This is a genomic window from Arthrobacter zhaoguopingii (assembly GCF_009828605.1).
Classification (GTDB): domain Bacteria; phylum Actinomycetota; class Actinomycetes; order Actinomycetales; family Micrococcaceae; genus Arthrobacter_D; species Arthrobacter_D zhaoguopingii.
Genome location: NZ_WIAE01000005.1, coordinates 278032 through 335702, shown reverse-complemented (window position 1 = coordinate 335702; position 57671 = coordinate 278032). Strand labels below are relative to the sequence as shown.

Below are 57671 nucleotides of genomic sequence, written 5' to 3'. Positions count from 1 at the left end.
CGCCGGGGTCGAGGTGGCCGGGATGGCGAATCCCAGTGAAACGGCGCCGGCCTGCGGCGGGATGTACGCTTCGCCGATCCGGATGATTTCGCCCTGACCGTTGACCACGGGCCCGCCGGAGTTGCCGGGACAGATTGCGGCGTCCGGCTGGATCAGTTCCACGAGCGACTGGCTGCTCGAGGCCGAGCCGGGGATCTGCCGGTGAAGTCCCGAGATGATCCCTGCAGTCACCCCGTTGCCCAGTCAAGGATGGGCGGGCGCGCGAAAGGCCCTGATCCGTTGCGAAGCGGAGCACCGCTGCCGGTGCTGCCTGGTCGGGGGCGAACGCTCCCGGGCCGGCGGCGGGGTCCGGCTGCCGTGCTGCCGCAACCGGCGGGGCCGGTGGCTGCCCTGGGCGGGACCGGTGCCCCTCCCGCGGCGGCGGGCCGGGGCGGCTGTGCCGCGGACGCGGTCGGGAGGGTCGATACGCTCGACGATCTCCTGGAATTCGGCATCGAGAAAATCATCATCGAGGTACATCAATTCGAGGAACTCGGACACCGTGAATGCTTCACGGGACTCGACGGAATGCATCAACATTGAAACCCCTGCAGAACCAGCTTTCAATTACACAATGGCCGCATATGTTTTTGCCGCCCCGGGTGCTCCGGGACACCTCTTTTAATAGCACCGGAAGGTGCCGGACTGCAAGAGTCCGGCACTTGGAGGGTGGCCCGGCACCGGACTGCAGGGGGCCGGTGCCGGGCGACGCGGCTGGTGCCGCTCCTAGTGCGGCGCCGAGCACCCCTCCAGCAGCTGAATGCCGTGCTCGGTCTGGCGGTGGACCAGCACCGAGCCCTGAGAGTCGCAGATCGCGTTGACGAGCAGGGCATAGCCCTCACCGCTCTGGAAATTGCCGCTCTCGCCGGCGACGCCGATGCCCTGGATGGTTCCGGGGGGAACGAGGACCCAGGACTGGGGCCCGCCGGGGAAGACACTGGGCAGCCACACCCAGTTGCCCTTGATGACCGGCCCTGTCGTACAGTTCGACCCGCACGCGGCCGGGGGCCGGGATACGTTCACGCAGTCGAGCGCGTTTGCGGCTGTGGGGATGAAAACAAAAGCGGCAGCCAGTCCGGCCGCGGCAAGGGACTTTTTGAGCATGGCAACTCCGTCGATAGCAGTGCTGAATACGACGAGACCAGATTTGACCGCCGCAATTTCTTCCGGCGAGCCCCCTGCGAACAAATAATACCGACGGCGCGATCTACGTCAATACAAATGTCGAGACTATTGTCGGAAATTTTTTCCGCTGCCTGCTACAGGGCGGCGCGGAGTTCCCGTGCTTTCCGGGCGCGCACCCCAGGGTCGACGATGGGGCGTTTCGGGGTGAAATAGAAACCGTCATCGTGCCACCGCGGCAGGACGTGCTGGTGGTAGTGCCAGACGTGCTGGCTGCCCGCGGGCTCGTTGTGCTGGCGGGTAGAGACGCCGTCGGGCTGCCACGCCCGCTTGATCGCCACGGCGAGGTCGCGGGTGAGGAGCATGATGCGCGAGGCCACGTCGTCGGGAAGTTCATACAGCAGTTCGAAGTGGGCGCGCGGGGTAATCAGCACGTGGCCGGGATTCGGCGCGAATCCGTGCGAGGCGATGAAGGCGAGGGCGAGGTCGTCCGCATAGATGACGTCCCCGGGCCGGCAGAGGTTGCGCGGGTTATCGAAGTTTCCGCGGGCCAGATCGCAGAAGGGGCACTGGTAGCCCTCAGGGGCGTGATTGACGAACCCGGACATCTCAGTCCTCGTCGGTGTCTTCGAACACCCACTCGAACAGGTCCAGGACATACTCGCTGAACGTTCCCTCTTCGCTCTGCCACTCACCGCGGGCATTGTTGCGGCGCCAGATGATTGGGTCGGGCACCGACAGCTGGTCGGCGCGCATTCCCCAGGTGTACTGCTCGTCCTCGTCCTCAAGGAACAGCAGGAAGCCGTCTTCGATCTCGAGCTCGTCCGGGTCCCAGAAAAAGTGGAATGCCTCCATGATGTCCTCGGTCGCCCCGACCGCGAGGTAGAACTCACGCAGCGCCAGGGGCAGCTGGAAATCCTTCCCCTCCATCAGCTCGTCGATCTCGGCCGGCGAGAGGCCGTCCTCCTCTTCCCACTGGTCGTCAAAGTAGGCAGGAACCAGGGCGCGGAACTTGTCCAGGAACAGCTCGGTCACGAAAAACTCCAGATGGGATTGGGGGAAGGCTCCATCCTATCCTCCAATGCGGGGCCCGGTGACCGGCCCGCTGCCGCCTAGGTCCGCGCCGCGAGCGGTGCCCGCCACCCGTACCGCCAGGACAGCAGGCGCAGCACAAAGACGACGGACGCGGCCGCGGTGCCGGTGAACAGGTTGAACCACCCGGCCCCGACGAGAAGCGCCACGACGGCGGCGCCGAGCATGGCGGGGAGCGCGTAGATGTCGCGCGGGTCGAACAGCTGCGGCACCTCATTGGCCACCACATCCCGCAGCAGGCCGCCACCCACCCCGGTCGTCACCCCGAGCAGGACGGCGGCAACCGGGTTGAGGCCGAAATCCAGTGCCTTGACGGTCCCGGTGACGCAGAACAGGGCAAGCCCGCCGGCGTCGAAGATGACCACGACCCGCTTGATCCGTTCCACCCCCGCCACGGTGAAGTAGACCAGCACCGTCGCCAGCAGGGGAGGAATGAGGTAGGCCGGGTTGCTGAATGCCGCCGGCGGGGTGTCGATGATGACGTCGCGCGCGACGCCGCCGCCGAGGCCCGCGAGGGAGGCAAGCAGCAGGGAGCCCACGAGGTCGAAGCCCTTGCGTGCAGCCAGCAGGGAGCCTGAGACGGCGAAGAAGAAGACGCCCAGCAGGTCAAGGATCAGGGCGATCTGGGACGCGGCGGTCATGAAGTCCTTTTCAGGGGTGGGTCAGGCCGGGGTTTCGATCTCCCGCGAGAGCACCCAGGTCTTCGTTTCGCCCCGCAGTTCCACGGTGATCGTGGTCATCAGCGCCTCGATCAGGGCCAGGCCCCGGCCGCTCTCCTCGTCGTCGTCCGGCAGGGAGGCCGACGGCATCTTCGGCGAGGGCACGGCACCGATCTCCGAGATGCGGGCCTGCAGCACCGAGGCCATGACGGTCAGGGTGACGGCCAGCCGGAGCTCGCCGCCGGGCACCGCGACGCCGTGCTGCACCACGTTCGAGGCGGACTCGATCACCGCGGTGGTGAAGGCCATCTGGTCGAGTTCGGGAACGAAGGAGGCGATCTCCCAGATCCGGTCGAGCTCGGTGTGGAGCTCGTCGATCGCCTCGGGGGTCGCGGGCGCCTGGTAGGCGCGCTGCGCGAGCACCTCAGTCATTGGAGAAAGCGCCTTCGGCCGTGGCATGCGGGGTCAGGACCCGGTTCATGCTGGTCAGCTCCAGGACCATCTTCACCTGGGGCTGCACGCAGGCGATGCGGAGGTCTCCGCCGGCCTGGCGGGCCATCTTCAGGCAGCCGATCAGGGCGCCCAGGCCCGAGGAGTCGATGAAGTCGGTGGCCAGCATATTGAGCACGATGCGCTTGTTTCCCGCCGAGACTACCTCGCCGACCACCTCGCGCAGCTTCGGCGCCGCAACCATATTGAGCCGCCCGGTGCCGGACACCTCGGTGTAGGAGTCCTTTTGTTCAGTGCTGAACCGCATCTACGCTCCTCTTTTCGGGGGTGAACCCCTTGTACTTTACTGCCTTGATCAGCACACTGAGGACCAGCAGGTCGAAGGCCACCCAGGCCACGTTGACGAGGGTCCCGATCGGCTCGTTGAGCCCGGCCACAAGCCGGACCACCCCGACGACAAGTGCTGCGGCGAGCAGCGCCATCACGATCAGCTGCGGCCGGATCAGGTCCCAGCGGGGTCCGGATTCCTGGCGGGTCTTGGGGGTGACGGCGAAGCCCAGCGGGCGCCCGAACCACACGTTGCGGGCCGCCGTCGTGCAGGCCCGGATCCAGGTCGGGAACAGCGCCAGGCTGTACTGCTGGCCGCGCCAGGTGGGGATGCCCCGGCCGGTGACCGCGAACAGCAGCTGGTTGACCACCATGAACGGCACGAAGCGGAGGAAGAACTCGGAACTGATCCCGGTCACCGGAAGCACGCCGAGGGTGAGGTAGATGACCGGGGCGGCGAAGTAGACGACGGCCGCGAAGCCGCTGAGGTAGGACCACATCGTCGCGAAGTACATCAGGCGCTGCGCCAGTCCCAGGCCGCGGCGGACCAGCGGATTCTCCCGCAGCAGGACCTGGATGGTGCCCTGCGCCCAGCGCAGCCGCTGCGTCAGCATTGTCGAAAGGTCCTCGGGGGCCAGGCCGGTGGCGAGTATTTCGTGGTGGTAGACGCTCTGCCAGCCCATCGCATGCATCCCCATGGAGGTGGCCATGTCCTCGGTGACGGAGATGGTCGCCATCGGCATGATCGGCTGGGCCTCCGCGGAGCGCTCGATCGAGAGGGCGTCGAGGACCCCCTGGACCGACTCCAGGGCCGCCAGCGGGGACAGGTCGCGGTGGGACATGCGTTCGATCGCGCCGTCCAGTTCGCCCCCGTCAGGAAGGGCGCCTTCCGTACCCTGTTCGAGGGCCGCAATGTCGGCCAGGTCGGCCTCGAGCGATGAGAAGTCGGCGCCGACCAGGGACTGCACGGCCTCGTCGACGGTCCGGCGCACCCGGTAGGTGACCTCGCTGAGGGACACGCCCGCGCGCAGTTCCGCCCGCGCACGCTCCGTTGCCGACTCGACGTCGTCGAGCAGCCCCGCGACCAGGGGGTCGGCCGCCTCGGGCGATCTGCGGGCCCGGCGCAGGGCGGTCCGGGAGGCCTTCAGGGCCCTGGTGACGCCCTGCTCGACCTCCTTGACGTAGCCGGCCAGGCCGAGCTGCATGAGTGCCTCGCGCCGCAGGACGGCATTGGATCCGCAGAAGAAGGCCGCGTTCCAGCCGTCCTTGCCCTGCTGGATCGGTCCGTAGAACAGCGGGGCCTGGCTGCCCAGCGGGTCATCGTCGGGCACATTCGCGAAGTACTGCGGGGTCTGCACCAGGGCCATCCGCCGGTTGTTGAAGTAGCCGAGGGTCTTCTCGAGGATCGCGGGATCGGGGACCTGGTCGGCGTCGAGGATCAGCAGGAACTCGCCCTGGGTCTCCATGAGTGCGTTGTTGAGGTTGCCTGCCTTGGCGTGCCGGGGCCGGTCCGCCCAGTCCGGGCCCCGCGTGAGGTAGCCGAGGCCATGCTGCCGCGCGAGCTCCCGCACCTCCTCGCGTCCTCCGTCGTCGAGGATCCAGGTGCTGTGCGGGTGCCGGATGGCCTTCGCCGCGAGTGCCGTCTCCAGCACCATCTCCGGAGGCTCGTTGTAGGTGGTGATGAAGACGTCGACAGTGGCATCGGCGGGGGCGGGCGGGGCCGTGCGCTGCTTCTTCTTCCACACGGTCAGCCCGAACAGCCCGACGTCGATCAGGCTGTAGGTCTCCGCGGCCACCAGGGGAACCGCGATCCACCAGGCGTCCCAGTTGAGGGATTCCAGCCAGCGCCATGCGAGATAGTTGATGCCCAGCAGGACGGTCAGGACCACCAGGAGGCGGGTGGGCAGGTGCCTCACCCGGCCCGCTCCGCCGCGCGGAGGTTCTCGGCTTCACCGGTAGCGCCGGTGGCCTTCCGGCGGAGGATGACGACGGTGACGTCGTCGTCGACCTCGGGCACGTCGGCGAGCCCGAGCAGCGTCTCGCAGGCCTGTGCGGCGCTCCCGCTCGAATGGACCACCCGGGCCATCGCTGCGGTGAACTCATCGATCGTGGGGTAGGCGTCGAGCAGGCCGTCGCTGATGACGGCGAGGGTGTCTCCGGGGGCCAGGACCAGCCGGCCCGGTGTCCAGGTCTGCCCGGCCCACGCCCCGACGGGCGGACCGCCGGGGGAGAGGCGGATGCAGTCGCCTCCCGCGGTGATGTGAAGTGCGAGGCCGTGGCCGGCGTCGACGTAGTCGACAATGCCGGTGGAGGTGTTGAACCGGGCGTGGAAGAGGGTCACGAAGGATCCGGCCTTGTCGAGGTCCGGCTCGGTGGCCCGGGCGGCGGCGTTGAACGCCGCATCGATGTTCGACTGGTTGGAGACCGACCGCATGACCGCTCGGACGGTGGCGGCGATCAGGGCCGCTCCCATGCCCTTGCCCATGGCGTCGGCGACGGTGAGGTGGAGCCCGTCGGCGGTCCGGTACCAGTCGTAGAAGTCCCCGCCGACGCTGCGGGAGGGACGGAACTGGCCGGCCAGGTCGTAGTCGTCGAGGGAGAGCGCATCACGGGGCAGCAGGCTCTGCTGGACTTCGGCCGCGCGGCGCCGCTCGGTGGCGTTGGCCTCCTCGACGGCGCTCTGCCGGTTCTGGCGGCGGAAGATCGAGTTGAGGCGCGCAACGAGTTCGCGGGGGCTGAACGGCTTGGAGATGTAGTCGTCGGCTCCGGTTTCGAGGCCCGTCAGCCGTTCGATCTCGTCGGTGCGGGCGGTGATCATGAGGATGTAGGCATCGGAGAAGGTGCGCACCTCCCTGCAGATTTCGATGCCGTCGCCGTCGGGCAGGTTGAGGTCCAGGGTGATCAGGTCGACCCCCAGGCGAGCGGCCAGAAGTCCATCCCTGGCGGTCCCCGCCTCGGTCACGTCGAAGCCCTGCATGGTGAGGATCTGCACCAGGAGGCTCCGGATATCGGCGTCGTCTTCTACAACCAGGGCACGGCGTCGATCCGGAGCGTCAGTCATGTCCCTCATTAAACGCTACGGCCAGAGCTGGCCGTGCAGCGGTGCAGTACGTCGTGTCGTCGCGCGAAGGAGGGGCAAGACGGCGGTCGGCGCCGGTGCCCCTCATTCATTCCAGCAGCAGCTGGCTAGGCGGCGGGCTCGGGTGCGGGCTCGGGTGCGGGTGCGGGCTCGGGGGCGGGTGCGGGCTCGGGGGCGGGTGCGGGTGCGGGCTCGGGGGCGGGTGCGGGCTCGGGGGCGGGTGCGGGCTCCGGTGCCGGCTCGGGGGCGGGTGCGGGCTCCGGTGCCGGCTCGGGGGCGGGTGCGGGCTCGGGGGCGGGTGCGGGCTCCGGTGCCGGCTCGGGAGCGGGCTCCGGCTCGGGTGCCGGCGGCACGACCACTACCGGAGGCTTCGGCTTGTCGATGTTCTTCTGGTAGCCCTTGGAGTGCAGGTGGGCCGCCTCGGAGTTCGACGTTCCAGGCGCCTTGGCCTTGGCGGCGGCGGCGACGGGGTTGGCCTTGGCGGCCCCAGGTGCCTTGGCGGCGGCGAGGGTCTTGGCAGCGGCAACCGGAGCCTTGGCCTTGGCTGTTGCAGCAACCGGGTTGGCCTTGGCGACGGAGGAGTTGGAGGTTCCGGCAGGCTTGGCCTTGGCGGCGGCGGCGACGGGGTTGGCTTTCGCCGTGGCGGACGGAGCCGCACTTGCAGCTCCCGCTCCGAGGGTCAGTGCGAGCATGCCGGTGAGACCGGCAGCGGCAATCTTCTGTACAACGTTCACGAATACCTCACTTCGGGTGAGCCGGCCCAGCGCCGGCTCTTCCATCGACGGTATTCGCCTCTTCCCCTGTCAGTCCGCGGATTGCGGTAAAGCTGTGGACTTACTCGGCCAATCCTTACGAACCTGCGCTTTTCCTGCGCTTGGCTACCGCAGTGCCCGCACATTGAGGGCGAGGTAGAGGTGCACCCGATCGGCGGTGACCGCCGGGTCATAACCGGTCAGGTCCGCGATCTGCTGAAGGCGGTACCGCACGGTATTGCGGTGCAACTGGAGGGCGTCGGCGACGGCGGCCACCGACCCGTTGAGCGCCAGGTACCTTTCGAGGGTGGTGATCAGCCCACCGCTGTGTTTTGCGTCGAAGTCAACCAGCGGAGACAGGGCCTCGGCGGCGAGATCGGCAAGGGGAACGTCCTCGCTGGAGAGCAGCAGCGAGGTGAGGCTGAGCCGGTTCGGCGGGTTGACCGGCCCGCCCCTGGTCAGGGACTCCCGGGCCTCGAAGTAGCTCCACCGCAGCCCGTTGGGCTGGGCGTAGGCGCCGCCGATGCCCACCCGCGCCGTGAACCCGGCCGCGTGGAGGTAGGCGCCCAGCCGGGCCCCCAGTCCGGCGCCGTCCGGTTCGGGGGCCAAAACGAGCAGCCGGTCATCGAGCAGGGCCGTGAGGACGCCGGCGCAGTCCTCGGGCAGCGGCAGGGTCCGCAGGGCTTTACGCTGCCCCGACGCGACCTCGACGGCCACCACCACGTGCCGGCCGGCGCAGTCCAGGCCGGTGCTGCCCAGGCGGGCGACGGCGTCGGGCCCGGCGAGTGCGCCGCGCACGATGTCCTGCAGGAGCTGTCCGGCGGTGACCCGTTCGCCCGCCCGGCGGCGGGCCTGGTTGCTCAGTTCCACGCTGATCAGGCTCTGGGCATAGTCGACGATCGCAGCCGAGGCGTACGGTTCGGCGATGACCAGGGTGCACCGGTCCTTAAGCCCGGTCGCCACCGGAACCCGGTGCCAGCTCCGGTCCGTTCCGGCGGGCTCCGTGCCGGCCGGTGCCCGCCCGCCCGCGATGCGTGTGCCGTACTGGAAGAGGGCCACATCCGTGCCGAGCATGCCCGCCAGTTCCTCGAGCAGGCGGGACAGCCCGCCGCCACCCAGCAGGGCCGCAGCGAGCACCTGGTGGCCCCTGAGGAGGTCCTCGAGCCGCGAATAATGGTCTGCGGAGTGGGAATCGGCAACGATCTTGCCAATGGCGATGAAGGGCGTTTCGTAGGGGACCTCGAAGACCGGCAGCTCCACCCGATGTGCCTCCTCGAGCAGGGCCGGCGGGATGCGCTGATGGGACAGGCCCACCCCAAAGCCGACGGCGAGGCCTCCGGCCTCGGAGACCCGGCGCACGAATCGGCGCTGCGCGGCGGGAGTCGTCTGCCGCACCCCCGTGGTCAGGACCACTTCGCCGCCGCTGAGAAACGGCAGCGGATCCTCGAGTTCGGTCACCGCGACCCAGCCGATCGGTGTGTCCGACGCAGTGGCGCCGCCGGCGGGGATAAGGCGGAGGCTGGAGACGGCCAGCAGATCTGCAAGGGAGATTGCCATGAAACTGTCCTAGGATTGGGTTGTGCGCCTGCATGGAGGAACCTGGGGGATCCTGTGCAAGAGTACCTAGTGAACCGTGAGCTCCGACGGATAGGGTCAGCATAAATTTGGCGCCCGATCCGCAACGCCGGCAATTTCGGCCGCACCGGCGGCGGCCCAACCCCGCAATGAAAGGGATGAACGCTGTGGTCCAGACCCTGCAGAACTACATCAACGGCGAATTCGTCGACGCCGCCGGCACCGAGCTGCTCGACATCGTCAACCCGACCAACGGTGAACTGGTGGCCAAGGCGCCGGTCTCCGTCGCCTCCGACATCGACGCCGCCATGGCCGCCGCCAAGCAGGCCTTCACCTCGTGGAAGCACGTCCCGCCAAGCCAGCGGCAGCTGATGCTGCTTCGCCTCGCCGACGCCCTCGAGGCGAACAGCGAGGAACTCGTCGAGGCCCAGCACCGCAACACCGGCCAGGTGCGCGAAATGATCGCCGCCGAGGAGGTCTCCGCCGGAGCCGACCAGCTGCGCTTCTTCGCCGGAGCGGCCCGCCTGCTCGAAGGCAAGTCAGCCGGCGAATACCTGGAGGGGCACACCTCCTACGTCCGCCGCGAGCCGATCGGCGTCGTCGCCCAGGTCGCGCCCTGGAACTACCCCCTGCTCATGGCCGTCTGGAAGATCGGGCCGGCCCTGGCCGCCGGCAACACCGTCGTCCTCAAGCCCAGCGACACCACCCCGGAGTCCACCCTCGTCCTCGCCCGGCTGACCCAGGACATCCTGCCGGCCGGCGTGCTGAACGTCGTCCTCGGCAACGGGGAAACCGGCGCGGCCATGGTCGAGCACAAGATCCCGGGCCTGGTCTCGATCACAGGCTCCGTCCGGGCGGGCATCGCAGTGGCCACCGGTGCGGCCAAGGGCCTCAAGCGCGCACACCTTGAACTGGGCGGCAAGGCGCCGGCCATCGTCTTCGCCGACGCCGACCTGAAGAAGTCCGCGGCGGCCATTGCCGAATTCGCCTTCTTCAACGCCGGGCAGGACTGCACCGCCATCACGCGCGTCCTGGTCCAGGAAGCGGCCCACGACGAACTCGTGGCCGCAATGGTCGAGCACACCAAGACGCTCAAGACCGGCAGCCAGGACGACAGCGAGAACTACTTCGGACCGCTGAACAACATCAACCACTTCAACGCCGTCAACGCCGTCATGGACGCCCTGCCGGCACACTGCTCCGTCGCCACCGGTGGCAAGCGCGCCGGCGACAAGGGGTACTTCTTCGAGCCCACCATCATTACCGGCGCGAAGCAGGAGGATGACATCGTCCAGAAGGAAACCTTCGGTCCGATCATCACGGTGCAGAAGTTCCTCACCGAGGCCGAAGCCATTGAGATGGCCAACGACGTCGAGTACGCCCTGGCCTCCAGCGTGTGGACCACCGACCACGGAACCGCGATGCGGACCTCCCGCGACCTCGACTTCGGGGCCGTGTGGATCAACACGCACATCATGCTTACCGCCGAGATGCCGCACGGAGGCTTCAAGAGCTCCGGCTACGGCAAGGACCTCTCGATGTACGGCGTCGAAGACTACACCCGCATCAAGCACGTGATGACCGTGCTGGATGCCTAGGAGGGACACCATGACAACACTTCCAGCAGTTCAGCCGACCTTCCGTCTGGAGCAGAAGCGGCAGCTGACGGGCCCCTTCCCCGGCCCGCAGTCCGCTGCCCTCGACGCCCGCCGCGGCGCCGTCGTCGCCAAGGGGGTGGCCTCCGGCGTGCCGGTCTACGCCGCGGACGCCGACGGCGGCATCCTCCGCGACGTCGACGGCAACTCGTTCATCGACCTTGGCTCGGGAATCGCCGTCACCAGCGTCGGCGCCTCCGATCCGGCCGTCGTGCAGGCCGTGCAGGAGCAGGTGGGGCACTTCACCCACACCTGCTTCATGGTCACCCCGTACGAGGGGTACATTGCGGTCGCCGAGCAGCTCGCCGAGCTGACCCCCGGCGACTTCGAGAAGCGCACCGTGCTGTTCAACTCCGGTGCCGAAGCCGTGGAGAACGCGGTCAAGGTGGCGCGCCTTGCCACCGGCCGCAACGCCGTCGTCGCGTTCGACCACGCCTACCACGGGCGCACCAACCTCACGATGGCGCTCACCGCGAAGTCGATGCCGTACAAGACCAATTTCGGTCCGTTCGCCCCCGAGGTGTACCGGATGCCGATGAGCTACCCGTACCGCGAGGAAAACCCCTCGATCAGCGGTGCCGAGGCGGCGAAGCGCGCCATCACCATGATTGAAAAGCAGCTGGGCGGCGACGCCGTGGCTGCGATCATCATTGAACCGATCCAGGGCGAGGGCGGCTTCATCGTTCCCGCCGAGGGGTTCCTGCCGGCGCTCGCGGCCTGGGCCAAGGACAACGGCGTCGTCTTCATCGCCGACGAGGTCCAGTCCGGGTTCTGCCGCACCGGCGAGTGGTTCGCCGTGAACCACGAGGGCGTCGTGCCCGACATCATCACCATGGCCAAGGGCATCGCGGGCGGGATGCCGCTGTCGGCGATCACCGGCCGGGCCGACCTGCTCGACGCCGTCCACCCCGGCGGCCTCGGCGGCACCTACGGCGGCAACCCCGTCGCGTGCGCGGCGGCCCTCGCTGCGATCGGCACCATGAAGGAACAGAACCTGGCCGGGCGCGCCCGCGCCATCGAGGGCATCGTCGTGCCGCGCTTCACCGCGCTGCAGGAGGAGCTCGGCGAGGCCGGCATCATCGGCGAGGTCCGCGGCCGCGGCGCGATGCTCGCCATCGAGTTCGTCAAGCCGGGGACCACCACGCCCAACCCGGAGGCCACCAAGGCCATCGCGGCGGCGTGCCTCAAGGAAGGGGTCATCATCCTGACCTGCGGCACCTACGGCAACGTAATCCGGCTGTTGCCGCCGCTGGTCATCGGCGATGAACTGCTGCGCGACGGCCTGGACGTCCTCGAAGGGGCCATCCGCGCCGCCGTCTAAACCGGCGCACGGCGCCGTCCACAGCCAAATCCGCGGGGCCGGCGCCTCCGCGACTCCGCAGATCACCACGTTCTTCCTCCGGGATAGCGTGGTGATCTGCGTTTTCGGCGGAGGCGGTGCGATAACCCCTCGTCGAATGTGCAGTTAACCCCGCCACGAGGGCGGAATTACGTGGTGAGCTGCGGTATCGGCGGGCGGGGGACGGGCAGAAAATTGAATCGCCGTCACTCCTGTCACCACCGGCCTAAAACTGCCCCCGCAAATCCTCCCCGGAAAGCCGCGGGCCACACTAGGGTGAGGGCATGTTGGAATCCGAGGCGTGGGGGGCCATTCTTGAGGACGCCCACCGATATCCGTCACCGCACAATTCGCAGCCGATAAAAATCCGGCTGCGCAGCTCAACGCAGGCGGCTTTTTATTATGATCTGGATCTAGGGCTGCCCGCGGAAGCTTATGGAATTCCCTTCGGCTACGTCTGCGCAGGCGTTTTCCTTGAGTCGCTCCGGGTCTGCGCGCAGGCCCGCGGATATGAGGTCCGGGAGGACCTTCAGCACCGTGAGATGGACTTCGGGGCGCAGGACCGGCTGCACCTTCTCGGTGAGGTCACCCTGGTGCCCCGGACTCCCCATGCCGACGACCTTGCCGACTACGAGGCGTTCCTGGCCCGGCAGACCTCCCGCCGGCCCTACGACAACACCCTGGTGTCGCCCGCTGCCGTCGCGGACGCCGAGGACACCGCCCGGCGGCACGGGCAGGTGTTCCGCAGCTCCAGCGATCCCGCGCTCGTCCGGGCCCTCGTCCACGTCAATCAGGCCACGCTGTTCGACGACCTGCGCAACGATGCCGTGCACCGGGAGATCCTCACCTGGCTCCGTTTCTCGCGCGACGAGGCGAAGGAGCGCGGGGACGGCCTGAGCGCGGAAACGATGCTGATGCCCGGACCGGTGCTGCGGTTCGCCATGCGGAACCGGGGGCTGTGGGATGCGCCGGTGGTCGGCGCTCTCATCCGCAGGATCTATCTGAACACCATGCGCGGGGTGCGCCAGCTGGGCTGGCTGGAGGGACCCTTCGACGGGCCGGCCGACTATGTGGAGGCCGGCCGTACGTTCATGCGGGTGTGGCTGGGTTTCACCCGCCGCAATATCTACCTGCACCCCTTCGGCACAGTGATCACCAATCCCCGCTCGCACGCCGAGTTCGTGAAGGCCGCCGGCGTCAACGAGTCCGACGGACGGATGGCCTGGATGCTCTTCCGCTTCGGCCACAGCGCCCGCCCGCCGGTGGCGCACCGCCGCGCCGCATCCGCAATGATTCTTCCCTCGGGCCAGGAGCTGCACCCATGAAAAAGCTGTTGATCTTCGCCTTCCTCGCCGTCCACGAGCGGTTCGTCCGGCTGTTCATGCCCCGGGTCTCCACGCACAAGCTGCTCCTGCTCCCCGGCATCGAGTCCTTCCGCTGGACGCTCGGGCGGTGGCGCGCGTGGCGGACCTTCGAGCTGGCGGCACGACGGGTTCCCGCCTACCGGCAGTTCCTGGAGAAGCAGGACTTTCCGGGCCGCCTGCCGGGCAACGGCAGGGTCTCCGACGAGTTCGCGCGGATCCCGGAAATGGACAAGGACAGCTACATCCGGCCCTGGACCACCGAGGACCGCTGCCTGGGCGGGAAACTGCCCCGCCGCGGCGTGGTGGTCGACGAATCCTCGGGAAGCTCCGGTGTTCCCACCAGCTGGGTCCGGGGTCCGGACGAGCGCGAGGCCACCCGCCAGCTGCTCCAGCTGGGCTTCGCCCGGACCGCCGCCGCGCTGGACAAGCAGCCGTTCGTCCTCAACGCATTTTCCCTGGGGGCCTGGGCCACCGGCATGAATGTCTCCTCGTCCCTGACCGAGGTCACCATGATCAAGTCGATCGGCCCTGACAAGGACAAGATCATTGCCACCATGCGGGAGTTCGGCACAGGATTCACCTACATCATCCTGAGCTACCCGCCCTTCCTGAAGGCCCTGTTCGAGGACCCCCGGCTGCCCTGGCAGGAGTACGATATCGTCGCGGCGTTCGGCGGCGAGGGCATCAGTGAGAACATGCGCGCCCACATCAACCGCTACACGCACGGTACGTTCGGCTCCTACGGCGCCTCCGACCTGGAGATCAACCTGGCCATCGAAACCGACTTTTCGGTGGCCCTGCGCCAGGCCGTCGACCGGAACCCGGAGCTTGCGGCGCGCATCACCAGGCAGGAAGAGTACGGCGTGCTGCCGATGATCTTCCAGTTCAATCCCTACGGCTACCTGATCGAGACCAACGACGCCGGCGAACTGCTGGTGACGATCGTGCGCCGGGAGAACATCAACCCCCGGATCCGCTACAACATCCACGACCGCGGCCATGTGATGCGGGTGCGCGAGCTGAAGCCGATCCTGCGCGAGTACGGCCTCGAGGGTGTCCTGCGTGAGCAGCTGCTGGACCTGCCGCTGCTGTTCCACTACGGCCGCTCCGATCTGTCGGTGGACTTCAACGGCGCCGTCGTGGCTCCCGATGCGCTGCGGGACGTCATCTACAACGAGCCGGCGCTGCTCGACGCCGTCGAGAACCACCGCCTGATCAGCTACGAGGACGCGGCGGGCAACCGCCAGCTGCACGTCGCACTGCAGCTGACCCGGCACGCCAGCGAGTCCGGGGCCCTGGACGTCGAGCGGTACCGCCCGCATGTGCTCGCCGAGCTGCGCCGGATGAACGGGGATTTCAACAACGCCATCCGAACTGCCCCCGTTTCCACCCTGCCGACCATCGCCTTCTATCCCTACCGGACCGGTCCCTTCACGGACGACGGACGGAAGCTCAAGAACGAGTACGTCTGGCAGCTGGACGCGGACGACGTCGGGGAGTGGGACCTCGACTTCTCCTACGCCGCGCAGCCCTGACCGCAGCGCGGCCACGCACGCCGGCCCTCCCGCCGGATGCGCACCTAGCCACGCTCCGCCGGTTACGTGGAAAGCTGCCGTTTCAGGCCGGTGATGAGCGCCTCGAGGCCCGTGCTGAACGCAACATCGGCTGCGTTGCTCCCCTCCTGCGCAGAATCGTCCGCACCGCCGCCGGAGGAGCCGCCCTCGACGCCGGCGGAGGCAGCGGCATCGGACGAGGCGCCGCCTTGGCCTGTGGCGCGGGCCGCGCTGCGGACGGCCGAGGTGAATACCGGGAACTCCGGCCCCAGGGCGCCGGAGTCGAAGATGTTGCTGGGCGCCGAAACATCCAGCGCCGAACCGTAGATGAAGGACTCAAGCGCGACGATGGCCGGCACCACGCGTTCCTCGGGCCAGCCGGCGGCCAGGAAGCCGCGGGCAACCTCCTCGTACATCCGCAGCGTCTCCGCCGCGTCGGTGACGGGCATGACGGCGATGACCGGCACCAGGGGCGCGTGCCGGGCGAACACCTCCCGGTAGGACCACGCCCAGCGGCGGACCGCCTCGTCCCACGGCTCGGTGGCGAAGGCGCTGAAATCCACCATGGTCATCACATGGTCCTGCACCCAGCGCAGCACTTCCTGCTTGGAACTCGCATGGTTGTACACGGCCGAGGGGGCGACCCGGAGGCGGTGGGCCAGGGCCGACATGGTGAGTCCCTCATAGCCCTCGGCGGCGATCTGCGCGACGGCGGCGGAGGTGATGCGCTCCCGGGAGAGCACCCCCCGCGGGGGCCGTCCGGCGCGCCGCGGCGTTCCCTGTGCAGCTGCGGTCATCGAGCGGCTCCCATCCATTGTTCGAAATTATCCTACGGCCCTTCCCAAAGGCGGGCCGGTTCGCTAAAGTCCTCACAGTAAATGAATACCATTCATTTTGTGGCGGACGTCACCGCCGCCGTAAGGGGACCATGAAAACGATTGAACGCGACGTCGTCGTGATCGGCGCAGGGCCGTCGGGCCTGACCGCCGCGCGTGAACTGCGCAGGGCCGGCCACACGGTGGCGGTCCTCGAAGCGAGGGACCGGGTCGGAGGGCGCACCCACACCGACGTCATCGACGGCGCCACCCTCGAGGTCGGCGGGCAGTGGGTCTCACCCGACCAGACCGCCCTGAAGGACCTGCTCGAGGAACTCGGCCTCGAGACCTACTCCCGCTACCGCGACGGGGAGTCGGTCTACATCGGAGCCGACGGCACGGCCAGGCGCTACACGGGGGAGTGGTTCCCGGTGGGGGAGCACACCCGGACCGAGATGGAGCGCCTGACGGCACTGCTCGATCAGCTGGTGGAGGAAGCCGGGCCCGAGGCGCCCTGGGAGCACCCGCTCGCCCGTGAGCTCGACACCGAGTCCTTCGCCTCCTGGCTGCGCCGGCATTCCGACGACGAGGAGGCCTGCAACAACATCGGGCTCTTCATTGCCGGCGGGATGCTCACCAAGCCCGCCCACTCCTTCTCTGCGCTGCAGGCCGTGCTCATGGCCGCGACCGCCGGATCCTTCTCCAACCTCGTTGACGAGAACTTCATCCTCGACAAGCGGGTGGTCGGCGGTATGCAGGAGGTCTCCAAGCGCATGGCGGCCGAGCTCGGCGACGACGTGTTCCTCAATGCCCCGGTCCGCACCCTGCGCTGGAGCGGCGGGACGGACGGCGGCCCCACCAGCGTGACCGCCGTCTCCGAGAGCCTCACGGTGCACGCCCGGCGCTGCATCGTGGCCGTGCCGCCGAACCTCTACTCCCGGATCTCCTACGACCCGCCGCTGCCCCGGCTGCAGCACCAGATGCACCAGCACCAGTCGCTGGGCCTGGTCATCAAGGTCCATGCCGTCTACGCCACGCCGTTCTGGCGCGCCGCAGGGCTCTCCGGCACCGGTTTCGGCGCCGGCTCCGTCGTGCAGGAGGTGTACGACAACACCAATCACGGCGACGCCAGGGGAACCCTCGTCGGATTCGTCTCCGACGAGAAGGCCGACGCGATGTTCGAACTGCCGCCGGAGGAGCGGCGGCAGCGGATCCTCGGATCCATAGCCGCCTTCCTGGGCCCCGAGGCCCTGACCCCCGAGGTCTACTACGAATCCGACTGGGCCTCCGAGGAATGGACCCGCGGCGCCTACGCCTCAAGCTACGACCTCGGTGGCCTGAGCCGGTACGGCCGCCACCAGCACACGCCCGTGGGGCCGATCCACTGGTCCTGCTCGGACATCGCCGCCGAGGGCTACCAGCATGTCGACGGGGCGGTCCGCATGGGCCGGCGCACCGCACAGACCATCAGCAGCATCCTTGCTCCACCGCCCGGCACCGCTTCCGGTCCGGGTTCCCTCTTCACGAAGGTGACCCAATGAGCACAGACGTACGCACGACCGGCCAGGGGACAGGCCTCAGCAGGAAGGGCCTCAGTGCGGGCGCGGTCGGCCTGCTGGGCGCCGTCGTCATCGGCGTCTCAAGCATCGCCCCTGCGTACACGCTGACCGCGGCCCTTGGCCCCACAGTCGCCGAGGTGGGGGTGAACCTCCCGGCCATCTTCCTCGTCGGCTTCGTCCCCATGCTCCTGGTGGCCCTCGGCTACCGCGAACTGAACAAGGCGATGCCCGACTCGGGCACCTCGTTCACCTGGGCCACCCGTGCCTTCGGCCCGTGGATCGGCTGGATGGCAGGGTGGGGCGCGATCGCCGCGACGATCATCGTCCTGTCGAACCTGGCCGCCGTCGCCGTCGACTTTTTCTACCTGATGCTCGCCCAGCTCACCGGCAATGAGGCGCTCGCCGACCTGACCCTGAACCTGCCGGTCAACATCGTCACCACCCTGGTCTTCATCGCGGCGGCCTGCTGGGTCTCCTACCGGGGCATGGAAACGATCAAGACGGTCCAGTACGTGCTCGTCACCTTCCAGCTCATCGTCCTGGCCTGGTTCGCCATCGCGGCGTTCGCGCACGTGGCGAACGGCTCGGCCTTCGATGCCACCCCGATCAGCGCCGAATGGTTCAACCCGTTCGCGGTCGGGTCATTCTCAGCCTTCGCCGCCGGCGTCTCGCTGTCGATCTTCATCTACTGGGGCTGGGACGTCTGCCTCACGATGAACGAGGAAGCGACGAATCCCAAGAAGACCCCGGGCCGTGCAGCGGGCGTCACCATCGTCGTCATCATGGCCATCTACCTGATCGTCGCGCTGGCCACGCTGTCCTTCGCCGGCGTCGGCGACGGCGAACTCGGCGCGGGCAACCCCGACAACCAGGGCAGCATCTTCGCCGCGCTCGCCGGGCCGGTCATGGGCCCGTTCGCCATCCTGATGTCGATGGCCGTCCTGAGCAGCTCGGCGTCCTCGCTGCAGTCGACTTTCGTCTCGCCGGCCCGCACGCTGCTCGCCATGGGCCACTACGACGCGCTGCCGCCCAAGTACGGCACGGTCAGCCCCCGCTACAAGTCCCCGCGCTACGCCACGGTCGCCGCGGCCGTCGCCGCCGCCGGGTTCTACGTGGTGACACGGGTGCTGTCCGAGAACGCCCTGTGGGACACGATCACCGCCCTTGGCATGATGATCTGCTTCTACTACGGCGTCACCGCCCTGGCCTGCGTCTGGTACTTCCGCGCCGAGGCCTTCCGCGGAGCGGGCAACTTCCTCAGCAAGTTCCTCGCTCCGCTGCTGGGCGGGGTCATCCTGCTGGTGATGTTCGTCAAGACCGCAATTGACTCGATGGACCCGGCCTACGGCTCGGGCTCGGAGGTCGGCGGCATCGGCATGGTGTTCATTCTCGGAATCGGCGTGCTCCTGCTGGGCGCCGTGCTCATGGGCATCCAGTACCGGCGCAATCCCGGCTTCTTCGAGGGCGCGGGGCTGCGCAAGGGCACCTCTCAGGACGCGTTCGATGACGTCCTGACCGACTGAGCGCCGACCGACTGAGCGCCGAACGACTGAGCGCCCAACGACCGAGCGCCGAACGACTGAGTACCGCGACCGGGCCGCCGGCGGATCCTCCCTGGGGGGTCCGCCGGCGGCCTCCGCCGTTAGAGCCGCCGGTCGCCGCCGGCACTGCTGATTCGGTACGCCTCCTGCGGGCTCGACGCAGTCCGTCAGGAGGCTTACTATCGACGTACGGAACGCCCCGGAGGGCTTCGACGTACCGCGCGCCGCCACTGACCGCTGGACGGCGCGGCCGCCGATCCCGACCGGTGGGCCACTGCCGGAGAGCCCCTTTCGGGGGCCGCGGCCGCTGGGCCACCACCCTCCAGAGGTGCCGGCCAGTGCGAGGCGAGTCATCATGCGGATCGGGTTGATTACAGGACCGTGGCTTCCGGTTCCGCCGGAAGGGTACGGCGGTGTGGAGCTGATGGTCGACTCCCTCGCCCGGGGGCTCACCGAAGCCGGCCACGAGGTGCTGCTGGCCGCACCGGCGGACAGCAGGTGTCCGGTCCCGCTGCTTCCGGACACAGAGGTGTCGGATCCGTCGACTCTGGGGATCACCGGCTCGGAACTATCCCACGTCGCTCGTGCCTATGCTGGGCTCGCCGAGGTCGACCTCATTCATGACCACACCCCGACCGGACCTTTATACCGGCACCGGCCTCCGCGCGTCGCGGTGGTGGCAACCATCCACAACCGGCTGACTCCGGCCAGCCGGGAGTTGTACCGGGCCGCAGCCCAGGACACCGCCCTCGTTGCGATCTCCCGCAGCCAGCTCAGCGGGTCGCCGGACATCCGGGTGGCCGCGGTCATCCACCATGGCATCGACGTTGCCAAGGTGCCGGTCGGCCGGGGCGGGGGCGGCTATGTCTGTTTCCTCGGACGGATGTGCGCCGAGAAGGGCGTTGTCCAAGCGATTCGAACCGCCCGGGCCGCAGGACTTCCCCTGAGGATCGCGGCAAAGATGCGCGAAGCCGTCGAACTTCAATACTTCCGCGATGCCGTTGAACCGGTCCTGGGGCCGAATGAGGAGTTCCTGGGTGAAGTTGGCGACGGCGACAAATATGCCCTCCTTGGGGATGCAATCGCACTGCTCAACCCGATCCAGTGGCCGGAACCCTTCGGGCTGGTGACAATCGAGGCCCTGGCCACCGGCACGCCGGTCGTCGCCACGCCGCTGGGAGCTGTACCGGAAATCGTTGAGCCCGGCGTGACGGGCTATCTCGCCGATACCCCGGGTGCGCTCGCGCCGCTCCTGGCGCGCGCCGCGGGACTTGACCGGGCCGTCATCCGGGCCCGCGCCGAGGAGCGCTTCAGCGCCGGGCGGATGGTCGATGAGCATCTGGCCCTGTATCTGCAGACAGCGGCGGCGGGGTGAAGCGCGGCCTATTGCCGCGCAATCCGGGGTGCGGGACCATGGACACGGGCGACGGCCCAACGGCTTGTCGGTAGCGGGATATCGATCGGGAGCGGTCCATGACCGGATGGAATGCGGATAATGCTGCGGGCTCACCGGGCCTCGGCGCCGTCACTCTTGTCGAAGGTTCCTCATTCTGCATCTCGGCCCAGAGCGGGGACATCCTTCCGGGCCTTCCCCAGGGGGCGTTCTATCAGGACACCCGCATCCTGTCGCGATGGCAGCTGACCGTGGACGGCTCCCCGCTGGAACCCCTGACCGCGCGCACCCGGGAACCCTACCGCGCGGTCTTTGTCGGCAGGCCGAGCGGAATCGACGGCGCCGACAGCCCCATCGTGGTGGAACACGAGCGTGAGGTCGGCCCCGGGCTGCGCGATGACATCCGGCTCCGCAACTTCTCCCAGCGGCAGGTCAACTGCCGGATCCAGATCCTGATCGACGCCGACCTCAGCGACCTGTTCGAGGTGAAGGGTGGAAGGATTCCCGCTTCAAAGGAAGGCGTACGGCAGGTCCGCGGCGACGAACTGCGGATCGAAGCGGTGCGGAACGAATCCCAAAGGGGGGTCGCGGTCAGCGCACCCGGAGCGGTCGTCACCGAGGGGTCGCTCCTCTTCCTGGCGGAACTCGAACCGCGGGGGTCGTGGTCGGCCCGGATCATCAGCACGCCCCTCGTCGAGGGGGTAGGCCCGGACGAGCCGTTTTCCCCGACCGCGGGGTCCGTGCACCATGTAGCGGCCCGGCGGCATGCCGACTGGGAGCGCGAGGTGCCGCGCCTCGCCGTCAGCGAACGGAACCTCGAACGCGTCCTCACCCGCAGCCAGGAGGACCTCGGTGCGCTGAGGATCTTCGATCCCGACGACCCCGGGCGTGCCGCAGTGGCGGCGGGCGCACCGTGGTTCATGGCGCTGTTCGGCAGGGACTCCCTCATCTCCTCCTACATGGCCCTGACGGTGGATCCCACCCTGGCCACCGGCACCCTCCAGACGCTGGCGTCGATGCAGGGGGAGAAGGTTGACCGGGCAACGGAGGAGGAACCCGGGAGGATCCTGCACGAGGTCCGGCTGGGAACCGGCGGCGGGCTGGCACTGGGGCATAATCGTGCGTACTACGGCACCGCCGACGCCACCCCCCTGTTCGTGGCCCTCCTCGGAGAGTTGGGCCGGTGGGGACTGGCCAGCGACCTGCTCTCGGTTCTGCTGCCCCATGCCGACCGCGCACTTGAATGGGTCGAGCGGTACGGCGACCGCGACGGCGACGGCTTCGTCGAGTACGGGCGGAGGAACAACCACGGACTCGTGAACCAGGGCTGGAAGGACTCCTGGGACGGCATCAACTTCGCCGACGGTTCCCTGGCCGAGGCGCCGCTGGCGCTCTGTGAGGTGCAGGCCTATGTCTACAGCGCCTACCTCGGCCGGGCACTTCTGGCGCGGCAGCTCGGCGATGACACGGGCGCCGCGAAATGGGCGCACGAGGCGGCGTACCTCAAGGAGGAGTTCAACGACCGGTTCTGGCTGCCGGATCGGGGCTACTTCGCGGTGGCGCTGGACAAGGACAAGAAACCCGTGGACGCCTGCGCCTCCAACATGGGCCACTGCCTGTGGCTTGGCATCGTCGATGCCGACAAGGCGCCCCTCGTGGTCGAGCGGCTCATGTCCGAGGAGATGTTCACGGGATGGGGGATCCGCACCCTCGCCTCCGATATGGGCGCCTACAACCCGGTCAGCTACCACAACGGGTCCGTCTGGCCGCACGACACCACCCTGGTCGCCGCGGGCATCATGAGGTACGGCTTCGTCGAGGAAGCGGTGAGGGTCGCCCGGGGCCTGTTCGACGCCGCCGAGTACTTCGACGGCCGGCTGCCCGAGCTTTTCTGCGGTTTCGCCCGCGACGAGTTCGCCGAGCCGGTTCCCTTCCCCACGTCGTGTTCCCCGCAGGCCTGGGCGTCGGCAGCCCCGGTCCACCTTCTGCGCACCCTCCTGCGTTTCGACCCGCTCCTGCCGCAGGGCGAGGTGTGCCTGGCCCCGGTGCTGCCGGAGGAATTCGGAAGCGTCAGCGCAGGGAACGTGCGCCTCGGCGCCTCCCGCATCACCGTCCGCGGGGAGGCAGGCAGCGGGACAATCGAAGGACTTCCGGCGGGTGTAAAACACCGCCCAGCGCCCCGCGGTCCGCTGGAGGACCTCATCTAGGGCGCCGTCCTGCCGCCTGACGGCACCGTTCCACCGCGGTCAAGGCCGCGCCGGGCAGGGGATAGAGTGAAAGCCATCCTGCGCCGGCGCGGCCTTTCCGCTGCTCCGGGGCACCCGCCGAACGAAGGAAACCCCGTGCGCTACGTTGTCGGATACACGGAAAACGACCGCGGCCAGGACGCCCTCGCGCTGGCGACCTCGCTGGCCTCCACCCAGGGGGCGCTGGTCGACCTGGTCACCGTGCTCAACCGGCCGCGCTCCGGCGGTGCCGCCCCCGGCACGGACCGTGCCGAGGCCGCGCTCGCCCAGGCCGCCGCCGGCAGCCCCGGCCACGTGGCCGTACAGACCCATGTGAGGACGGCCGATTCGTTCGCCGAGGGCCTGCTCGAGGCCGCCCGCGAGTTCGAGGCGGAGCTGATTGTGATCGGCGCCTCGAGCAACGGACTGCTGCGGCGCTTCACGGTGGGCAGCGTCGCCAACGCGGTCCTTCACTCCTCGCCGGTGCCGGTGGCGCTCGCGCCGCGCGGCTACCGCCACCGGGACACCATCTCGCGCATGTCCTGCGCCGTGGGCACCCGGGCCGGTGCCGGGGCGGTGCTCGACGTCGCCGTGGAATCCGCCGCCCGCCACGGGGTGCCGCTCCGCCTGATCTCGCTGGTGGCCCTGGATGTGAGCGGTCCGTCGGACTCGGGGGAGGCCGTGAACCAGGCCCACCAGCACGCCAACACGGTGCTCATCAAGGCCGTCGAGCAGCTTCCCCAGGGTCACGAGGCCACCATCGCCGTCGCCCACGGCAGGACCATCGAGCAGGCGATCGACGACGTCGAATGGGACGCCGGCGAACTGGTGATCGTCGGCTCGAGCCGCCTCGCCCAGCACAGCCAGCTGTTCCTGGGCTCAACGGCCAACAAGATGCTGCGCGCCCTGCCGGTGCCGATGGTCGTGGTGCCGCGCGACTGGAACCTCGCGGCGGCCTGACCCGCCGGCCGGAAGCCCCCGGAAGGGGGCCGGCCCGGGAGGCGGCTGCCTAGGAGGAGGCCGGTGCGGTCTGCCCGGCCGGTGCGGGGCCGCCGGCGGGAAGGGATCCGCCGGACCCCTTGCGCGGGCGGGCGGAGCGCACGGCGCGCAGCATATCGATGGTCAGCAGCACCAGGCCCGACCAGACGAGTCCGAAACCGACCCAGCGCTCCGGCGGCATCTCCTCCCCGAAGACGAACAGGGCCACCAGGAACTGCAGGATCGGGGCGAGGTACTGGAGCAGGCCGATGGTGCTCAGGGGCAGGCGGCGTGCGGCCGCGCCGAAGAAGATCAGGGGGACCGCGGTGATGACCCCGGAGGCGGCCATAATCCAGAAGTGCCCGGGGCCCTCGGTGGTGAGCGTAGCGGCGCCGGTCGCGCCCAGCCAGATCATCACCGCGGCGGCGACCGGGGTGAGCAGCGCCGTTTCGATGCTCAGGCTCGACACCGGGTCGACGCGGGGCCCGACGCGCTTCTTGACGAAGCCGTACAGGCCGAAGGTGAACGCGAGGATCAGGGCGATCCACGGGACGGAGCCGTAGCCGACGGCGAGGACGATGACGGCGACGAAGCCCAGCCCGATGGCCACCCACTGAAGGCGGCGCAGCTTCTCCCGGAGCACGATGACCCCGAGCAGCACCGAGACAATCGGGTTGATGAAGTAGCCGAGGGCCGCCTCGATCGCGTGCCCGGTGGTGACACCGTAGGTGTAGGTCAGCCAGTTCACGGCGATGAGGGCGCCGGCCACGGCGAGGGTTCCAACGATGCCCGGAGCGCGCACCGCCGCCAGCACGGTGTGCCAGGCACGGGTCGCGGTCAGCAGCAGGACGCAGAAGATCAGCGACCACAGGACGCGGTTCGCGACGATTTCCACCGCGCCGGCCGGGTGGAGGATGAGGAAGTAGAGCGGGAGCAGGCCCCAGAGGCCGTACGCGCCGATGCCGTAGAAGATGCCGAGTGAATTCTCACTGCGGGCCGGTCGTTGAGTTTTTACCGCTGTCGCATCACTCACACGGTGAGGAACCGTTTCGGAACGGGATTTATTCCCCTCGAGCCGGAGTGAGATCCACACCACTGGTTTAGCCCCCTGCGCCGCGCTGATTTAGAATAGATAAATGTGCGCAAATTGGGCGCGCCGACCGGTTACCTTGAGTGTTTCCACCACGGAAGAAGGCAAATCAGTGTCTACCTCAGCTGCGGGCCGTCCGCTGCGGGTCGCGATCATCGGAGCCGGCCCCGCCGGTGTGTATGCCGCGGACATCCTGACGAAATCCCACCAGGTCCAGGGAGGGGATTTCGAGGTCAGCATCGACCTCTTCGACCAGTACCCGGCCCCCTACGGCCTCATCCGGTACGGCGTGGCCCCCGACCACCCGCGGATCAAGGGCATCGTCAACGCGCTGCACAAGGTGCTCGACCGCGGTGACATCCGGTTCCTGGGCAACGTGAACTACGGCCGTGACCTCACGCTTTCGGACTTCCGCCGCTTCTACGACGCCGTCATCTTCGCCACAGGCGCCGTCAAAGACGCCGACCTCAACATCCCCGGCATCGACCTCGAGGGTTCCTTCGGCGGCGCGGACTTCGTCTCCTGGTACGACGGACACCCCGACGTCGGCCGCGACTGGCCCCTTGAGGCTCGGGAGATCGCCGTCATCGGCAACGGCAACGTTGCACTGGACGTCGCCCGCATGCTCTCCAAGCACGCCGACGACCTGCTGACCACCGAAATTCCCGACAACGTCTACGAGGGTCTTCGGCGTTCGCCCGTCACCGACGTCCACGTCTTTGGGCGGCGCGGCCCGGCGCAGGTCAAGTTCACCCCGCTCGAGCTGCGCGAGCTGTCCCACTCGCGCGACGTCGACATCGTCCTCTACCCGGAGGATTTCGACTTCGACGAGGCCTCCGAGAAGCAGATCGCGACGAACAACCAGACCAAAACCATGGTCAAGACCCTTACGAACTGGCTGGTCGAGGACGAACCCACCGGCGCCTCCCGCCGGCTGCACCTGCACTTCCTGCACACCCCGGTGGAGATCTACGATTCGCCGGAAACCCCGGGCAGGGTGGCTGGTATCCGGTTCGAGCGCACCGAACTGACCGGCGAGGGCACCGTCCGCGGCACCGGAAGCTTCATCGATTACCCGGTGCAGGCCGTCTACCGGGCCGTGGGCTACTTCGGCTCGGAACTGCCCGAGGTCGGCTTCGACTCCAGGCGCGGGGTGATCCCCAACGAGGGCGGGCGCGTCATCGATCAGGAAGGCAACCCGGTCCCGGGCATCTACGCCACCGGGTGGATCAAGCGCGGCCCCGTCGGGCTCATCGGCCACACCAAGGGCGACGCCCTGGAGACCATCGGCTTCCTGCTCGAGGACCGGCTCAACCTGCCGGCGGCCGAGGACCCCTCGGAGGACGCCATTATCGACCTGCTCGAATCCCGCGGCGTCCAGTACACCACGTGGGAGGGCTGGCTGCGCCTGGACGCGCACGAGCTGAAGCTCGGAGCCAACTTCGTCAACACCACGGAGAACGGCGAACTCGTCCGCGAACGGGTCAAGCTCGTCCCGCGCGAGGACATGATCGCCATATCGCGCGGGGAGTGACCTCGGTTACACTGTGAGTCCCGCCCCCTGCGCGGCGGGACTCATGATGTGGAGTGCCGATGTCGCCGTTCCGACCGACCTCCTCGGGGGACCTTACATCCCGAGTCGTGCAGCAGCGTGCCTTCGATGCGCACAGCGCGCTTGGCCGCGATGAGCCGCCCGAAGGCAGCCTGAGGCGCGTCGTCCACGACTCGTGGCTGCGGTCGATGGGCCATCTCTCAAACCCGGAGCGCGCCGGTGCCCGCCTGTCCTATACGCAGGACGAGCTGGTGGCCTACCGCGAGAGCCACCCGCTGGCAGCCGTGATGCCCGTGATCGACCGGCTCCTCATCCAGCCCAGCCGGGACAGCGGGCTGCTGGTCGCCGTCGGCGATGAGCACGGCAGGCTCCTGTGGGTGCACGGCGACCGCTCCTCGCTGCGCCGGGCCGAGGGCATGATGTTCATGGAGGGCGCCGACTGGTCGGAGGCCACCGTCGGCACCAGCGCCCCCGGAACCGCGCTGGCCCTGGACAGCAGCGTCCAGATCGCCGGCGCCGAACACTTCAGCCCGCAGGCCCATCCCTGGAGCTGCACCGCAGTGCCGCTGCACGACCCCGATTCCGGCACCGTCCTCGGCGTCGTCGACATCACCGGAGCCTCCGAGGCCGTCGCCGGGCACACACTCTCCCTCGTCCAGGCGAGCGTGGCCGCAGCCGAAGCGCAGCTGACCATCCAGCGACTGCGCAGCAGGCTCTCCCCGTCCCGCCGGCCCGCCGACCGGGGTGCACCGCAGTCGCTCTACCGCAGCAGTTTGCAGATCCTCGGCACCGACTACGGACTGCTCCACGCCGGGGGCAGGGCAAGCGAACTGACGCTGCGCCACGCCGAACTCCTTGCCCTGCTCGCGATGCACCCCGAGGGCCTCAGCGCCGAACAGCTCGCCGTGATGGCCTACCCGGAGCACGCCTCGGTGACCACGGTCCGCGCCGAGATGCTGCGCCTGCGCAAGGCCCTCGGCCAGCACGGGGGCGCCCTGATGCCGGCGTCGCGGCCGTACCGGCTGCCGCAGGAACTCATCCTCGATGCGGTGCAGGTGCTGAACCACCTGCACCGGGGCTCCCACCGACTGGCCCTGGCGATCTACAAGGGCCAGGTGCTTCCGCGCTCCCAGGCCCCGGCGATCACCCGCCTGCGCGGGGAGATCAGCTTCCTGCTGCGAGACGCGGTCCTCAACGACGGCGGGGCCGAGGCCCTGCTGCAGTACCTGCAGCTGCCCGAGGCCGAGTACGACGCCGATGCCTGGATGACCGCTTTGAAGGTGCTTCCGGCACGCTCCCCCCGCCGGTCGGCGGTGGTGGCCCACATCGAACGCCTCGAGCGGGAACTGGGCAGCGACTGGCACCGCTGACGGCCGTTCGTTGAACCCTGCGGGGTCTTCGGCGGCCCCTGCGGCGGGCGGTGCAACGTCGGTGCAACGTGCCGCGTCCTAGGCTCGGGGCGTGGACGAAGGCGTCCACCGGAGTTTCCAACGCCCAAGGAGTTACACAATGACTGTTTACGCCCAGCCTGGCCAGGACGGATCCAAGGTCAGTTTCAAGCCCCGGTACGAAAACTGGATCGGCGGTGAATGGGCTGCCCCCATCAAGGGCCAGTACTTCGAGAATGTATCGCCGGTCAACGGCAAGGTTTTCTGCGAGGTTGCCCGCAGCACGGCCGAGGACATCGACCTCGCCCTCGACGCGGCCCATAAGGCGGCACCGGCGTGGGGGAAGACCCCGGTCGCTGACCGGGCGCTGGTCCTGAACCGGATCGCCGACCGCATCGAGGAGAACCTCGAGATGCTCGCCGTCGCCGAGACCTGGGACAACGGCAAGCCGGTCCGGGAGACCCTCGCCGCCGATCTGCCGCTCGCGGCCGATCACTTCCGCTACTTCGCCAGCGCCGTCCGCGCCCAGGAGGGCGGGATCTCCCAGCTCGACGACGACACCACGGCCTACCACTTCCACGAGCCCCTCGGCGTCGTGGGCCAGATCATCCCCTGGAACTTCCCGATCCTCATGGCGGTCTGGAAGCTGGCCCCCGCCCTCGCCGCCGGCAACGCCGTCGTGATCAAGCCGGCCGAGCAAACGCCGGCGTCGATCCTCGTGCTCATGGAGCTGATCAGCGACATTCTCCCTCCGGGCGTGGTCAACGTCGTCAACGGCTTCGGCGTCGAGGCCGGCAAGCCCCTGGCCTCCTCCAAGCGCATCCGCAAGATCGCCTTCACCGGCGAGACCACCACGGGCCGGCTGATCAGCCAGTACGCGAGCCAGAACCTCATCCCGGTCACCCTCGAACTGGGCGGGAAGAGCCCGAACATCTTCTTCTCCGACATCGCGGAGAAGAACGACGCGTTCTACGACAAGGCGCTCGAAGGGTTCGCCCTTTTCGCCTTCAACCAGGGCGAGGTCTGCACCTGCCCCTCGCGGGCGCTGGTCCAGGGCTCGATCTACGACTCCTTCATGTCCGACGCCGTGGCCCGGGTGGAGAAGATGGTGCAGGGCAACCCGCTCGACACCGACACCCAGGTGGGCGCGCAGGCCTCGAACGACCAGCTGGAGAAGATTCTCTCCTACTTCGACATCGGGGCCCAGGAGGGCGCCAAGGTCCTGATCGGCGGCGAGCGCATGATGCTCGACGGCGACCTCGCCGAGGGCTTCTACGTCAAGCCCACCATCTTCGAGGGCACCAACTCGATGCGTGTGTTCCAGGAGGAGATCTTCGGCCCGGTGGTCTCGGTGACCCGGTTCAACGACTACGCCGAAGCCATGGAGATCGCCAATGACACCCTCTACGGGCTCGGCGCCGGCGTCTGGTCGCGCAACGGCAACGTGGCCTACCGCGCGGGCCGCGAGATTCAGGCGGGCCGGGTGTGGGTCAACAACTACCACGCCTACCCGGCGGGGGCGGCCTTCGGCGGCTACAAGTCCTCCGGGATCGGCCGCGAGAACCACGCCATGATGCTCGACCACTACCAGCAGACCAAGAACCTCCTGGTCAGCTACTCCGAGAACAAGCTCGGCTTCTTCTAGGAACGCGCCGTGACACTCGAAGCGTCGGTGGTGATCCCGGGGGAGGATTTCTCCCGGGTCGCCCTCACCCAGGAGGCCACCGAGCTGCTGCGCAAGCTCTGGGACCTCCACGGGCCGCTGATGTTCCACCAGTCCGGGGGCTGCTGCGACGGGTCTTCGCCGATGTGCTATCCGGAGGGGGAGTTCCTGACGGCCGAGGCGGACATCCTGCTCGGCGTCCTCGACATCTCCGACGGGGACGACGGCGGTGAGCCCGCCGGTGGCGCCTCCGGGAACGGCGGGAAGCCGATCGGATTCTGGATGTCCCGGGAGCAGTTCGAGTACTGGAAGCACACCCACCTCACCGTGGACGTGGTGCCGGGGCGGGGGAGCGGCTTTTCGGTGGAGGCGCCCGAGGGCAAGCGGTTCCTCATCCGGTCCAGGCTGATGCCCTAGGGCACCGCCCAGGGCGCAGTGCACCCGACGGGAGTCTCCGGCACGGCCGGGGGCTCCCGTCGGTCGCCTGTCCGGCTGGTCCGGCGGATGCCGCCTGCGGCTGATTCTGCCTGGGCTGACGCTGCCTGGCGGGTTGTCTTTCCGGAATCCGCCACCGGACCGGCTTCCGGCCTTACACTTCCCTCAACACTGCGCGAGGAGAGACGTGACACGTATTGGCATCGTGGCCGAAATGGGCCAGGAGACCCGGGTGGCGGCAACGCCTGCCACGGTGAGGCAGTTGCTGGAACTGGGCTACGACGTCGTCGTTGAGAAGGGCGCGGGGGAGTCGGCCTCGTTCCGGGATGACGCGTACGCCGAAGCCGGTGCCCTCATCGTGGGCGCCAACGATGCATGGGGCAGCGAGGTGGTGCTGAAGGTGAACCCGCCCACCGCGGACGAGATCGATCGGCTGGCCGGGGGCGCAACCCTGATTGGCATGCTGAGTCCGGGCCTGCGGCCGGAGCTGGTGGAGGCCCTGGCGGGGCGGCCGATCACCGCGCTCGCCCTGGATGCGGTGCCGCGGATCTCCCGGGCGCAGTCCATGGATGTCCTCAGTTCGATGGCGAATATCGCCGGCTACCGTGCGGTCATCGAGGCCGCACACGAGTTCGGCCGGTTCTTCACCGGGCAGGTGACGGCAGCGGGGAAGGTGCCGCCGGCCAAGGTGCTCGTCGCCGGAGCCGGTGTGGCGGGCCTCTCCGCGATCGGAGCCGCAAGCAGCCTCGGCGCGATCGTGCGCGCAACGGACCCGCGGCCCGAGGTGGCAGACCAGGTGAAGTCCATCGGCGGAACCTACCTCCCGGTCGAGGTCGGCGAGGAAATGACGTCTTCCGACGGGTATGCCAGGGCCACCAGCGATGCCTACAACGCCCGGGCGGCCGAAATCTACACCGACCAGGCCCGCGATGTGGACATCATCATCACCACCGCGCTTATCCCCGGACGTCCCGCGCCGAGGCTGCTCACGGCGGCGGATGTGGCGGGCATGCGTCCAGGCAGCGTGATCGTCGACATGGCGGCCGGGCAGGGCGGGAACGTCGAGGGCTCGGTCGCCGGGGAACGGGTGGTCACGGACAACGGCGTGGTGATCCTGGGCTACACGGATCTCCCGGCCCGCCTGCCGGCGCAGGCCTCCCAGCTGTACGGGACGAACCTTTTGAACCTGCTGCGGCTCCTGACCAAGGACAAGGACGGGCAGCTGGAAATCGACTTCGACGACGTGGTGCAGCGCTCGGTCACCGTGGTGCGGAACGGGGAGAAGACCTGGCCGCCGCCACCGGTCCAGGTCTCTGCGGCGCCGGCGCAGACCGCCCGGGCGGAGGGAACCGCTGCCACACCCGCCGCGGCGAAGCCGGGGCTCAGCGCTGCCGGCAAGGCCGGCCTTCTCGCTGCGGGCATCGCGGTGCTGTTCCTGGTCAACGCAGTGGCGCCGGCGCCGCTGCCGCAGCACTTCACGGTGCTGATGCTCTCGGTCGTGGTGGGCTTCTATGTGATCGGGAAGGTCCATCACGCGCTTCACACACCGCTGATGTCGGTCACCAACGCCATTTCGGGAATCATCGTGATCGGGGCGCTGCTCCAGGTCACCTCGAGCGACCCCCTGGTGCAGGTCCTCGCCGCCGCCGCGGTCCTGCTGGCGAGCATCAACATCTTCGGCGGTTTCGCCGTCACCCGGCGCATGCTCGGAATGTTCGCCCGCGGCGATCGGTCACGACCATGACCCCGGGAGCAGCACTATCGAGGAGTGTAGACGTGTCGAATGCTGTTTCCGGGCCGTTCACCGCAGAGTCCGTTGCCGGTGCGGCCTATCTCGTCGCGGCCCTGCTGTTCATCCTCAGCCTTGCCGGACTGAGCAGGCATGAGAAGGCCCGGGCCGGAGTGCTCTACGGCATCGCCGGCATGGCGCTTGCGCTGGCGGCCACCATCTGGCTGACCCTGGGCGGTGTCCTGGGCACGGCGCGGGGCTCGACCGGCCTGGTCCTGCTCGCCGCCGCCGTCCTGGTCGGCGGCGGCATCGGGCTCTGGCGCGCCCGCGTGGTGGAAATGACCGGCATGCCTGAACTCATCGCCCTGCTCCACAGCTTCGTCGGCCTCGCTGCGGTCCTGGTCGGCTGGAACGGGCACCTCCAGGCGCCCGCCCTGGCCGGGGATCTGATGGCGGTTCACCATGCCGAGGTGTTCATCGGCGTGTTCATCGGGGCGGTGACGTTCACCGGGTCGATCGTCGCGTTCCTCAAACTTTCGGCCCGGATGAAGTCCGCCCCGCTGATGCTGCCGGGGAAGAACGCCATCAACCTCGGCGCCCTCGCCGCGTTCGTCGCCCTGACCGTCTGGTACGTCAACGACTCCCGGCTGGAGCTGCTCATCGCTGTCACGTTGCTTGCCTTCGGGCTGGGCTGGCACCTCGTGGCGTCCATCGGGGGCGGAGACATGCCCGTCGTCGTTTCGATGCTCAACAGCTACTCCGGGTGGGCCGCGGCCGCGGCGGGTTTCCTGCTCAACAACGACCTGCTCATCATCACCGGCGCCCTGGTCGGATCCTCCGGCGCCTACCTTTCCTACATCATGTGCCGGGCGATGAACCGTTCGTTCATCTCCGTGATCGCCGGCGGCTTCGGCATCGCACCACCTGCAACAATGGACGCCGAGCAGGGTGAGTACCGCGAAATCACGGCCGCGCAGACCGCCGAGCTGCTCCTCGACGCCTCACGTGTGGTGATCACCCCCGGGTACGGCATGGCAGTGGCCCAGGCCCAGTACCCCGTGGCCGAACTCGCCCACCAGCTGCGCGCCCGCGGGGTGGACGTCCGATTCGGCATCCACCCGGTCGCCGGGCGCCTGCCCGGACACATGAACGTCCTGCTCGCCGAGGCCCGGGTCCCCTACGACATTGTGCTGGAGATGGACGAGATCAACAACGACTTCGACGGGACCTCGGTGGTCCTCGTGATCGGGGCCAACGACACCGTGAACCCGGCCGCGGCCGAGGACCCCGGCAGCCCCATCGCGGGCATGCCCGTGCTGCGGGTCTGGGAAGCGGACCATGTCGTCGTCTTCAAGCGCTCAATGGCAGCAGGCTACGCCGGCGTGCAGAACCCCCTGTTCTTCCGCGACAACTCCTCCATGCTCTTCGGCGACGCCAAACAACGCGTCGAGGACATTCTCCGCAGCCTTCCGGAGGACTCCCTGCCGTCCCCGCTGGCCGGCTCAACCGCACCCGGCCAGCACTGATCCTGGGTCCACGGGCCGGGCCCGCCGGCCGGGCCGCTGCCGCGCCGAGATCAGGGCTGCGGGAGGCCGCCGGGGACCAGTGAGCCGTGCGCCGCCCCGACCATGCCCTCGACTGCGCGGGCCAGGTGCACGCCGCGGTCGGTGACCCCGTCCCAGCGCACCAGCGCCTGGGCGTTCAGGCCGTCGATCATGCCCAGGATCTGCCAGGCGACGGACTCCGCGTCCGGGGTCTCGAACTGCCCGGCCGCGATTCCCGCCTCGACGACGTCCTGCAGCACCGCCTGCCAGGCGTCCATCTGGACGCGCACGCTGGCCGCGAGGGCCTCGTTGCGGCGGCCGAGAGTCCAGGCCTCAACCCAGACCGCCGTCACGTCCAGGCGCGCCCCGTCCAGCAGCGTGTCCAGGAGCAGGGCGAGACGCTGCGGCGGCTCAGGGAGCCGGGCCAGCAGGGCGGCGACCTCCGCCGTTTCGGCCGCGACGATGGTGGCGAAGGTGTCCGCCACCAGCGCGTCGACGTTGGGCTGGTAGTGCGCGACGAGGCCGGAGGCCACGCCCACCCGCGCGGCCACACTGCGCAGCGTGATCGCGGCAAGGCCCCGCTCCAGGGCCAGTTCGCGGGCGGCTTCGGCGATTTCGGCGGCGCGCTCGGACGGTGCTTTCCGGGCCGCGCGCTTCGGGGGAGTGCTTGACATCACGCTTTAGTCTAAAGTAGTTTGCAACTCTATTGATCGCTTGATCAATAACAGGATGTGCAGTGCCGCCGCAGAACCGCCGAGGGCCCTCCGGCCCCGGTGCCGGACGGCCGCACGGGATGAAGGAGCTGCGAATGGCCTGGAGGATGCCGGCCGAGACCGCACCCCACGAACGCACCTGGATGGCCTTCCCCCGGGCGGGGCTGACGCTCGGCGCGGACGCCGCGTCGGCGGCCGAAGCCTACGCGGCGTGGACCGCCGTCGCGCACGCGGTCGCGGAGTTCGAACCGGTCACCATGGCGGTCGACCCCAGCGAAATGGTGCGCGCCCGGAACCTGCTCGGCAGCGGCATTGAGCTCCACGAGGTTCCCCTCGATGAGTTCTGGATGCGCGACGTCGGGCCGACCTTCGTGCTCGACGACGAGCGCCCCGGCGTCCTCGGCGCGGTGGACTGGACCTTCAACGGCTGGGGCGCCCCCGCCTGGTCCGAGTGGGAGAAGAGCGCGGAAATGGCCCGCGTGGTCGCAGCGCAGAGCGGCGCCGAGCTCATCAGCTCGATGCTGGTCAACGAGGGCGGGGCAATCCATGTCGACGGCGCCGGAACGGTCCTCGTCACCGAGACGGTCCAGCTGGATCCGGGCCGGAACCCCTACGCGGACAAGGCCCGCGTCGAGGCGGAGCTGGCGCGCACCATCGGAGCCACGAAGACCATCTGGGTGCCCCGCGGCCTCACCCGCGACTACGAGGACCTTGGCACCCGCGGCCACATCGACATGGTCGCCACCCTGCCCTCGCCCGGCCGGGTCCTGCTGCACCTCCAGTCCGACCCCGGGCACCCCGACTTCGAGGTCAGCCGCACCCTGTCGGCCTTCCTCGAGACCCAGACCGACGCCGCCGGCAAGCCCTTCGAGATCCTTCTGCTGCCGGCGCCTGCCACCCTGCGCGACGGAGAAGGGTTCGTCGACTGGAGCTACGTCAACCACCTCGTGGTCAACGCCGGGGTGATCGCCTGCGGCTACGGGGAGGAACGCGCCGACGCGCTGGCCGCGGAGATCCTCGCGGAGGCCTATCCCGGACGGCGGGTGGTGACCGTGGATGCCCGGCCGATCCTGGCCCGCGGCGGGGGCATCCACTGCATCACCCAGCAGCAGCCGGCACTGCGCGGAGGGAACGCCTGATGGCCCGGTTCGACGTCGTCGAGGCCTCTCTTGCGCAGCTGCGGGCCGCGCTGGAGACCGGGGAGACGAGCAGCGAGGACCTGACCCGGGCCTACCTCGCGCGGATCGAGGCGTTCGACCGCGGCGGCCCCCGGCTGAACGCGGTCGTGGTGTCCAACCCGCAGGCCCTTGACGACGCCCGGGCCTCCGATGAACGGCGGGCCCGCAGCGCCGTGCTCGGACCGCTGGACGGCATCCCCTACACCGCCAAGGACAGCTACCTGGCCAGGGGGCTCACGGCAGCCGCCGGCTCCCCGGCCTTCGAACACCTGACCGCCCAGCGCGACGCCTTCACCATCGAACGCCTCCGGGGCGCCGGCGCGGTCCTGATCGGGCTGACCAACATGCCCCCGATGGCCAACGGCGGCATGCAGCGCGGACTGTACGGGCGCGCCGAAAGCCCCTACAACGCCGACTACCTCCCCGCCGCCTTCGCCTCAGGGTCCTCCAACGGCTCGGGCACGGCGACCGCGGCGAGCTTCGCGGCCTTCGGCCTCGGCGAGGAAACCTGGTCCAGTGGACGGGCGCCGGCCTCAAACAACGCCCTGTGCGCCTACACGCCCTCCCGGGGAGTGATCTCGGTGCGCGGCAACTGGCCGCTGGTCCCCACCATGGACGTGGTCGTTCCGCATACCCGTTCCATGGCCGACCTGCTCGAACTGCTCGACGTGATCGTCGCCGACGACGCCGAGACCCGCGGTGACTTCTGGCGGGCCCAGCCGTGGGTGGAGATCCCGCCCGTGTCGGCCCTGCGCCCGCCGTCCTACCCGGCGCTCGCCCCGGCAGGGGCCGACGGCGCCCGGGCGGCGTTGAAGGGCCGGCGCTTCGGGGTGCCCCGCATGTACATCAACGCCGATCCGGAGGCCGGCACCGGGGAGAACCCGGGCATCGGCGGGCCCACCGGACGGCGCATCGAGACGCGCCCGTCCGTGATCGCCCTTTGGGAGGCTGCCCGCCGCGACCTCGAGGCCGCCGGCGCCGAGGTGGTGGAAGTCGACTTCCCCGTGGTCTCCAACTACGAGGGTGACCGCCCCGGCGCCCCCACCCTCGCCACCCGCGGACTGGTCAGCCCCGGCTACCTTGAGCGCGAAATCACCGACCTCTCGTCGTGGGCGTGGGATGACTTCCTGAAGGCCAACGGCGATCCGGCTCTCAACAGCCTGGCGGCGGTCGACGGCGCGGCGATCTTCCCGGCCCCCGAGGGCGCGCTGCCGGACCGCTACGACGGGTTCGACGACGACATCGCCACCTATCCGGCGCGCGTGCGCGACCACCCGGTGGAGTCATTCCTTGCGATCCCGCACCTGGCCGAGGGTTTGCGCGGGCTCGAGGAAACCCGCCGCCTAGACCTTGAGGAGTGGATGGAGCGCCTCGGCCTCGACGCCGTGGTCTTCCCCGCCGCCGCCGACGTCGGACCGGCCGACATGGACGTCAATCCGGCCTCGGCCGACCTGGGGTGGCGCAACGGCGTCTGGGTCGCCAACGGCAACCTGGTGCCGCGGCACCTGGGCATCCCCACCGTGACCGTTCCAATGGGCACGATGGCCGACACCGGCATGCCCGTGGGCCTCACCTTCGCCGGCCGGGCCTACGACGACGCCGCCCTCCTGCGGCTCGCCGCCGCCTTCGAGACAACCGGCCGCCGCCGCACCCCGCCGCCGAGGACCCCGCCGCTGGGCTGAGTCCGGCGGCGGGACCCGGCCGCTACCTCCGGCTGGGGCCGCGGGTCAGCGGTTCACCGTCGACATGTCCGCATACCGGTCCCCGACCGGGGCGGCGACGCGGCCGAGCGCCGCGAGGTGATCGTCCGACAGCTCCAGGTCCTCGGCGGCGATGTTCTCCTCGAGGTGCTCGATCCTGCGGGTGCCCGGAATGGGGGCAATGTTCCCGCCCTGGGCGAACAGCCAGGCCAGGGCCACCTGCCCGGGGGTCGCGCCGACCTGCTGCGCCACGGCGTCGACCTGTTCGACAATCCGGATGTTCGCTTCGAGGTTATCCCCGGCGAAACGCGGGCTGTAGCGCCGGACGTCCGCCTCGTCGAGCTGGTCGAGGCTGCGGATGGTCCCGGTAAGGAATCCGCGGCCCAGTGGCGAGTACGGAACGAACCCGATTCCGAGTTCGCGCACCAGCGGGAGGATCTCCTGCTCGGGGTCGCGGGTCCACAGGGAGTATTCGGTCTGCAGCGCCGTCACGGGGTGCACGGCGTGGGCGCGGCGGAGAGTGGCCGGGGCCGCCTCGGAAAGGCCGATATGCCGGATCTTCCCCTTGGCTACGAGGTCGGCCAGGGCGCCCATGGTCTCCTCGACGGGCACGGCGGGGTCCATCCGGTGCTGGTAGTAGAGGTCGATGTAGTCGGAGCGGAGGCGCCGCAGCGACCCCTCGACGGCCAGGCGCACGTTCGCCGGGCTGCCGTCGAGGCCCCGCTCGCCCGAGGCGGTGTGGCGGATGACGCCGAACTTGGTGGCGATCACCACCTGATCCCGCCGGTCGGCGAAAGCGCGGCCCAGCAGTTCCTCGTTCGTGTAGGGACCATAGATCTCGGCCGTGTCGAAGAAGGTGATGCCTCGATCGAGCGCCCGGTGGAGAGTGCGCACGGCGGCATCGTCGTCGCTGCCGCTGCCGGTGTAGAAGGCCGACATTCCCATGCAACCGAGGCCCAGCCGCGAGACCTCAAGGTCCTGTCCCAGGGTGAGGTGCTTCATCTCAACGCCTTTCGGTGAGGTTTTCGGGCAAGCCTAGACCGGTGCGGCGGGCCCGGTCTCCTGTCCGCCTGTCTTCCGCCGGAATATTTCTTGCACAGTGTGCAAATTTTGGCGTAGCCTCGAAGCGTGCAAACGGTAGAGGACGCGGCGGAGCCCCTGGAGCCTGTGGGGCGTCGGGAACAGAACAAGATCGACACCCGCCGGGCGATCGCCGAGGCCGCGCTCACCCTGGCCCGCAGCAAGGGGGCCGGATCGTTCACCGTGGACCAGATCGCGGCCCGGGCCGGGGTCTCCCGGCGCACCTTCTTCAACTACTTCCACAGTGCCGAGGAAGCCCTGAACGTCAGCACCGAATCCTTCCTCGAACTCGCGATCTCCAGCTTCTCCCGGCGCCCGGCGGGGGAGCCGCTGCTCGACGCCATGATCGCCGCGCTCGCCGCCACCGCCAAGGTCCAGGACCTCGCGGTGCATGGAGAGCTCTTCCGGATGGCCGCAGGCAGCCCGGAGCTGCTGCGGGCCCAGCTGCACGCCTGGGAACGGGCGGAAACCCGGATCATCGAGGCCGTCACCCACCACCTCCAGGGCGGCGCGTCGCCCCTCTATGTCAGCGCCCTCGTCGGTTCGGTGCTCTCCTGCGCCAAGGCGGCGATGCACGACTGGGCCGCCGACGACCCCGACCGGTATGGGGATGCCGGGGCCGCCCTCGAGGAACGCATGTTGCTGGCTCTCTCAATGCTCCGGGACGGCTTCGCACACCCCGCCTGATCAGCACCCGCCGACCCGACCTCCGTCACCCCATCTACCCGACCTCCGTCACCCAAGGACACTTCCCATGGCATTTCTGCTCTACCGGCTCGGCAAGTTCGCCTACCGCAGGCGGTGGTGGGTCGTCTCCGCCTGGCTGACCGTCATGGTGGCCGTGGGGGCCTCCGCCGTCTTCTTCTCCGGCACCCTTACCAACAACTTCTCCATCCCCGGCACCGAGTCCCAGCGCGTCGCGGACCAACTGCGGCGCGAACTGCCCGAGGCCGTCGGAGGCACCGGGACCGTCGTCTTCCGGACCGAGAACGGCGCGGCCTTCACCCCGGACCAGGAGTCCGCGGTCCGGGAGGCCCTCGGCGGCGTCGCCGGCCTCGACGGCGTGAGGTCGGTCGTCGACCCCTTCGCCGTGACGGAGCAGCTCGAAGGCGGAAGGGCCGAACTCGAGACCGGCAAGGCCGAACTCGCCTCCGGTGAGGAGCAGCTCGAGGCCGGCCGGGCCGGGCTTGAGCAGGGCCAGCAGCAGCTCGACGCCCAGCGCGGCCAGCTCGCCCAGAACGCGCCCTCCCTGCCTGCTCCTGCGCTGGAGGCCGCCCGGGCCCAGCTGGCCGCGGGGCAGGAGCGCATCGACGCGAGCCGGGCCGAGCTTGAGGGCAGCGCCGCCGAGCTCGAACAGGGACGGACCGAACTCGAACTGGCCGAACGCCGCCTTGAGGCCTCCTCCGGTGTGCGGCTGGTGGCGGACGACCGCTCTGCCGCCGTCGCCAGCGTCCAGTTCGAGAAATCCATCAACGCCGTGTCCCCGGAGCTGCGCGAAGCCGTGCAGGAGGAAGCCGCAACCGCCGCCGGCGGCGGCGTCACCGTGGACTACAGCAAGGACATCGTCGAAGACGTCTCCGAGATCTTCGGCTACGCCGAGATCATCGGCCTGCTCGTCGCCGCCCTGGTCCTGATCCTCATGCTCGGTACGCTCGTCGCCGCCGGCCTGCCGCTCCTGATGGCCGTGATCGGCGTCGGCGTCGGCGTGGGCATCACCTTCGCCCTGTCCGGAATCATCGAGATGAACAGCATCTCCCCGGTCCTGGCGCTGATGCTGGGCCTGGCCGTGGGCATCGACTACTCCCTGTTCATTGTGAACCGGCACCGCACGCAGCTCCTGCACGGGATGGGCCTTGAGGAGTCGGTCGGCCGGGCCACGGGCACCGCCGGCAACGCCGTGCTCTTCGCCGGGCTCACCGTCGTGGTGGCGCTGGCAGCGCTCGCCGTGCCCGGCCTGCCGTTCCTCACCGTCATGGGCCTGTCCGCCGCGGGAACTGTCGCCGTCTCGGTGCTCGTGGCCCTGACCCTCACCCCCGCGCTGCTCGCCGTTCTCGGCACCCGGCTCATCTCCGCGCGGGCGTGGGCCCGCCATGCCCGCCGGTCCGGCGGAACCTCCTCGGAGGAGGAGCAGCGGGACCAGGACCGGCGGGCCGAGCGCGGCCGCGGCTGGGGCGGCCTCGTCACCCGCAGGCCCGCACTCACCCTCGTGGCCGGCATCCTGCTGCTCGGCGCCATCGCCGTGCCCGCGGCCCAGCTGCGGGTCGGCCTGCCCGACGGCGGATCCGAACCCGCCGACTCCACCGCCTTCCAGGCCTACAGCACCGTCGACGAGAAGTTCGGCGAGGGCGCCAACGGGCCGCTGATCGTCGTCGGGGCGATGCCCGCGACCGACAGCGCGGCCGACCTGGCCGAACTGCAGCTCGACGTCAACGACCTGCTGGCGGACATCCCGGACGTCGCCGCGTCGATCCCCGCCTCGGTGAGCGCAGACGGGCGCACCGCCGTCTTCCAGGTGCTCCCGGAGGAGGGGCCGGCCAGCGAATCCACCGAGGACCTCGTCCGCACCCTGCGCGCCTCCTCCGACGGCATCGAGGACACGACCGGCGTCTCCGTGTCCGTGACAGGCCAGACGGCCGCGAACATCGATGTCTCGGCCCGGCTGATGGAGGCCATGCCGCTGTACCTGGGCATCGTCGTCGGGCTGTCGCTGATCCTGCTCCTGCTGGTGTTCCGCTCGGTGCTCGTGCCGCTCATCGCCACCGCGGGGTTCCTGCTCTCCCTGCTTGCGAGCTTCGGGGCGACCGTGGCGATCTACCAGTGGGGCTGGTTCGGTGACCTCTTCGGCGTAACCAACCCCGGGCCGATCCTGAGCTTCCTACCCATCATCCTGATCGGGGTGCTGTTCGGCCTCGCCATGGACTACCAGATGTTCCTCGTCTCGGGGATGCGCGAGGCGTACGTCCACGGCGGTAGCGCCCGGGCCGCGGTGCGGGTCGGCTTCAGCCACGGCGCACGGGTGGTGACGGCCGCGGCGATCATCATGGTGTCGGTGTTCGCCGGCTTCGTGTTCTCCCACCTCACCATGGTCCGGCCGATCGGTTTCGGGCTGGCCTTCGGCGTGCTCCTCGACGCCTTCGTGGTGCGCATGACCCTCGTGCCCGCCGCGATGTACCTGCTGGGCCGGAAGGCCTGGTGGCTGCCGCGCTGGCTCGACCGCATCCTGCCCGACGTCGACGTCGAAGGCGCGAAGCTCACCCCGCGGCCCGAGCCGCAGCGGGAGGCCGTGCCGGCAGCGGGCTGACCGCCGGGCGCACTCCTCCGCGGCCGAAGGGCCCGAGAGCGACCGCCGCACCGGATATATCCGGCGCGGCGGTCGTTTTAGTATGTAGCGGCCGCTTTCGGCGTCGTGGACGGTCTCCGAATGCTCTCCAGGCGACCACATGGTGGCCCCCGTTAACCATCTCACCATGTGGACGAATTCCATCCCAGCCGCTGGACCTCAATACGCTTGTCTGGGCAGTTTTCCCTTGACTGCCGCCCCCTTCTGTGAAAGATGCAGGCCATTGAACCTTTTGCGCACAAAATCGATTGAGCAGTCGATAGCAGACTCAGACGAAAAGGGGCGCAGGCTCAAGCGTTCCCTGAACACGTGGGATCTCATGATCATGGGCGTTGCCGTAGCCGTGGGCGCGGGGATCTTCTCCGTCGGGGCCCAGGCGGCGGCGTTCAACGCCGGACCGGCCGTTACCATCTCCTTCGTGCTCGCCGCGATCACCTGCGCGCTGGCCATCATGTGCTACGCCGAGTTCGCCACTGCGATCCCCGTGGCCGGCAGCGCGTATGTCTTCACCTACGCCACCATGGGCGAACTCGTCGCCTGGGTGATCGGCTGGAACCTCATCCTCGAGCTCCTCATGGCCGCGGCCGTCATCGCGAAGTTCTGGGGAATCTACCTCAGCGACCTGTTCGCGGTGCTCAACCTCGACGTGCCCTCGGAGATCAGCTTCTTCGGGCTTCCCCTCTACTGGGGGCCGCTGCTGATCGTCGCCATCTTCACCGCCGTGCTGGTGCTGGGCACCAAGCTCTCGGCCCGCGTGAACAGCGTCTTTACCGTCATTAAGATCGCGATCGTCCTGTTCGTCATCGTCGTCGGGTTCTTCTACGTCAGCCCGGAGAACTACACGCCGTTCGTGCCGGAATCCCAGCCGCCGGCCGACGCCGAGGCCAAGTGGGCCGACCAGCCCTTCCTGTCCTTCCTCTCCGGAGCCACCCCGTCGGCGTTCGGCTTCACCGGAATCATCTCCGGCGCCGCGCTGGTCTTCTTCGCCTTCATCGGGTTCGACGTCGTCGCGACCTCGGCCGAAGAGGTCAAGAACCCGAGCCGGACCCTGCCGCGCGGCATCTTCGCCGGCCTCGCCGTCGTCACGGTGCTCTACATCCTCGTGACCCTCGTGGTCACCGGCATGGTCTCCCACACCGAGCTCGGCGAGTCGGGCGCCCCGTCCCTGGCCACGGCCTTCCAGCTCGTCGGCGCCGACTGGGCCGCCGGGGTCATCTCGATCGGCAGCCTCATCGGCCTGACCACCGTCATCATGGTGCTGCTCATGGGCCTGGCCCGGGTGGTCTTCGCCCTCAGCCGCGACGGCCTCATGCCCCGCTTCCTGAGCCGCACCTCCGAGAAGCGCGGCACTCCGGCGCGCACGCAGATCCTCTGCGGCGTCGTCGTCGCCCTGCTCGCGGGGTTCACCCAGGTCGAGATCCTCGCAGAGATGATCAACATCGGCACCCTCTCCGCCTTCATCATGGTGAGCGTCGGCATCCTCGTGCTGCGGCGCAAGCGACCTGACCTGTTGCCGGCGTTCCGGGTGCCCTTCGGCAAGATCATTCCGATCGCGTCGGCACTGCTGTGCATCTACCTGATGCTCAACCTCGCCACGATCACCTGGGTGTTCTTCGCCGTGTGGCTGGTCGCCGGATTCGCCATCTACTTCGCATACGGCTACCGCCACTCCCAGCTCAACGCGAAGACCCCGGCGGGCCGGGCCGGGCCGGACGCCGACGAGATGGTCGGCGCCGGGACGCGCTGACCGCCTCCGTTCACGACGGACGCACCCCGAAACGACGAACGCACCCGGAAAACCGGGTGCGTTCGTCGTTTTCTGGCGCGTACGGCGCGGACGGGCTCCTAGTACAGGGCCGCTTCCGACTCCGACGCCGGGGTTTCGCCGGAACCGAGGTTGGCCCGCAGTTTGGCACCGAGGTCGGCGTCGACGTTGGTCCAGTACTGGATGGCCCGCTCGCGGATCTCGGAGCTGACCACGCCGCCGACGGCGCCGGTGATCGTCTCGAGGAACCGGGCCCGGGCCGCATCGTCGAAGACTTCGCGGTAGAGCGTGCCGGCCTGGCCGAAGTCGTCGTCCTCGGCGTGCAGGGTGTGGGCGGCGCGCACGAGCTCGCCGTCATTCTCCCAGCCGCCGTGCGGACCGTAGATCGCCGGGTCGGCCGCGGGGCCGCCCACCGAGTTCGGCGCGTACACCGGGGTGGAGGCGGAGTTGAAGTGGTACCGGCCCGCGCCGTCCTTGGAGTAGTTGCGCACCTCGCTCTTGGGCATGTTCACCGGCAGCTGGGCGTGGTTGGTGCCCACACGGTAGCGGTGCGCATCGGCGTAGGAGAAGATGCGCGCCTGCAGCATGCGGTCGGGGCTGGCGGCGATGCCCGGCACGAAGTTCGACGGTGCGAAGGTCGCCTGCTCGATCTGCGCGAAGTAGTTCTCCGGGTTGCGGTTCAGGGTGAGCTTCCCGACCGGGATCAGCGGGAAGTCGCCCTGTGGCCAGACCTTCGTGAGGTCGAACGGGTTGAACCGGTAGTCCTTCGCGTCGTCGTAGGGCATGACCTGGACCTTGAGGTCCCAGCTCGGGTGATTGCCCTTGGCGATGTTCTCGGCGAGGTCACGCAGGTGGTGGTCGGCGTCCGAGCCGGCCAGCGACTCGGCCTCGTCCACGGTAAGGGTCTCGTGGCCCTGGTTGGACTTGAAGTGGTACTTGACCCAGAACTTCTCGCCGGCCTCATTGATCCACATGTAGGTGTGCGACCCGTAGCCGTTCATGGTGCGCCAGGAAGCGGGCAGGCCGCGGTCGCCCATCAGCCAGGTCACCTGGTGCGCGGATTCCGGGCTCAGGGTCCAGAAGTCCCACTGCATGTCCGCGTCGCGCAGATTCGTGCCGGGGAGGCGCTTCTGCGAATGGATGAAGTCCGGGAACTTGATGCCGTCGCGGATGAAGAAGACGGGCGTGTTGTTGCCCACGAGGTCGTAGTTGCCCTCGGAGGTGTAGAACTTCAGGGCGAAGCCGCGGGGGTCGCGCCAGGTGTCGGGGGAGCCCTGCTCGCCGGCGACCGAAGAGAAGCGCAGCAGCGTCTCGGTGACGGCGCCCGTCTGGAACAGCGCTGCCTTGGTGTACATGCTGACGTCCTCGGTGGTTTCGAAGACACCGAAGGCGCCGCCGCCCTTGGCGTGGACGACGCGCTCGGGGACGCGCTCCCTGTTGAACTGGGCGAGCTTCTCGATCAGGTAGTGGTCGGTCAGCGGGATCGCTCCGTCGCGGCCGACCGCCGAGGAGTTGCTGTCATCGACGACGGGCGCCCCGGACTGCGTAGTGCTGAAGTTGGCGTTCACTGTGCTCCTGTTTCTGTGGTGCTGCTGGGGTAAATCGTTGGGCTGGCGGCGGGGGCGCGGCAGTCGCCGCACAGCCCCTGGTAGAGGACGTCGGCGATCTGGATGGTCATCCCGGCCGAACCGGGGGACCACTGAGGGGTCAGGCAGGGGGCGTGGCCGACGGCGCACTCCACGTCCTCGATCCGTCCGCAGCCCGTGCACACCGCGTGGTGGTGGTTGTCGCCGACGCGGGTCTCGTACCGGGCGGGGGAGTGCGGGGTCTCGATGCGGCGCAGCAGGCCCAGGGCCGTGAGGTCGGCGAGGATGACGTACACCGACTGCACGGCGATGTGCGGCAGTTCCTGGCGCACGTCCGCGGCGGCGTCGTCGGCGGTCGCATGGGGGGAACGCTCGACGGCGGTAAGGACGGCGAGGCGCTGCCGGGTCACCCGGCGTCCGTGGCCGCGCAGCTCCTGCGACCACTGCGCCTCGCGCGCGGTGGGATGCGGAGCGGTGTCGGTCATGGAGGGAGTCAACCACTAATTCTGAGGGATTCATAATAAGGTCCGTCTAACTTGCGTCCCGTCGACCGGTCTGGCTGGGTACGGTGGGACGATGGATCTGTTGCGGCGGGCGTGGGCCTGGACACTCGATTATGCGTACGTCGGCTTCTGGCAGCTTCACGGCCTCCTCGTGCGCGAAGACCCGGCGCGGTACCTCGTTGCGGGGCCGGAGTCCGCCCAGGGCCCGGCGAAGCTGCCGGTGCTGCTGATCCCGGGCGTCTACGAGCCGTGGCAGTTCATGCGCCCGGTCGCCGCCCATCTGCACCGGGCCGGGCATCCGGTGCACGTCGTGGAAAAGCTCGGCTACAACCGCGGCTCCGTGCCGGCGATGGCGGCGCTGGCCGCCGAATACCTCGAGGAGCGCGACCTGCGCGACGTCGTCATCGTCGCCCACAGCAAGGGCGGACTGATCGGCAAGTACCTGATGACCCTGCCCGGAACCCGCGTCAGCCGGCTCGTCGCCATCAACACCCCCTTCTCGGGCTCGGTCTACGCTAACTTCTTCGTCCTGCCGAGCATCCGGGCCTTCGCTCCCCGGAACCGCACCCTGGTCTCGCTCGGGAGCAACCTCAAGGTCAATTCCCGCATCACCTCGATCTACGGGCGTTTCGACCCGCACATCCCCGGCGGCAGTTTCCTTAAGGGGGCGCGCAATATCCAGCTCGAGACCATGGGCCACTTCCGGCCGATCGCGGACCGCCGGGTGCTCAAGGGGGTCGACGAGGCGATCGCCGCCGCCGAGTAGCACCGCCGGGCGTAACCTCCGGACAGGCCCGGCGGCGGTAGTTGCCGGTGCGAACCACATCGCGGCTACACTTTTGTAGTGCCCAAACTCCTCGCCGACCTCACGCCACTGAAGGAGAGCAGGGCCTTCCGCCGGCTCTACATCGGCACGACCCTCTCCGCCACCGGCACCCAGCTCACCCTGGTGGCCGTCAGCCTCCAGGTCTATGCCCTGACCGCCTCAAGCCTGAGCGTGGGCCTGCTTGGACTCTTCGCGCTGGTGCCGCTGGTGGTGGCCGGGTTGTACGGCGGCGCGATCGCCGACGCCCACGACCGACGAACGGTGGCGCTGTTCTCCGGACTCGCCCTGTGGCTGACGACCATCGCCATCGCCGCGCAGGCCTGGGCCGGCCTCAACAACGTCTGGCTGCTGTACCTCCTGGTCGCGGTGCAGAGCGGCGCGGCCGGGGTCAACCAGCCCACCCGCAGTTCGATCATTCCGCGGCTCGTGCGGCCCGAACTCCTGCCCGCGGCCAATGCGCTGAGCATGCTCACCTTCGGCCTGGCCTTCACGGTGGGACCGCTGCTCGCAGGCGTCCTGGTGGCACAGGTCGGCTACGCCTGGACCTACACGATCGACGCCGTCACCTTCACCGCGGCGCTCTGGGCCATGTTCAGCCTCCCGCCCATGCCGCCCGAGGGACCAACCCGGCGGGCGGGGCTGTCCTCGGTGCTCGAGGGGTTCAGATTCCTGGGCACCCGCCCGAACATCCGCATGACCTTCCTCGTCGACCTCGCCGCCATGATCCTGTCCCAGCCGCGGGCGCTGCTGCCGGCCATCGGCGCGGTCCTGATCGGCGGCGGCGAATTTACCGTGGGCATCCTGCTCGCGGCCGTGGCGTTCGGCTCGGTGCTGGCGGGACTGTTCTCCGGCCCGCTCGGCCGGATCCACCGCCAAGGCCTGGCCGTGCTGTGGTCCATTGTGGGCTGGGGCGCCTCTGTGAGCGCCTTCGGCCTCGTGGTCGTCGCGGCCGGAGCCACCGGACCCGGTGCCGGCGGTGCGGTGACGCCCTGGATCATCCCAGCCGCGCTCTGCCTCGTCCTCGCCGGCATCTCCGACTCGGTCAGTTCGGTGTTCCGCAGCACCATCCTGCAGTCCGCCACCCCCGATGCGATGCGCGGGCGGCTGCAGGGCGTCTTCATCGTCGTCGTCGCCGGAGGCCCGCGCCTGGGCGACATGGTCGCCGGCGGCGGCGCCGAGTGGCTGGGGGAGGGCTGGACGCCGGTGATCGGCGGCCTGCTGTGCATCGCCCTCGTGGGGCTGCTGGCGAAGTGGCAGCCCCGTTTCGCCCAGTACGATTCGCGTAACCCGCAGGCCTGAAACCGCGGCGCGTGCCGCTTCGACCGTGCCCTCCGGGCGGCCGTAGGATCGGTGGAACACGGCGCCGCGCCCGCCCGTTCTCCCTAGACAAGACCCTTCGAAGGAGATGCCGTACAGTGCACAGACACTTCAACGGAGCCAAGACCGCGCTGTTGTTCGGCTCGCTCATGGGACTGTTCCTGCTCTTCGGTGCGGTGATCGCGGGCGCCACCCGGAACTCGTCCTTCCTGCTGATCTTCGCCCTCATCGGGGTCGGCTCTGTGGCCTACAGCTACTGGAACAGCGACAAGCTGGCGATCCGCAGCATGCGCGCGGTCGAAGTGAGCGAGCAGCAGGCGCCGGCGATGTACCGGATCGTGCGCGAGCTCAGTGCGCGGGCGAACCAGCCCATGCCGCGGCTCTACATCTCACCGACCCTTGCGCCCAACGCCTTCGCCACCGGCAGGAATCCGCAGAACGCCGCGGTGTGCTGCACCCAGGGCATCCTGCAGCTGCTCAATGAGCGCGAGCTGCGCGGGGTGCTCGGGCACGAGCTCATGCACGTCTACAACCGCGACATCCTCACCGGCTCCGTCGCCGCCGCCGTCGCCGGGGTGATCACCTCGCTGGCGCAGATGTTCGCCTTCACCGGCCTGATGGGCGGGAACCGCAGTTCCGGCGGGAATCCGATCGCCGCGCTGCTGCTGGCCTTCCTCGCCCCGATGGCGGCCGGGCTCATTCAGATGGCGATCGGCCGGACCCGCGAGTACGACGCCGACGAGGACGGCGCGCGCCTGACCGGCGACCCGCTGGCGCTGGCTTCGGCGTTGCGCAAGCTGGAGATGGGGACGCAGCGGGCACCGCTGCCGCAGGACCAGCGGCTCGTCAACACCTCGCACCTGATGATCGCCAACCCCTTCCGGGGCGGGGGAGTGCAGCGCCTCTTCGCGAGCCATCCGCCGATGCCCCAGCGGATCGCGCGGCTCGAAGGAATGGCCGGCCGGCCCCTCGGCCGCTGACCTCGGCCGCGGTGCAACCGGCGGACCACGCCGCCGTCTTCCGGGGCGGACGGCGCACTGGCCGGCATCCGGCCGGAACGGCTCCCGCCGGCGACGGTGGCAGAGAGCCTAAGCCCTCACTGGACGGTTCGCCATTCGGCAGCGGCAGGTACTGGCTCGGCCGAGCGGGTGCGGGCGAGATGGGCGAGCTGACGTCCCCGGAGATATCCTCCGGTGGTGATGCCAAGCACTGCGACGACGGCTCCCGCGCGGCCCAACCCGGCGCTGTCCTTGCCTGTGCCCCAATCCCGCAGTCCGGACAGGACGGCGCGGGGAAGGATCCTCCGGACATAGTGCCGTTCGGACCGCAGGGCGCGTTTGTGGCCCACAAGATGGCTCACCTGGGCCTTGGAGAGCCCTTCTGACCAGGCTCGTGCCGCCATGTACCGGAAGGTTCCCCTGGTGGCGGGGACGTGGTGATGGACCACGGCGGTCGGATCGTAGACGATGCGGGAGCCCGGGGAGGCGATGGTGGCCCGGATGCAGATTTCCGTCTCCTCGCAACCGAGTGGCTTGAGGGTCTGCCGGCCGAGGTCCTGGTTGAAACCGCCGACATGCTCGAGGATTTCCCGCCGGAAAGACATGTTCGCACCGATCAGGTTGCGGACTTCGGTCGCCATCCGCGGCAGGCCCCGGTGGCTGCATCCCACGATCCAGTCGAGTTCCTCGCTGAAGTATCCGGGACGGCCCGCTTCCCAGACCGGGTCGACGTGCCCGCCCACGGCGAGCACATCGGGATCGTCGTAGAACGAGATCAGGCGTTCAATCCAGTTCGGGGCCGCCTCGGCGTCGTCGTCGAGGAACGCAACAATGTCCGACGTCGCGTGGGCGATTCCGGTGTTGCGCGCACCGGCCAGCCCGGGCTGGCCGGTGCTCTCCACAATCGTCACGGCACTGAAATTCGCAATGAGGTGCTTATAGAGGTTCTTGTTGTGGTCGACGACGATAATGATCTGCTGCAGGGGCACCGTTTGGGCCCGTACTGACTCGACGACACGGGTCATGAGCTTCAGCCGCTCCTGGGTGTAGGAACAGATGACCACGGAAACCGTGGGGCGTACTCCAGTGGGCGACATATCAGGCACCTTCCGCGAGGGTAAGCACGCTACGGGGATCGGTTGGAGTCCGTGAGTGACGGACGCTGGGATAGGTGTATTTCACCCGCCGGAGCGCTTCGGGGCGGGCCCCGCCGGTGGGTGCGTCCCAGGCCGCGCACTCCCGTGCGAGGGTGCGCAGCACCCTCCACCCATCACGGAACGTCTGCAGATTCGAGGCGCCCGAAATCCGGTTGAATTCCATGCTTGGAACCTCTGCGATACGAAGTCCTCCCCGCGCCGCCTTAACGATCAGTTCCGTCTCGATCTCGAATCCCTCGGATTCCAGCTGCAGGACCTCAAGGCACTCCCGCCGGAAGGCGATGTAGCCGTAGCAGAGGTCCGAGTAGTTGCTGTGCAGGACCACGTTGGCCAGCCCGGTGAGGGCGCGGTTTCCGACCTCCCGCAGCCAGGTCAGGTCCTCGGAGCCGCCTCCGGTCACATGCCGGGAGCCTTTGACGAAATCGAAGTCGTGCTGCAGCGGAGAGACGAACCAGCCGATCTCCTGCGGGTCCATGCTTCCGTCGGCGTCGAGCATGACGATGATGTCGCCTGAGGCCGCCGCGAACCCGGCCCGGAGGGCGCAGCCCTTGCCGGCACGGGGTTCGGACACAACCAGGACGTCGACGCGAAGCGCCCGGGCCACATCGACCGTGTGGTCCTTTGACCGGCCGTCGACGATGACGACCTCGTCCACGTAGGAGGGCATGCGGCGAAGCACCCATGGGAGGTTCATTTCCTCGTTCAGGGTCGGTATCACCACGCTGACCGAGGCCGTCGGGGATGGCGCGGTGCGGTTGGATAACGAGTTGGGGCCGGGGTACGGGATAGTCACGATCTCACCACTTTGCAAGCGAACGGTTGTGTCTGGCCGGCGGCCATGGGAGCGGGCCGGACGGGTTCAGTACCCGGCTTCAACCCTCGCGCTGGGCGCCCGTCCTCCAAGAGAACCCGGGCCCTGGGCGGGTGAAGCAGATGTACAGAAGGTGAACCGGAGGTGCTGCCCGGTGGAACCACACTAGAACTTGATCTTTGGAGTGTCGTCGAAACTGCCTACCCGACTTGATTTAGGCGTTACCCGGGCTGTGCGTTCATTACTTGAAGAAGTCGCCAAACCCGTAAGTTCGCTCGGTGGTGATTACTCGCGCCCTGCCGCCAAGTACTTGTCTTGGTGGTATACCGGAGTTCCGGGCGGCGTTTACACGGACCAGCTCCTGTAGTCCCTCCAGGAAAGCCCTGCACCTTGGCGGTTGGGCTCCCGGACGCGACGGAGACGTCCCGTGATCGATCACCCGCGGCTCCCTGGGCTACCGGGAAGCCTTCATCAAGGAAGATTCAGGCCGGCCGGAGCGCTTTGCACAGCCGGGCCGGTCGCTGCCCGCGGAAGCACCGGAGGTTCTGCCGTATATATCCAGCGCGATTTACCCAACGCGCTGATCGGAGACTCGGTGGGCTGAACCCATCGAGAAAGCGGGACAGCGGGACAGCGGGACGGCGGGACAGCGTGACAGCCGTGACAGCGCCCGGGGAGTCCGGCGTCAGCCCGAGATAAGTAACGGGCCGTAGCGCACGAGTACGCCTCCGACCATTTCTCCAAGTAGCGAACGAGAAGCTCAGGTAACGGCTAAATCAAGTCGGGTAGGCAGTTTCGACGACACTCCAAAGATCAAGTTCTAGTGTGGGTTTCACCAAGCAGCACCCCTGGTTCACCCCTTGTACACCTAGCGTCACCACCCAGGGCCCGGGGTTCTTTTGGAGGACGGGCACCCGGTGCGACCTCGAAAGTGCGACCTCGAAAGTTGGAGCCGAGTAATGGGAATTGTCATCCGCAAGGACTGTTCGCCGAGCCCGTCCGGCCCGCTCCCCATGGCCGCCGGCCAGACACAACCGTTCGCTTGCAAAGTGGTGAGATCGTGACTATCCCGTACCCCGGCCCCAACTCGTTGGCCAACCGCAACGCGCCATCCCCGACGGCCTCGGTCAGCGTGGTGATACCGACCCTGAACGAGGAAATGAACCTCCCATGGGTGCTTCGCCGCATGCCCTCCTACGTGGACGAGGTCGTCATCGTCGACGGCCGCTCCACCGACAATACTGTCAAGGTGGCACGTGCAGTCCGGGGGGATGTCGTGGTCGTGAATGAGCAGCGGAGGGGCAAGGGTGTCGCGCTGCGGGCCGGGTTCGCGGCGGCCTCCGGCGACATCATCGTCATGCTCGACGCCGACGGAAGCATGGACCCGCAGGAGATCGGCTGGTTCGTCTCCCCGCTGCAGCACGACTTCGATTTCGTCAAAGGCTCCCGGCATGTGACCGGAGGCGGCTCCGAGGACCTGACCTGGCTGCGGCGGGCCGGAAACCATGCCCTGACCGGGCTGGCCAACGTGGTCCTGCACAGCAACTACTCGGACCTCTGCTACGGCTACATCGCCTTCCGGCGGGAGTGCCTTGAGGTCCTGCAGCTGGAATCCGAGGGATTCGAGATCGAGACGGAACTGATTGTCAGGGCGGCGAAGGCCGGCCTCCGGATTGCCGAGGTCCCCAGCCTGGAGCTGGACCGTATTTCCGGGGCATCTAATCTGCAGACTTTTCGGGACGGGTGGCGGGTGCTCCGGACCATGGCCCACGAGTGCCTCGTGTGGGAGGCCCCCACTGCCGGGGCCCGCCCGGAGGTGCTGCGGCGGGTGAAATACGCCTATTCCAATGTGAGCTTCCCTCGAACACCCACGGATCCGCAGAGCGTTCTTCACTTGATGAGCGCGAGTTGACCCGTTTAGAGGTCACCGCCGGGTAGCACCGCGGGAACCAAAGCACGTCCGACGCCGTGCACCCCAGATTTACCACTCAACCGACACCTTCCAGACAGGGGACGATATGCGCACCGGGCGTACAAAGGCACTGCACTTCGACATCCACGGCCGGGTGAGGATCCGCGTCGACGCAAATGCGCCGTCAGCGACCCAGCTCCAGAGCATGTTGGCGTGTTTCGCTACCGACACCGAAGGGCCGGCCGACATCATCGTCGATAGCCAGCCGGAGCCGATGCCGGAGGCGGGTCTGCTCGAGCACGAGCTCGCGTACACGGAGACCAGCGTGCGTTTCCAACACGATCGGGTCCAGATCGTCAGGGAGCCCGAGCAGTGGCGCATTCACGGGGCGGGCGAGTTGCTGACCTCCGTGGTCCCAGTTCTCGACGCCGCGATGGTCGGCCAGGGTGCCGCCATGTTCCATGCGGCAACGATGGCCTACAACGGTCATGCGATCGCGCTTCCCGCCGCCGGAGGCACCGGTAAGACGAGCACCGCGGCCAAGCTGATGAGGCGCGAGGGATGGTCGTTCATGGGCGACGACTGGGCCTTCCTCGCCGAGGACGGCACGCAGCTCGGTTATGCGAAGCCGATGTTCATCAAACCGCACCACCGGGCCATCTACCCGCACCTGTTCGAAGGTGTCCGGAAGCCCCTCGTCCCCTCAGGGCTTTCCCAGACCGTCGGCCGCCTCACCACACTGGTGCACCCGTACGTCATTCGTTATCCGCGCGTCGCGGACTTCTCCCGCAAATGGTCGCCGGAGCACCGCATGGTCGATGCGTCAAGCGCGTTCCCCGGACGGGAGGTGACAACCTCGGCCCCGCTCGCGGTCGCCGTCTACATCGAGCGCTTCGAGGGCAGCCGGTCCCGGATCGTCGAGCGGACGAAGGACTGGATGGTCGACCGCATGATCGGCAACTTCCACATCGAGATGGCGGGCTTCTCGCAGCGGGTCGTGACCAGCCTGGCGGCCACGTCCGTCATCTCGTGGCGCGAGCACTTCGCCGCAAAAGGGGTCGTGCTGAGCAAGGCGCTCGACGGTCGGCCCTGCTACCTTCTGCAGGTGCCTTCCGCGTACTCGGCGGACCAGGCCTCGGACGACATCGTTCGTTTCCTTGAGGAGATGCTTCCTTCGGTCCTCGACGAGCAGTCCTGAGGAGTGAACAGTGGATTCCAGCCCCAGCGCGGTCACCGCTGTCGTTCCGGCCCGTAACGCGGAGAGCATGCTCCCGCGATGCCTCGAGGCCCTGAGCCAGTCCGGTGTCGCCGAGATCATCGTGGTGGATGGATGCTCCACCGACCGCACCGTCGAAATTGCCACCGCGGCGGGTGCCCGGGTCCTCAGTGACGAGGGCCGGGGCCTGCCGTGGGCCCGAACGCTCGGTGTGAAGAGCAGCAGCACCCGGTGGGTCCTGCTCGTCGACTCCGACGTCGTGTTCGGGCCGACGGGGGTCGCTGACTTGCTTACGGAACTGGTGGAGGAGGGCTACGACGCACTCCAAGCCGGTCTGGAAAGCGTCGCTGGACCGGGCTACTGGGGGCAGGCGCTGGCCCATCACCACCGCACCGGCCGCAGCCGCAACTGGTTTGGACTGGTGGCAACGGTCATCGACCGGGAGCTGATGCTGGGCGTGGGCTTCGACGACTCGTTCAAGTCGGGGGAGGACATTGAGCTGCGCTGGCGGATGAGGCAGTCGGGCATGCGAACGGGCGTGTCACAAAAGGTCCTGGTCGAACACCGGTTCGCCGCCGACGACTTTGACTTTGCGCTCGATCAGTTCCTCATGGATGGAAAGGGCCTCGGGCGGATGATCCGCAAGCACGGCTGGCGCGGTGCGAGGTTGGCTCTGCTGCCCGCCGCCGCGGCCGTCCGGGGCAGCGCCCTGAGCCTTGCCGGGGGCCAGCCCCGGTGGCTGCGCTACTACCTCGCCTTCTGCTGGTACAACTACGCGGGCATGGCAAAGGGCCTCGGTCGTGTGGGCTGAGCGGGCCTCCGCGGTCCCGGACCCCTCGACGGTCGTCCGGCGTTCCGCCCTGCACAGCTCGATCGGCCTCGTCGTGGCCAAGGCCGCCGCGACGGGTACGGGTTTCGCCTTCTGGATCGTGGCCGCCCGCGCGACAACCGACCATGAGGTCGGGCTCACCACCGCGGCGGTCTCGGCGGTGATTCTCTGCACGCAGCTCGCGGTGCTGGGAACCGGGTCGGCGGTGATCGTCTCCGTGGGGCGGGGGGAGTCACCCGCGCGGGTGTTGAATTCCGCGTTCGGCATCGTGGCGGTGACCGGCACCGTGCTGGCCCTCGGCTTCCTCTTTCTCCAGTTGATGACCGCCAACGCGGAGACAGCGTCCACCTCGATCCTCTTCTGGGTCACGTTCCTCGTGGCCGTCGTGGCAGGGACGATGTGCACCGTGCTGGACCAAACGCTGGTGGCACTGGGCCGCGGCGCCAGCGCGACGACCCGGTACACGGTGAGCGGCGTGCTCTCCTTTGGGGCGGCAGCGCTTCTTGCCTGGTGGAGGAACGGCGCCGCCGCCGACATCCTGATGGTCTGCTGGACCTTCGGATCGGTTGTGGCCTTCCTCATCGGCATGATTCAGCTGCGACGACTGATCGGCTACCGGCCGCGGCCATCCCTGCACCTGGCGCACAGCCGTTCACTGCTGGTTCTTGGCATCCCAAACCAGCTGATCACGCTCACCGAGCGCGCCCCCGGGCTGATCCTGCCGCTCCTGCTCGCGCAGCTGGTATCGCCGGCGACCGCTGCCTACTGGTATCCCGCATGGATGATGGCGTGGGCCGCGTACACCGCTCCAATGCTGATGAGCATCGTCCAGTTCTCCGAAGGTGTCCGCGACCCCGGCCGGCTCGTGCCGAAATTCTTAGCGAGTTTCCGGTGGTCACTTGCCTTGGGATGCGTGGCTGCCGTCGTCCTCATCGTCTTCGCCCGCCCGCTGCTCCACCTGCTCGGGGAGAACTACGCCGACACGTCCACCGTCGCCCTTCGGTTGTTGGCGGTCGGAGTGGTGCCGTACGCGGTGCTTCAGGCCTATAACGCCGTGTGCCGAATCCGCGGGCGCTATGTCGAGCCGATCATTGTTGGCGTGATGGTCGGAACCGCCGTCTCCACAGCAGCGCTGCTGGCCGCCGAAAGGGGCGCCAGCGCCATGGCCCTCGCATTTCTGCTGGCGCTTTCCGCCGGGGCCGCGGTGATCGGCCTCCGGCTGGTTGCCATCCTTCGACACGTCAGGCGGGAGACGCGATGATCGATGAACTTGAAGTGACTCGACCCACCGGGGGGCGCTGGAAACGCCGCGATGTGCTGTGCATCGTGGCGGGAGTCGTGTCGCTGGCCCTTGCCGCGGGCGCCGCCTCCACGGTGTCCGTGCCCGTGGAGAGCGATCTGGGGCTTGTCGCCGTGCTGCCCTTCCCGTTCTGGATCGGGGTCCTGATCCTGAACATCGCCTTCTTCGTGGCGCTGCGGGGGGATGCCGATGGCCCGGCTCGCCGCCCGGTCATGATGTCCCTCCTCGTGGTCTTCGTGCTCGTGCTCTTCGGGACCGCGATCTTCGTGACGGACGTACCGCGGGGTGAGGTCGCGTTCCGTCACCTTGGAGTCTCCGACGCCCTCTCGCAGGTTGGGGTGGATCCCGGCATCGACGCCTACTTCAACTGGCCGGGCTTTTTCGCCCTGCTGGCGACAATGCTCGCGGCGACCGGTCTCGACCCGGTGACCGTGGCCCTGTGGGCACCGGTGTTCAACGTGGCTCTGTGGCTCACTGCCGTGGGCGCGGCGACGCGCTTCCTCACGAGCGATCCGCGACGGCGCTGGCTGGTGCTCTGGCTCTTCTGCCTCGGCAACTGGCAGGACCAGGATTACCTGTCTCCCCAGGCCTTCGGCTTTTTCCTGTACATCGTCATGATCGGGCTGCTCGTCGGCCCGCTGGCCGCCCGGCCCGCCCCCTTCCGCGGTTTCCGACCGGCGGACCTGGCGGAGTGGTGGCGGGGACGGGCGCCCGCCGACTCCCGCCCGGGACACCGGGTGGGCGCCCTGGTGGTGGCCCTGCTGCTCATCGTCGTCATCTGCGCGAGCCATCAGTTGACACCGTTCATGATGGTCGTTGCCATCACCGCCCTCACTCTGAGCGGACGGGTCTGGCCCAGCCGGCTCCCGCTGATCGCCGGCATCGTGCTGGTGCTCTGGCTCGTCTACCCTGCGAGTCCATACCTCGTCGGGCACCCGCCCCTCGAGGATGCGGGGCTGGGGGCCGCGATCACGTCAAACGTCGTCGACCGGGTGAGCGGGACCCCGGGACACGTGGTCGTGGTGCAGCTCCGGGTCCTTCTCACCATCGTGCTGTGGACGCTCGCCGCGGCGGGGGCGGTGCGGGACTGGCGCAGAGGCCGCCTCGACATCCGGGTCATCCTTCTCGCCCTCGCCCCGGTGCTGATCTTCCCCGTGCAGATGTACGGCGGCGAGATGCTCATCCGTGTCTCCCTGTTCGCGCTGCCGTTCATCGCCCTGCAGGCATGCTCGATCCTGCTTCCCACGGAGGGCAGCGCACGTCCCTCCTCCCGCGCGACGGGAGCGCTCGTGCTCACTTGTTTCCTGCTGGCGGCGCTGACGGTGACCGGCAGGTTCGGCAACGCGCAGTATGACGTCTTCGCCGACAGTGAGATCGCCGCTATGGACGCCGTGGAGGAGATGGCACCGCCCGACTCGGCGATCATCTCGGCCGCGCATCCGACGCCGTGGCGCGAAGACGCCTACCTCGACCACCAGTACCGGACGATCGAGGACCTGTGCCAGCAGGACCTGACGCCGGCGACGTGCGCCCCAACTGTCTATGAATACGCCCGGCGCAATGCCCAGGGCGCCTACCTGGTGCTGATGAGTTCGGGCGAGGCGAGTCTGGTCATCCAAGGGGACACCACCGCCCCCGACTTCGCCGAAATGGAGAGGTGGCTGAGGACCCAGGAGGGTGTGCAGCTCTCGTTCAGAAACCCCCACGTGCGCGTGTACGAGGTGGTGCCAGAATGAGCGGCGTCAGCCGGCCGACCGTGGCGCTCGGTCTCGCGGCCGTTGTGCTGTCGGTGGCGACCGTTGTCGGGCTGCCGGCACCGCTGCAGGCGGTCGCCGCGATAGCTGTCCTCGTCCTCCTTCCGGGGCAGGCACTGGCCCGACTCACGCAGGTGACCGACCTCGCGCTTGGCGCGGTGCTCGTCCTGGCGATCGGCCTGGCCACGCTGACGGTGGTGTCAACGGCGATGTTCTACCTCGCGCTGTGGTCGTGGCAGGCTTGCGTCGTCACGATGGGCGTGATTACCGTCCTCGCATGCATAGTGCGCGCACGGCAGGAGGTGGCTTGGTGATGGAGGAACTGGAGGATCTGGTCGCGTCGAACGGCCTTGTGTTCGAAGTGGCGGGGCTGTTCGTGGCCGCCGTGCTGCTCGTCACCCTCGTCACGATCGAGGTCCGCCGCGCCGGACCGGTCACCGGTCCAGACACCGGGCAGCGTGCAGGCCCCGCCATCTTCAGCCGAAGGGAAGGCCGCGGGCTCATCGCTGTCATGTGGGTGTTGTGCGTGCTCCTCTTCCTTCCTCGCGTGCTGGAGCTGCTCGCGTGAGCAGTGGGGCGCGGTGGTGGCTTCTCAGCGACCTCCATCTGGGCGTATCGGATGACGACCCCCGGAGCCCCGGCAGGATGCTGGCCGAGTTCCTGCGCCGCGAGGTGCCTGCATCCTCCGGAGGTCAGCAGCACGTCGCCTTCGTGGGTGACACGTTCGAGCTGGCCGGGCTGGCGGAGCATGAGAGCCAGTCCCGGCTC

51 protein-coding genes (2 of these 51 only partly in view) are annotated in these 57671 nt (G+C 68.6%); 32 read left to right on the top strand and 19 right to left on the bottom strand.

Features of this window, described 5'->3' with window-relative positions:
- Window positions 1-231, bottom strand: partial view of a trypsin-like serine protease gene (locus tag GVV77_RS18305; RefSeq protein WP_246199717.1) — the 5' portion only. It extends 114 nt beyond the left edge of the window; the window shows 231 of its 345 coding nt (coding positions 1-231); the start codon lies at window positions 229-231; its stop codon lies beyond the left edge, outside the window.
- A 126-nt stretch (window positions 232-357) separates the two neighbouring features.
- On the opposite strand from GVV77_RS18305, the gene GVV77_RS09100 reads away from it, so the two are divergent.
- Entirely contained in the window at window positions 358-582 is a 225-nt protein-coding gene (locus GVV77_RS09100) for a hypothetical protein (RefSeq protein WP_159617784.1), read from the top strand.
- 183 nt (window positions 583-765) lie between these two features.
- Here GVV77_RS09100 and GVV77_RS09095 read toward each other — a convergent pair whose 3' ends face one another.
- The 10 genes from GVV77_RS09095 to GVV77_RS09050 all read right to left on the bottom strand — a co-directional run bounded on the left by GVV77_RS09095 (window position 766) and on the right by GVV77_RS09050 (window position 9077).
- A complete protein-coding gene (locus GVV77_RS09095; protein WP_159617783.1) occupies window positions 766-1143 on the bottom strand; it encodes a hypothetical protein in 378 nt (125 codons plus the stop codon).
- A gap of 155 nt (window positions 1144-1298) precedes the next feature.
- Window positions 1299-1769 (bottom strand): HIT family protein, encoded by a 471-nt coding sequence (locus GVV77_RS09090; RefSeq protein ID WP_159617782.1) that lies wholly within the window; start codon window positions 1767-1769, stop codon window positions 1299-1301.
- 1 nt (window position 1770) lies between these two features.
- A complete protein-coding gene (locus GVV77_RS09085) occupies window positions 1771-2196 on the bottom strand; it encodes a hypothetical protein (protein WP_120167907.1) in 426 nt (141 codons plus the stop codon).
- A gap of 77 nt (window positions 2197-2273) precedes the next feature.
- Window positions 2274-2894: a trimeric intracellular cation channel family protein gene (locus GVV77_RS09080; RefSeq protein ID WP_159617781.1), complete on the bottom strand. Its 621-nt coding sequence runs from the start codon at window positions 2892-2894 to the stop codon at window positions 2274-2276.
- Window positions 2895-2915: 21 nt separating this feature from the next.
- Window positions 2916-3344 (bottom strand): ATP-binding protein, encoded by a 429-nt coding sequence (locus tag GVV77_RS09075; RefSeq protein WP_159617780.1) that lies wholly within the window; start codon window positions 3342-3344, stop codon window positions 2916-2918.
- A complete protein-coding gene (locus GVV77_RS09070; RefSeq protein WP_120167913.1) occupies window positions 3337-3669 on the bottom strand; it encodes an STAS domain-containing protein in 333 nt (110 codons plus the stop codon). The genes GVV77_RS09075 and GVV77_RS09070 overlap by 8 nt, the downstream gene beginning before the upstream one ends.
- Window positions 3653-5605, bottom strand: a complete 1953-nt coding sequence (locus tag GVV77_RS09065) for a glycosyltransferase family 2 protein (protein ID WP_159617779.1) — start codon at window positions 5603-5605, stop codon at window positions 3653-3655. Before GVV77_RS09065 ends, GVV77_RS09070 begins: the two co-directional genes overlap by 17 nt.
- Complete coding sequence (locus GVV77_RS09060; protein WP_159617778.1) at window positions 5602-6750, bottom strand: PP2C family protein-serine/threonine phosphatase; 1149 nt, start codon at window positions 6748-6750, stop codon at window positions 5602-5604. The genes GVV77_RS09065 and GVV77_RS09060 overlap by 4 nt, the downstream gene beginning before the upstream one ends.
- A gap of 125 nt (window positions 6751-6875) precedes the next feature.
- The gene (locus GVV77_RS09055; RefSeq protein ID WP_159617777.1) at window positions 6876-7502 is read right to left on the bottom strand and encodes a hypothetical protein; all 627 of its coding nucleotides are present in this window, start codon (window positions 7500-7502) and stop codon (window positions 6876-6878) included.
- Between the two features lie 144 nt (window positions 7503-7646).
- Complete coding sequence (locus tag GVV77_RS09050; protein ID WP_159617776.1) at window positions 7647-9077, bottom strand: PucR family transcriptional regulator; 1431 nt, start codon at window positions 9075-9077, stop codon at window positions 7647-7649.
- 176 nt (window positions 9078-9253) lie between these two features.
- Here GVV77_RS09050 and GVV77_RS09045 point away from each other — a divergent pair, with 176 nt between their 5' ends.
- The 4 genes from GVV77_RS09045 (at window position 9254) to GVV77_RS09030 (ending at window position 14988) form a co-directional block, all read left to right on the top strand.
- A complete protein-coding gene (locus tag GVV77_RS09045; RefSeq protein WP_201293201.1) occupies window positions 9254-10693 on the top strand; it encodes an aminobutyraldehyde dehydrogenase in 1440 nt (479 codons plus the stop codon).
- Window positions 10694-10703: 10 nt separating this feature from the next.
- The gene (gene gabT / locus GVV77_RS09040) at window positions 10704-12071 is read left to right on the top strand and encodes a 4-aminobutyrate--2-oxoglutarate transaminase (protein ID WP_159617775.1); all 1368 of its coding nucleotides are present in this window, start codon (window positions 10704-10706) and stop codon (window positions 12069-12071) included.
- Window positions 12072-12373: 302 nt separating this feature from the next.
- On the top strand, window positions 12374-13414 hold the full coding sequence (locus GVV77_RS09035) for a nitroreductase family protein (protein ID WP_159617774.1): 1041 nt from the start codon (window positions 12374-12376) through the stop codon (window positions 13412-13414).
- Window positions 13411-14988 (top strand): phenylacetate--CoA ligase family protein, encoded by a 1578-nt coding sequence (locus GVV77_RS09030; protein ID WP_159617773.1) that lies wholly within the window; start codon window positions 13411-13413, stop codon window positions 14986-14988. The genes GVV77_RS09035 and GVV77_RS09030 overlap by 4 nt, the downstream gene beginning before the upstream one ends.
- A 62-nt stretch (window positions 14989-15050) precedes the next feature.
- On the opposite strand, the gene GVV77_RS09025 is transcribed toward GVV77_RS09030, so the two are convergent.
- Window positions 15051-15803 (bottom strand): TetR/AcrR family transcriptional regulator, encoded by a 753-nt coding sequence (locus GVV77_RS09025; RefSeq protein WP_159617772.1) that lies wholly within the window; start codon window positions 15801-15803, stop codon window positions 15051-15053.
- A 131-nt stretch (window positions 15804-15934) separates the two neighbouring features.
- Here GVV77_RS09025 and GVV77_RS09020 point away from each other — a divergent pair, with 131 nt between their 5' ends.
- From GVV77_RS09020 to GVV77_RS09000, 5 genes are all read left to right on the top strand, one after another.
- Window positions 15935-17362 carry a flavin monoamine oxidase family protein gene (locus tag GVV77_RS09020; protein WP_159617771.1) on the top strand — a complete coding sequence of 476 codons (1428 nt, stop codon included), beginning with the start codon at window positions 15935-15937 and terminating at the stop codon, window positions 17360-17362.
- Window positions 17359-18903: an APC family permease gene (locus GVV77_RS09015; RefSeq protein ID WP_159617770.1), complete on the top strand. Its 1545-nt coding sequence runs from the start codon at window positions 17359-17361 to the stop codon at window positions 18901-18903. The genes GVV77_RS09020 and GVV77_RS09015 overlap by 4 nt, the downstream gene beginning before the upstream one ends.
- Window positions 18904-19276: 373 nt before the next feature.
- A complete protein-coding gene (locus tag GVV77_RS09010) occupies window positions 19277-20296 on the top strand; it encodes a glycosyltransferase family 4 protein (protein ID WP_159617769.1) in 1020 nt (339 codons plus the stop codon).
- Between the two features lie 98 nt (window positions 20297-20394).
- On the top strand, window positions 20395-22521 hold the full coding sequence (locus GVV77_RS09005) for an amylo-alpha-1,6-glucosidase (protein ID WP_159617768.1): 2127 nt from the start codon (window positions 20395-20397) through the stop codon (window positions 22519-22521).
- 135 nt (window positions 22522-22656) lie between these two features.
- Entirely contained in the window at window positions 22657-23499 is an 843-nt protein-coding gene (locus GVV77_RS09000) for a universal stress protein (RefSeq protein WP_159617767.1), read from the top strand.
- A 49-nt stretch (window positions 23500-23548) separates the two neighbouring features.
- Here GVV77_RS09000 and rarD read toward each other — a convergent pair whose 3' ends face one another.
- Entirely contained in the window at window positions 23549-24550 is a 1002-nt protein-coding gene (gene rarD / locus GVV77_RS08995) for an EamA family transporter RarD (protein ID WP_246199716.1), read from the bottom strand.
- 169 nt (window positions 24551-24719) lie between these two features.
- Here rarD and GVV77_RS08990 point away from each other — a divergent pair, with 169 nt between their 5' ends.
- The 6 genes from GVV77_RS08990 (at window position 24720) to pntB (ending at window position 32900) form a co-directional block, all read left to right on the top strand.
- The gene (locus GVV77_RS08990) at window positions 24720-26141 is read left to right on the top strand and encodes an FAD-dependent oxidoreductase (RefSeq protein WP_159617766.1); all 1422 of its coding nucleotides are present in this window, start codon (window positions 24720-24722) and stop codon (window positions 26139-26141) included.
- A 59-nt stretch (window positions 26142-26200) separates the two neighbouring features.
- On the top strand, window positions 26201-27529 hold the full coding sequence (locus tag GVV77_RS08985) for a GAF domain-containing protein (protein WP_159617765.1): 1329 nt from the start codon (window positions 26201-26203) through the stop codon (window positions 27527-27529).
- Window positions 27530-27668: 139 nt separating this feature from the next.
- Window positions 27669-29192, top strand: a complete 1524-nt coding sequence (gene exaC, locus GVV77_RS08980; RefSeq protein ID WP_159617764.1) for an acetaldehyde dehydrogenase ExaC — start codon at window positions 27669-27671, stop codon at window positions 29190-29192.
- A 9-nt stretch (window positions 29193-29201) separates the two neighbouring features.
- Window positions 29202-29627, top strand: coding sequence for a DUF779 domain-containing protein (locus GVV77_RS08975; protein ID WP_159617763.1), 426 nt, complete (start codon window positions 29202-29204; stop codon window positions 29625-29627).
- A 205-nt stretch (window positions 29628-29832) separates the two neighbouring features.
- A complete protein-coding gene (locus tag GVV77_RS08970) occupies window positions 29833-31389 on the top strand; it encodes a Re/Si-specific NAD(P)(+) transhydrogenase subunit alpha (protein ID WP_159617762.1) in 1557 nt (518 codons plus the stop codon).
- Window positions 31390-31421: 32 nt separating this feature from the next.
- The gene (gene pntB / locus GVV77_RS08965; RefSeq protein WP_246199714.1) at window positions 31422-32900 is read left to right on the top strand and encodes a Re/Si-specific NAD(P)(+) transhydrogenase subunit beta; all 1479 of its coding nucleotides are present in this window, start codon (window positions 31422-31424) and stop codon (window positions 32898-32900) included.
- Window positions 32901-32950: 50 nt separating this feature from the next.
- Here pntB and GVV77_RS08960 read toward each other — a convergent pair whose 3' ends face one another.
- Window positions 32951-33592 (bottom strand): TetR/AcrR family transcriptional regulator, encoded by a 642-nt coding sequence (locus GVV77_RS08960; protein ID WP_159617760.1) that lies wholly within the window; start codon window positions 33590-33592, stop codon window positions 32951-32953.
- 134 nt (window positions 33593-33726) lie between these two features.
- Here GVV77_RS08960 and GVV77_RS08955 point away from each other — a divergent pair, with 134 nt between their 5' ends.
- The gene (locus GVV77_RS08955; protein WP_159617759.1) at window positions 33727-34770 is read left to right on the top strand and encodes an agmatine deiminase family protein; all 1044 of its coding nucleotides are present in this window, start codon (window positions 33727-33729) and stop codon (window positions 34768-34770) included.
- Window positions 34770-36491, top strand: a complete 1722-nt coding sequence (locus GVV77_RS08950) for an amidase (RefSeq protein ID WP_159617758.1) — start codon at window positions 34770-34772, stop codon at window positions 36489-36491. Before GVV77_RS08955 ends, GVV77_RS08950 begins: the two co-directional genes overlap by 1 nt.
- 45 nt (window positions 36492-36536) lie before the next feature.
- On the opposite strand, the gene GVV77_RS08945 is transcribed toward GVV77_RS08950, so the two are convergent.
- Complete coding sequence (locus GVV77_RS08945; protein ID WP_159617757.1) at window positions 36537-37511, bottom strand: aldo/keto reductase; 975 nt, start codon at window positions 37509-37511, stop codon at window positions 36537-36539.
- Window positions 37512-37637: 126 nt separating this feature from the next.
- On the opposite strand from GVV77_RS08945, the gene GVV77_RS08940 reads away from it, so the two are divergent.
- The 3 genes from GVV77_RS08940 (at window position 37638) to GVV77_RS08930 (ending at window position 42676) form a co-directional block, all read left to right on the top strand.
- Window positions 37638-38276 (top strand): TetR/AcrR family transcriptional regulator, encoded by a 639-nt coding sequence (locus tag GVV77_RS08940; RefSeq protein WP_159617756.1) that lies wholly within the window; start codon window positions 37638-37640, stop codon window positions 38274-38276.
- Window positions 38277-38343: 67 nt separating this feature from the next.
- Complete coding sequence (locus GVV77_RS08935; protein ID WP_159617755.1) at window positions 38344-40890, top strand: MMPL family transporter; 2547 nt, start codon at window positions 38344-38346, stop codon at window positions 40888-40890.
- A 262-nt stretch (window positions 40891-41152) separates the two neighbouring features.
- Window positions 41153-42676 (top strand): amino acid permease, encoded by a 1524-nt coding sequence (locus GVV77_RS08930; RefSeq protein ID WP_159617754.1) that lies wholly within the window; start codon window positions 41153-41155, stop codon window positions 42674-42676.
- A gap of 98 nt (window positions 42677-42774) precedes the next feature.
- Here the strand turns inward: GVV77_RS08930 and GVV77_RS08925 are convergent, their stop codons facing one another.
- Entirely contained in the window at window positions 42775-44262 is a 1488-nt protein-coding gene (locus GVV77_RS08925; protein WP_159617753.1) for a catalase, read from the bottom strand.
- Window positions 44259-44765 (bottom strand): Fur family transcriptional regulator, encoded by a 507-nt coding sequence (locus tag GVV77_RS08920; protein ID WP_159617752.1) that lies wholly within the window; start codon window positions 44763-44765, stop codon window positions 44259-44261. The genes GVV77_RS08925 and GVV77_RS08920 overlap by 4 nt, the downstream gene beginning before the upstream one ends.
- A 91-nt stretch (window positions 44766-44856) precedes the next feature.
- Between GVV77_RS08920 and GVV77_RS08915 the strand changes: the two genes are divergently transcribed.
- The 3 genes from GVV77_RS08915 (at window position 44857) to htpX (ending at window position 47906) form a co-directional block, all read left to right on the top strand.
- Window positions 44857-45549, top strand: coding sequence for an esterase/lipase family protein (locus tag GVV77_RS08915; RefSeq protein ID WP_159617751.1), 693 nt, complete (start codon window positions 44857-44859; stop codon window positions 45547-45549).
- 78 nt (window positions 45550-45627) lie between these two features.
- Complete coding sequence (locus GVV77_RS08910; protein ID WP_159617750.1) at window positions 45628-46908, top strand: MFS transporter; 1281 nt, start codon at window positions 45628-45630, stop codon at window positions 46906-46908.
- A 116-nt stretch (window positions 46909-47024) separates the two neighbouring features.
- The gene (gene htpX / locus GVV77_RS08905) at window positions 47025-47906 is read left to right on the top strand and encodes a zinc metalloprotease HtpX (RefSeq protein ID WP_159617749.1); all 882 of its coding nucleotides are present in this window, start codon (window positions 47025-47027) and stop codon (window positions 47904-47906) included.
- Window positions 47907-48022: 116 nt separating this feature from the next.
- Here the strand turns inward: htpX and GVV77_RS08900 are convergent, their stop codons facing one another.
- Together GVV77_RS08900 and GVV77_RS08895 are read right to left on the bottom strand one after the other, a co-directional pair.
- Window positions 48023-49021 (bottom strand): glycosyltransferase family 2 protein, encoded by a 999-nt coding sequence (locus GVV77_RS08900; protein ID WP_159617748.1) that lies wholly within the window; start codon window positions 49019-49021, stop codon window positions 48023-48025.
- 1 nt (window position 49022) lies between these two features.
- A complete protein-coding gene (locus GVV77_RS08895; protein ID WP_246199713.1) occupies window positions 49023-49874 on the bottom strand; it encodes a glycosyltransferase family 2 protein in 852 nt (283 codons plus the stop codon).
- A gap of 1078 nt (window positions 49875-50952) precedes the next feature.
- Between GVV77_RS08895 and GVV77_RS08890 the strand changes: the two genes are divergently transcribed.
- The 8 genes from GVV77_RS08890 to GVV77_RS08855 form a co-directional block, all read left to right on the top strand.
- Window positions 50953-51804, top strand: coding sequence for a glycosyltransferase family 2 protein (locus GVV77_RS08890; RefSeq protein WP_246199712.1), 852 nt, complete (start codon window positions 50953-50955; stop codon window positions 51802-51804).
- A gap of 106 nt (window positions 51805-51910) precedes the next feature.
- Entirely contained in the window at window positions 51911-53002 is a 1092-nt protein-coding gene (locus GVV77_RS08885) for a hypothetical protein (protein WP_159617747.1), read from the top strand.
- Between the two features lie 10 nt (window positions 53003-53012).
- Complete coding sequence (locus GVV77_RS08880; RefSeq protein ID WP_159617746.1) at window positions 53013-53831, top strand: glycosyltransferase; 819 nt, start codon at window positions 53013-53015, stop codon at window positions 53829-53831.
- Window positions 53821-55110 carry a lipopolysaccharide biosynthesis protein gene (locus GVV77_RS08875; protein ID WP_159617745.1) on the top strand — a complete coding sequence of 430 codons (1290 nt, stop codon included), beginning with the start codon at window positions 53821-53823 and terminating at the stop codon, window positions 55108-55110. The genes GVV77_RS08880 and GVV77_RS08875 overlap by 11 nt, the downstream gene beginning before the upstream one ends.
- Window positions 55107-56885, top strand: coding sequence for a glycosyltransferase (locus tag GVV77_RS08870; RefSeq protein ID WP_159617744.1), 1779 nt, complete (start codon window positions 55107-55109; stop codon window positions 56883-56885). The genes GVV77_RS08875 and GVV77_RS08870 overlap by 4 nt, the downstream gene beginning before the upstream one ends.
- On the top strand, window positions 56882-57217 hold the full coding sequence (locus GVV77_RS08865) for a hypothetical protein (RefSeq protein WP_159617743.1): 336 nt from the start codon (window positions 56882-56884) through the stop codon (window positions 57215-57217). The genes GVV77_RS08870 and GVV77_RS08865 overlap by 4 nt, the downstream gene beginning before the upstream one ends.
- Window positions 57214-57471, top strand: coding sequence for a hypothetical protein (locus GVV77_RS08860; RefSeq protein WP_159617742.1), 258 nt, complete (start codon window positions 57214-57216; stop codon window positions 57469-57471). The genes GVV77_RS08865 and GVV77_RS08860 overlap by 4 nt, the downstream gene beginning before the upstream one ends.
- Window positions 57468-57671, top strand: partial view of a metallophosphoesterase family protein gene (locus GVV77_RS08855; protein WP_159617741.1) — the start only. It continues 849 nt past the right edge of the window; 204 of the gene's 1053 nt are visible here — the first part of the coding sequence; it begins with the start codon at window positions 57468-57470; its stop codon lies off the right edge, out of view. Before GVV77_RS08860 ends, GVV77_RS08855 begins: the two co-directional genes overlap by 4 nt.

Excerpts from the sequence above, each read along its gene's own strand:
- exaC (WP_159617764.1), top strand. The coding sequence starts at position 27,669 with ATGACTGTTTACGCCCAGCCTGGCCAGGACGGATCCAAGGTCAGTTTC.
- GVV77_RS09025 (WP_159617772.1), bottom strand. The coding sequence starts at position 15,803 with ATGACCGCAGCTGCACAGGGAACGCCGCGGCGCGCCGGACGGCCCCCG.
- GVV77_RS09005 (WP_159617768.1), top strand. The coding sequence starts at position 20,395 with ATGACCGGATGGAATGCGGATAATGCTGCGGGCTCACCGGGCCTCGGC.
- GVV77_RS09015 (WP_159617770.1), top strand. The coding sequence starts at position 17,359 with ATGAGCACAGACGTACGCACGACCGGCCAGGGGACAGGCCTCAGCAGG.
- GVV77_RS08960 (WP_159617760.1), bottom strand. The coding sequence starts at position 33,592 with ATGTCAAGCACTCCCCCGAAGCGCGCGGCCCGGAAAGCACCGTCCGAG.
- GVV77_RS08955 (WP_159617759.1), top strand. The coding sequence starts at position 33,727 with ATGGCCTGGAGGATGCCGGCCGAGACCGCACCCCACGAACGCACCTGG.
- GVV77_RS09045 (WP_201293201.1), top strand. The coding sequence starts at position 9,254 with ATGAACGCTGTGGTCCAGACCCTGCAGAACTACATCAACGGCGAATTC.
- GVV77_RS09070 (WP_120167913.1), bottom strand. The coding sequence starts at position 3,669 with ATGCGGTTCAGCACTGAACAAAAGGACTCCTACACCGAGGTGTCCGGC.
- GVV77_RS09075 (WP_159617780.1), bottom strand. The coding sequence starts at position 3,344 with ATGACTGAGGTGCTCGCGCAGCGCGCCTACCAGGCGCCCGCGACCCCC.
- GVV77_RS09020 (WP_159617771.1), top strand. The coding sequence starts at position 15,935 with ATGAAAACGATTGAACGCGACGTCGTCGTGATCGGCGCAGGGCCGTCG.
- GVV77_RS09060 (WP_159617778.1), bottom strand. The coding sequence starts at position 6,750 with ATGACTGACGCTCCGGATCGACGCCGTGCCCTGGTTGTAGAAGACGAC.
- GVV77_RS08885 (WP_159617747.1), top strand. The coding sequence starts at position 51,911 with ATGCGCACCGGGCGTACAAAGGCACTGCACTTCGACATCCACGGCCGG.
- gabT (WP_159617775.1), top strand. The coding sequence starts at position 10,704 with ATGACAACACTTCCAGCAGTTCAGCCGACCTTCCGTCTGGAGCAGAAG.
- GVV77_RS08865 (WP_159617743.1), top strand. The coding sequence starts at position 56,882 with ATGAGCGGCGTCAGCCGGCCGACCGTGGCGCTCGGTCTCGCGGCCGTT.
- GVV77_RS08950 (WP_159617758.1), top strand. The coding sequence starts at position 34,770 with ATGGCCCGGTTCGACGTCGTCGAGGCCTCTCTTGCGCAGCTGCGGGCC.
- GVV77_RS09095 (WP_159617783.1), bottom strand. The coding sequence starts at position 1,143 with ATGCTCAAAAAGTCCCTTGCCGCGGCCGGACTGGCTGCCGCTTTTGTT.
- GVV77_RS08870 (WP_159617744.1), top strand. The coding sequence starts at position 55,107 with ATGATCGATGAACTTGAAGTGACTCGACCCACCGGGGGGCGCTGGAAA.
- GVV77_RS08935 (WP_159617755.1), top strand. The coding sequence starts at position 38,344 with ATGGCATTTCTGCTCTACCGGCTCGGCAAGTTCGCCTACCGCAGGCGG.
- GVV77_RS08985 (WP_159617765.1), top strand. The coding sequence starts at position 26,201 with ATGTCGCCGTTCCGACCGACCTCCTCGGGGGACCTTACATCCCGAGTC.
- GVV77_RS08945 (WP_159617757.1), bottom strand. The coding sequence starts at position 37,511 with ATGAAGCACCTCACCCTGGGACAGGACCTTGAGGTCTCGCGGCTGGGC.
- GVV77_RS09030 (WP_159617773.1), top strand. The coding sequence starts at position 13,411 with ATGAAAAAGCTGTTGATCTTCGCCTTCCTCGCCGTCCACGAGCGGTTC.
- GVV77_RS09035 (WP_159617774.1), top strand. The coding sequence starts at position 12,374 with ATGTTGGAATCCGAGGCGTGGGGGGCCATTCTTGAGGACGCCCACCGA.
- GVV77_RS09080 (WP_159617781.1), bottom strand. The coding sequence starts at position 2,894 with ATGACCGCCGCGTCCCAGATCGCCCTGATCCTTGACCTGCTGGGCGTC.
- GVV77_RS09010 (WP_159617769.1), top strand. The coding sequence starts at position 19,277 with ATGCGGATCGGGTTGATTACAGGACCGTGGCTTCCGGTTCCGCCGGAA.
- GVV77_RS08920 (WP_159617752.1), bottom strand. The coding sequence starts at position 44,765 with ATGACCGACACCGCTCCGCATCCCACCGCGCGCGAGGCGCAGTGGTCG.
- GVV77_RS09090 (WP_159617782.1), bottom strand. The coding sequence starts at position 1,769 with ATGTCCGGGTTCGTCAATCACGCCCCTGAGGGCTACCAGTGCCCCTTC.
- GVV77_RS08900 (WP_159617748.1), bottom strand. The coding sequence starts at position 49,021 with ATGTCGCCCACTGGAGTACGCCCCACGGTTTCCGTGGTCATCTGTTCC.
- GVV77_RS09050 (WP_159617776.1), bottom strand. The coding sequence starts at position 9,077 with ATGGCAATCTCCCTTGCAGATCTGCTGGCCGTCTCCAGCCTCCGCCTT.
- GVV77_RS08915 (WP_159617751.1), top strand. The coding sequence starts at position 44,857 with ATGGATCTGTTGCGGCGGGCGTGGGCCTGGACACTCGATTATGCGTAC.